The organism is Roseibium sp. AWQ4_290, assembly GCF_056160985.1.
The window spans coordinates 55,463-113,133 of sequence record NZ_JBSWYG010000007.1 but is presented as its reverse complement, the minus strand read 5'-3'; the positions used below and the strand labels follow the sequence as shown (position 1 = coordinate 113,133).

Annotated in this window: 45 protein-coding genes and 1 pseudogene (1 of these 46 cut by a window edge); 21 read left to right on the top strand and 25 right to left on the bottom strand. The window is 60.6% G+C overall.

Annotated elements, in window-relative coordinates:
- The first annotated feature begins 68 nt into the window (after positions 1-68).
- The gene (locus ACXAH0_RS09000; protein WP_475190419.1) at positions 69-662 is read left to right on the top strand and encodes a DUF1131 family protein; all 594 of its coding nucleotides are present in this window, start codon (positions 69-71) and stop codon (positions 660-662) included.
- Positions 663-807: 145 nt separating this feature from the next.
- On the opposite strand, the gene ACXAH0_RS08995 is transcribed toward ACXAH0_RS09000, so the two are convergent.
- The gene (locus tag ACXAH0_RS08995) at positions 808-2,058 is read right to left on the bottom strand and encodes a serine hydrolase domain-containing protein (RefSeq protein WP_475174402.1); all 1,251 of its coding nucleotides are present in this window, start codon (positions 2,056-2,058) and stop codon (positions 808-810) included.
- Positions 2,059-2,357: 299 nt separating this feature from the next.
- Here ACXAH0_RS08995 and meaB point away from each other — a divergent pair, with 299 nt between their 5' ends.
- The 3 genes from meaB to ACXAH0_RS08980 all read left to right on the top strand — a co-directional run bounded on the left by meaB (position 2,358) and on the right by ACXAH0_RS08980 (position 5,489).
- The gene (gene meaB, locus ACXAH0_RS08990; RefSeq protein WP_475174401.1) at positions 2,358-3,356 is read left to right on the top strand and encodes a methylmalonyl Co-A mutase-associated GTPase MeaB; all 999 of its coding nucleotides are present in this window, start codon (positions 2,358-2,360) and stop codon (positions 3,354-3,356) included.
- Positions 3,353-3,958 carry a pyroglutamyl-peptidase I gene (locus tag ACXAH0_RS08985; protein WP_475190416.1) on the top strand — a complete coding sequence of 202 codons (606 nt, stop codon included), beginning with the start codon at positions 3,353-3,355 and terminating at the stop codon, positions 3,956-3,958. The genes meaB and ACXAH0_RS08985 overlap by 4 nt, the downstream gene beginning before the upstream one ends.
- Positions 3,959-4,130: 172 nt before the next feature.
- Complete coding sequence (locus tag ACXAH0_RS08980; protein ID WP_475190412.1) at positions 4,131-5,489, top strand: TIGR03808 family TAT-translocated repetitive protein; 1,359 nt, start codon at positions 4,131-4,133, stop codon at positions 5,487-5,489.
- A gap of 129 nt (positions 5,490-5,618) precedes the next feature.
- Here ACXAH0_RS08980 and ACXAH0_RS08975 read toward each other — a convergent pair whose 3' ends face one another.
- Positions 5,619-6,647, bottom strand: coding sequence for an asparaginase (locus ACXAH0_RS08975; protein ID WP_475190408.1), 1,029 nt, complete (start codon positions 6,645-6,647; stop codon positions 5,619-5,621).
- Between the two features lie 99 nt (positions 6,648-6,746).
- Positions 6,747-7,925: an aminotransferase gene (locus ACXAH0_RS08970; RefSeq protein ID WP_475190405.1), complete on the bottom strand. Its 1,179-nt coding sequence runs from the start codon at positions 7,923-7,925 to the stop codon at positions 6,747-6,749.
- Between the two features lie 477 nt (positions 7,926-8,402).
- On the opposite strand from ACXAH0_RS08970, the gene ACXAH0_RS08965 reads away from it, so the two are divergent.
- Both ACXAH0_RS08965 and ACXAH0_RS08960 read left to right on the top strand, forming a co-directional pair.
- Entirely contained in the window at positions 8,403-9,986 is a 1,584-nt protein-coding gene (locus ACXAH0_RS08965; RefSeq protein WP_475190403.1) for a SulP family inorganic anion transporter, read from the top strand.
- 85 nt (positions 9,987-10,071) lie between these two features.
- The gene (locus ACXAH0_RS08960) at positions 10,072-11,886 is read left to right on the top strand and encodes an adenylate/guanylate cyclase domain-containing protein (protein WP_475190401.1); all 1,815 of its coding nucleotides are present in this window, start codon (positions 10,072-10,074) and stop codon (positions 11,884-11,886) included.
- Between the two features lie 73 nt (positions 11,887-11,959).
- Here the strand turns inward: ACXAH0_RS08960 and ACXAH0_RS08955 are convergent, their stop codons facing one another.
- Positions 11,960-12,268, bottom strand: coding sequence for a phosphopantetheine-binding protein (locus ACXAH0_RS08955; protein WP_475190399.1), 309 nt, complete (start codon positions 12,266-12,268; stop codon positions 11,960-11,962).
- Positions 12,269-12,992: 724 nt separating this feature from the next.
- Here ACXAH0_RS08955 and ACXAH0_RS08950 point away from each other — a divergent pair.
- The gene (locus ACXAH0_RS08950) at positions 12,993-14,486 is read left to right on the top strand and encodes a peroxidase family protein (protein ID WP_475174381.1); all 1,494 of its coding nucleotides are present in this window, start codon (positions 12,993-12,995) and stop codon (positions 14,484-14,486) included.
- Positions 14,487-14,703: 217 nt separating this feature from the next.
- Here the strand turns inward: ACXAH0_RS08950 and ACXAH0_RS08945 are convergent, their stop codons facing one another.
- From ACXAH0_RS08945 to ACXAH0_RS08920, 6 genes are all read right to left on the bottom strand, one after another.
- The gene (locus tag ACXAH0_RS08945) at positions 14,704-16,638 is read right to left on the bottom strand and encodes a pentapeptide repeat-containing protein (protein WP_475190395.1); all 1,935 of its coding nucleotides are present in this window, start codon (positions 16,636-16,638) and stop codon (positions 14,704-14,706) included.
- Positions 16,639-16,670: 32 nt separating this feature from the next.
- Positions 16,671-17,330, bottom strand: coding sequence for a hypothetical protein (locus tag ACXAH0_RS08940; protein ID WP_475174377.1), 660 nt, complete (start codon positions 17,328-17,330; stop codon positions 16,671-16,673).
- Between the two features lie 127 nt (positions 17,331-17,457).
- Positions 17,458-18,012: a hypothetical protein gene (locus ACXAH0_RS08935; protein ID WP_475190391.1), complete on the bottom strand. Its 555-nt coding sequence runs from the start codon at positions 18,010-18,012 to the stop codon at positions 17,458-17,460.
- A 22-nt stretch (positions 18,013-18,034) separates the two neighbouring features.
- Entirely contained in the window at positions 18,035-19,216 is a 1,182-nt protein-coding gene (locus tag ACXAH0_RS08930) for a hypothetical protein (protein ID WP_475190386.1), read from the bottom strand.
- 348 nt (positions 19,217-19,564) lie between these two features.
- The gene (locus ACXAH0_RS08925; protein WP_475190631.1) at positions 19,565-20,950 is read right to left on the bottom strand and encodes a homospermidine synthase; all 1,386 of its coding nucleotides are present in this window, start codon (positions 20,948-20,950) and stop codon (positions 19,565-19,567) included.
- 792 nt (positions 20,951-21,742) lie between these two features.
- Positions 21,743-22,873, bottom strand: coding sequence for a type III PLP-dependent enzyme (locus tag ACXAH0_RS08920; protein ID WP_475190384.1), 1,131 nt, complete (start codon positions 22,871-22,873; stop codon positions 21,743-21,745).
- Between the two features lie 631 nt (positions 22,874-23,504).
- Between ACXAH0_RS08920 and ACXAH0_RS08915 the strand changes: the two genes are divergently transcribed.
- Entirely contained in the window at positions 23,505-24,056 is a 552-nt protein-coding gene (locus ACXAH0_RS08915; RefSeq protein ID WP_475190627.1) for a thioredoxin family protein, read from the top strand.
- 67 nt (positions 24,057-24,123) lie between these two features.
- Here ACXAH0_RS08915 and ACXAH0_RS08910 read toward each other — a convergent pair whose 3' ends face one another.
- Positions 24,124-25,125 (bottom strand): hypothetical protein, encoded by a 1,002-nt coding sequence (locus tag ACXAH0_RS08910; RefSeq protein ID WP_475190382.1) that lies wholly within the window; start codon positions 25,123-25,125, stop codon positions 24,124-24,126.
- Positions 25,126-25,280: 155 nt separating this feature from the next.
- Positions 25,281-26,270 (bottom strand): EF-hand domain-containing protein, encoded by a 990-nt coding sequence (locus tag ACXAH0_RS08905; RefSeq protein WP_475190380.1) that lies wholly within the window; start codon positions 26,268-26,270, stop codon positions 25,281-25,283.
- Positions 26,271-26,536: 266 nt separating this feature from the next.
- On the opposite strand from ACXAH0_RS08905, the gene ACXAH0_RS08900 reads away from it, so the two are divergent.
- Both ACXAH0_RS08900 and ACXAH0_RS08895 read left to right on the top strand, forming a co-directional pair.
- Entirely contained in the window at positions 26,537-27,265 is a 729-nt protein-coding gene (locus ACXAH0_RS08900; RefSeq protein WP_475174360.1) for a response regulator, read from the top strand.
- A complete protein-coding gene (locus ACXAH0_RS08895; RefSeq protein ID WP_475190377.1) occupies positions 27,262-28,710 on the top strand; it encodes an ATP-binding protein in 1,449 nt (482 codons plus the stop codon). The genes ACXAH0_RS08900 and ACXAH0_RS08895 overlap by 4 nt, the downstream gene beginning before the upstream one ends.
- Before the next feature lie 12 nt (positions 28,711-28,722).
- Here the strand turns inward: ACXAH0_RS08895 and ACXAH0_RS08890 are convergent, their stop codons facing one another.
- The 3 genes from ACXAH0_RS08890 to ACXAH0_RS08880 form a co-directional block, all read right to left on the bottom strand.
- Positions 28,723-29,133 carry a (R)-mandelonitrile lyase gene (locus ACXAH0_RS08890; protein ID WP_475190374.1) on the bottom strand — a complete coding sequence of 137 codons (411 nt, stop codon included), beginning with the start codon at positions 29,131-29,133 and terminating at the stop codon, positions 28,723-28,725.
- Between the two features lie 183 nt (positions 29,134-29,316).
- The gene (locus tag ACXAH0_RS08885; protein WP_475190370.1) at positions 29,317-29,661 is read right to left on the bottom strand and encodes an antibiotic biosynthesis monooxygenase family protein; all 345 of its coding nucleotides are present in this window, start codon (positions 29,659-29,661) and stop codon (positions 29,317-29,319) included.
- A complete protein-coding gene (locus tag ACXAH0_RS08880; RefSeq protein ID WP_475174352.1) occupies positions 29,658-29,990 on the bottom strand; it encodes an NIPSNAP family protein in 333 nt (110 codons plus the stop codon). Before ACXAH0_RS08880 ends, ACXAH0_RS08885 begins: the two co-directional genes overlap by 4 nt.
- Before the next feature lie 81 nt (positions 29,991-30,071).
- Here ACXAH0_RS08880 and ACXAH0_RS08875 point away from each other — a divergent pair, with 81 nt between their 5' ends.
- Entirely contained in the window at positions 30,072-30,761 is a 690-nt protein-coding gene (locus ACXAH0_RS08875; protein ID WP_475190368.1) for an ArsR/SmtB family transcription factor, read from the top strand.
- Between the two features lie 156 nt (positions 30,762-30,917).
- Here the strand turns inward: ACXAH0_RS08875 and ACXAH0_RS08870 are convergent, their stop codons facing one another.
- The 4 genes from ACXAH0_RS08870 to ACXAH0_RS08855 form a co-directional block, all read right to left on the bottom strand.
- Positions 30,918-31,052, bottom strand: coding sequence for a hypothetical protein (locus tag ACXAH0_RS08870; protein WP_475174348.1), 135 nt, complete (start codon positions 31,050-31,052; stop codon positions 30,918-30,920).
- A gap of 751 nt (positions 31,053-31,803) precedes the next feature.
- On the bottom strand, positions 31,804-35,538 hold the full coding sequence (gene metH / locus ACXAH0_RS08865; RefSeq protein WP_475190366.1) for a methionine synthase: 3,735 nt from the start codon (positions 35,536-35,538) through the stop codon (positions 31,804-31,806).
- A 154-nt stretch (positions 35,539-35,692) separates the two neighbouring features.
- Positions 35,693-36,604 carry a methylenetetrahydrofolate reductase [NAD(P)H] gene (gene metF, locus ACXAH0_RS08860; RefSeq protein WP_475190363.1) on the bottom strand — a complete coding sequence of 304 codons (912 nt, stop codon included), beginning with the start codon at positions 36,602-36,604 and terminating at the stop codon, positions 35,693-35,695.
- Between the two features lies 1 nt (position 36,605).
- Entirely contained in the window at positions 36,606-37,616 is a 1,011-nt protein-coding gene (locus tag ACXAH0_RS08855) for an ArsR/SmtB family transcription factor (protein WP_475174341.1), read from the bottom strand.
- Between the two features lie 204 nt (positions 37,617-37,820).
- On the opposite strand from ACXAH0_RS08855, the gene ACXAH0_RS08850 reads away from it, so the two are divergent.
- From ACXAH0_RS08850 to ACXAH0_RS08810, 9 genes are all read left to right on the top strand, one after another.
- On the top strand, positions 37,821-38,498 hold the full coding sequence (locus ACXAH0_RS08850) for a response regulator transcription factor (RefSeq protein ID WP_475174338.1): 678 nt from the start codon (positions 37,821-37,823) through the stop codon (positions 38,496-38,498).
- A complete protein-coding gene (locus ACXAH0_RS08845) occupies positions 38,485-39,870 on the top strand; it encodes a sensor histidine kinase (RefSeq protein WP_475174336.1) in 1,386 nt (461 codons plus the stop codon). The genes ACXAH0_RS08850 and ACXAH0_RS08845 overlap by 14 nt, the downstream gene beginning before the upstream one ends.
- Before the next feature lie 86 nt (positions 39,871-39,956).
- Positions 39,957-40,607: a YfdX family protein gene (locus ACXAH0_RS08840; RefSeq protein WP_475174334.1), complete on the top strand. Its 651-nt coding sequence runs from the start codon at positions 39,957-39,959 to the stop codon at positions 40,605-40,607.
- Between the two features lie 125 nt (positions 40,608-40,732).
- Positions 40,733-41,722, top strand: coding sequence for an AAA family ATPase (locus ACXAH0_RS08835; RefSeq protein WP_475190361.1), 990 nt, complete (start codon positions 40,733-40,735; stop codon positions 41,720-41,722).
- Positions 41,723-41,744: 22 nt separating this feature from the next.
- Positions 41,745-42,680 (top strand): DUF58 domain-containing protein, encoded by a 936-nt coding sequence (locus ACXAH0_RS08830; RefSeq protein ID WP_475190357.1) that lies wholly within the window; start codon positions 41,745-41,747, stop codon positions 42,678-42,680.
- A complete protein-coding gene (locus tag ACXAH0_RS08825) occupies positions 42,677-43,153 on the top strand; it encodes a DUF4381 domain-containing protein (protein WP_475190355.1) in 477 nt (158 codons plus the stop codon). The genes ACXAH0_RS08830 and ACXAH0_RS08825 overlap by 4 nt, the downstream gene beginning before the upstream one ends.
- Complete coding sequence (locus ACXAH0_RS08820) at positions 43,150-44,169, top strand: vWA domain-containing protein (protein ID WP_475174324.1); 1,020 nt, start codon at positions 43,150-43,152, stop codon at positions 44,167-44,169. Before ACXAH0_RS08825 ends, ACXAH0_RS08820 begins: the two co-directional genes overlap by 4 nt.
- A gap of 4 nt (positions 44,170-44,173) precedes the next feature.
- Complete coding sequence (locus ACXAH0_RS08815; protein ID WP_475190352.1) at positions 44,174-46,462, top strand: tetratricopeptide repeat protein; 2,289 nt, start codon at positions 44,174-44,176, stop codon at positions 46,460-46,462.
- A 15-nt stretch (positions 46,463-46,477) separates the two neighbouring features.
- Positions 46,478-48,313: a BatD family protein gene (locus ACXAH0_RS08810; protein ID WP_475190348.1), complete on the top strand. Its 1,836-nt coding sequence runs from the start codon at positions 46,478-46,480 to the stop codon at positions 48,311-48,313.
- 204 nt (positions 48,314-48,517) lie between these two features.
- On the opposite strand, the gene ACXAH0_RS08805 is transcribed toward ACXAH0_RS08810, so the two are convergent.
- Complete coding sequence (locus ACXAH0_RS08805) at positions 48,518-49,426, bottom strand: LysR family transcriptional regulator (protein WP_475190345.1); 909 nt, start codon at positions 49,424-49,426, stop codon at positions 48,518-48,520.
- Positions 49,427-49,775: 349 nt separating this feature from the next.
- Here ACXAH0_RS08805 and ACXAH0_RS08800 point away from each other — a divergent pair, with 349 nt between their 5' ends.
- Positions 49,776-50,105: a hypothetical protein gene (locus ACXAH0_RS08800; protein WP_475190644.1), complete on the top strand. Its 330-nt coding sequence runs from the start codon at positions 49,776-49,778 to the stop codon at positions 50,103-50,105.
- Positions 50,106-50,119: 14 nt separating this feature from the next.
- Here the strand turns inward: ACXAH0_RS08800 and ACXAH0_RS08795 are convergent.
- From ACXAH0_RS08795 to ACXAH0_RS08775, 5 genes and pseudogenes are all read right to left on the bottom strand, one after another.
- Positions 50,120-50,995: pseudogene (locus tag ACXAH0_RS08795) on the bottom strand (hypothetical protein); the annotation flags it as partial.
- Between the two features lie 15 nt (positions 50,996-51,010).
- Positions 51,011-52,060 carry a glycosyltransferase family protein gene (locus tag ACXAH0_RS08790; RefSeq protein WP_475174316.1) on the bottom strand — a complete coding sequence of 350 codons (1,050 nt, stop codon included), beginning with the start codon at positions 52,058-52,060 and terminating at the stop codon, positions 51,011-51,013.
- Between the two features lie 120 nt (positions 52,061-52,180).
- On the bottom strand, positions 52,181-54,628 hold the full coding sequence (locus ACXAH0_RS08785; RefSeq protein ID WP_475190340.1) for a mechanosensitive ion channel family protein: 2,448 nt from the start codon (positions 54,626-54,628) through the stop codon (positions 52,181-52,183).
- A 274-nt stretch (positions 54,629-54,902) separates the two neighbouring features.
- Positions 54,903-55,988: a DUF2336 domain-containing protein gene (locus ACXAH0_RS08780; protein WP_475174311.1), complete on the bottom strand. Its 1,086-nt coding sequence runs from the start codon at positions 55,986-55,988 to the stop codon at positions 54,903-54,905.
- Positions 55,989-56,739: 751 nt separating this feature from the next.
- On the bottom strand, positions 56,740-57,671 hold the 3' end of the coding sequence (locus tag ACXAH0_RS08775) for an indolepyruvate ferredoxin oxidoreductase family protein (protein WP_475190338.1). Its footprint extends 2,602 nt past the window's final position; the window shows 932 of its 3,534 coding nt (coding positions 2,603-3,534); its start codon lies off the right edge, out of view; the stop codon is at positions 56,740-56,742.

Here is a 57,671-nt window from a genome sequence, read left to right as displayed (position 1 = left end):
TCCCGGGCCGTTAAACACGTGTTGAAACAGCGCCTGAAACGCGGCCCCTTTCATATACTTGTGTGTCCATGCGTCTTTGTCTTTCCCTTGCCCCCGTTCTTTTCGCAGCTCTTGCCGCTGCAGCCTGCTCGCCGACGGCCGATTTTGACAGCAAACCCAACAGTCTGGTGCAGACATCGAATGTGACCCTGGTTCAGATCACTGAAGACAGTGTCGGCGGCATCACCCCGGAAACCGCTTATGGGCCGAAATCTATTGAAACCGCCCTGCCTGGCTTTACCGCTGAAGGTATTCAGACCGCCGAGGAAGACCGGACCGAATGGGCCCTGGCCGCCTTCAATTCCGACGGGTTCCAGGTGCTGCAGGTCTTCAAGGGCAAGGACGGCAAGGTGCGGTCGGTCCATGGGGTCACCCACCATCTGCAGGGCCCCAATGGCGAGCGGATCGGCATGACCTTCTCCGAAATCGGCAGCGCCAGCGCTGACTGCCGGGTGGGCAAGAACCTGTGGCGCGGCATGGCGATCTGCAAATCAACCGGCCACCCGAATGTGGAACTGGTCTATGCCATTCCGGGCTACAAGGGCCCGTTCGACCGTCTGCCGCCGTCCAAGGAGCTCTTCGACGCGGAACTTCAGCGCATTTTATGGACGCCTAAGATCTGACCCTTTTTGCCGGGGCCCTCTATTGGGAGACCCGCACTGGACGGCCGCGTGCCTGATCAGCTCAGAAAGCCCCGGCACCCGCCGGGGCTTTCACTGTGTCTCAGCGAATATTTTCAGGAGTGCGCGCCCTGGAGCGCGACTTGCCTTAGTTGCCGGTCAGAGTGCCGGAGGCCGCTGCGACAGCCGCGTTATAGGCGTCGCGTATGACCAGATGGCGTTTCCAGGTGGTGCCTTCGCGCGGAAACGAATTGGTCGCAATCACCGCCGTATACCCGCTTGAAAAAGCCATGGCATGCGCCCCCAGGTGGCCGCCCTGTTTGGTCGAGGCCCCGGCCTTGAAATACATGCGCCCATCCGTGGTCGCCCGGCTGCCGTTCCAGCCGAGAACATCGTCATCCGTACGCGACAGATGATTGCGGAACTGCCGCTTGCGGATCACCTTGCCCGTGTTGGCAAGGGCATGGGTGAAGACGCTCATGTCCCGAAGGCTCATGACAATGCCGCCGGAGGTGCAATTGGGCGTATCCACGGGATTGGGCTTGTATCCGGTTTCATCCGCACCGTCGCCCTGCTTGTAGTTATAAAGCAGAACGTGGTCCGGCCCGGCAAAATCCACGGCCGCGCAAGCCCCTCGAATGCCCAGCGGATCATAGACCTGATTTTTCAGGTAGTCGGTCCAGATGCCCCGCGTTGCGGTAAACATGACCGCATCATAAGAGGCCTGCGGCCCGTCATAGGCGTTATCGATCCGGCGCATCCGCCCTTCCGCGAAAAAAGCGCCCATATAGTTCCACACTCCGAAATTCTCATTGCTGTATTTGCGCTCTCCCACGGGGCGCTCGGTCGTCCCGCTTTGAAAACGGATACTGTAAGGCGTGTTCACCGAGCCCCGGAACCCGCCCTGATAGGCAAGCAAATGCCGGATTTTGACATCGCGCCAGCAATCACCGGAGCCGTCACAGCCCGGCTGCCATCTCAAGGGCAGATAATCGGCCATGCGGTCGTCCAGCGTTTTGCTGCCGAACCGCCTGATCTTGTTGAGAACCGCTGCCGTGGTCACCATTTTGGTAACGCTGCCCCAGGGGGTGACCGTGTTGAGGCCGAAGGGCCGCCCGCCAGTGGTTTCACAAGGCGACTGGGCCCAGCCATGGGTCACATGGGCCACTATCCGGCCCTCCGGGTCCCTTAAGATGACCCCATACCCCATTACATCATCGCCGAGCGTCCCGGCCACAGTGTCCACAAAGGTTTGTGCCGACAGACCCGCTGCCAGCGCATGACCCCGTTCATGGGGGCGGTCAGCGGGCAAGCTGCAGGCCAGCGCAAGGACGCTGGAGCCGGACAGGGCGCACAGGCCCAAAATGGCATGGCTCGAAAACCGGAAAAAGTTGAACATGACTTTCAATCCTTGATGAAATGATGTTGAGGCCGCCGGAAAAACGGGGCGGCCGGCTCCCAAAGGCCTTGCAAATGCAGGCCTCCGGCCCCGGCTGGCACGAAAATCATGCACCTGCCTTCACCGGTCCTTTGTCAGGAGCACAAAGGATAAGACCGTTCCGCAGAACCGTCTTGAGTGGAGACACTCAGATTTCGGCGAAGGCGCTCTCAGGTTTGGGACAGGCAGCACCGACAATCGGCTGCCCTACCCTCAAAAGCCCGGGTGACCTTTGCCGAATCCTGGTTTAAGCCTTGGGAATGACTTCAACGGCAAACATTCGGGATCCGAAACGGCTGACGGCGGATCTGACGGCGGGCAATCGCGCCGCTTTGGCGCGGGCGATCACGCTTGTGGAATCCAAAAAAGCCGACCACCGCCAGCTGGCCCAGCGCCTGATTCAGGACGTGCTGCCCCTGACCGGCAAGGCTTTGCGTCTGGGCATCACCGGGGTGCCCGGCGTTGGCAAGTCGACCACCATCGACACGCTCGGTTCCAACCTGACCGCCAGCGGCCACAAGGTGGCCGTGCTCGCCGTTGATCCTTCATCCACACGCACCGGCGGATCGATCCTCGGCGACAAGACCCGGATGGCCCGCCTCGCGACTGATCCGGACGCTTTCATCCGCCCGTCCCCCTCTGCCGGCACGCTTGGCGGAGTTGCCGCCAAGACCCGCGAAACCATGCTTTTATGCGAGGCCGCCGGGTTCGACGTCATTCTGGTGGAGACTGTCGGCATCGGCCAGTCGGAGACGACCGTGGCCGACATGGTCGACTTTTTCCTCGTTCTGATGCTTCCCGGCGCCGGGGACGAGCTTCAGGGCATCAAGAAAGGCGTTCTGGAAATTGCGGATATGATCGCGGTCAACAAGGCGGATGGGGACGGTACTCTCAAAGCCCGTTCAGCCGCCTCCGATTACCGCGCCGCGTTGCATATTCTTGCCCCCAAATCCCCCAACTGGACACCGCCCGTGCTCACAATCTCCGGCCTGGCCAATGAAGGGCTCGATGCGCTCTGGCAGCAGATCGGTATCTATCAGGAGCGCATGCAGGCCAGCGGCGAGTGGCAGGACAAGCGCAGCCGTCAGCAGGTGGCCTGGATGTGGGAACTCCTGCAGCAGCGCATGACAGCCGCCCTGAAGACCAACCGTAAGACGGCGGTCCGCCTGAAAACCCTCGAAGACAATGTCCGCTCAGGCACCACGGCCGTTTCGCTCGCCGTGGAGGAACTCGCCGGGCTGATGGGACTGGACGAATGACACCTCCTTCCAAAACTGTTCTTGTGACCGGATTTTCACCCTTTCCCGGCGCACCGGTCAATCCAACCCAGTATCTGATGCAGCGCCTGCCGAAACGGCTGGGCCATCTCAGCTCAGGGGTGGCGTTTTCCTTCCATGTCCTGCCGACCACTTGGGCTGGGCGGCAAACGGTAACAGACAAACTGCGGCGCAAGATCACGCCGGATGCCATTGTGCATTTTGGCGTCGACGGCACCCGCCGCACCCTCAATATCGAAACCCGCGCGGTCAACCGGGCCATTCGCGTGCGCCCGGATGCGGCTGGACGGGCGCCTGACAGGCCGGAATTGTTGATTGGCGGGGAAAGAGCCAGATACACCCCGCTGCCTGCCCGCGCTCTGCGCGATGCGGCCCGCAGCGCGGGCACGCCCGCGCATCTGTCAACCGATGCGGGCACCTATCTTTGCAACGCCACTTTGTGGGATTCCCTCGGCTCGGGCATCCCCAGCGTCTTTGTCCATGTACCGGCCCTGCCCAGGGGCCCCAGGGACACACGGCCCGCCTATCCGGTGATCGAAGAGGCCGCCCTTCGCCTGCTGCAGGAACTCGCCCGGCGCCTGTGAGGCCAATACGAATAACCTGTCACGCCTGAACGACGCGCAAGCGACGCTTCACCTGCCTGTACCGTCGGACAAAAGCCATCCGGCACACCCTTTGCTGATCAGATCCTGAAGATCCGAGACTGATCCCATCCCGGGACGGTCACAGCAAATGGCACTGCGAATGACGGGTGATATGTCAAAACCGAGCCGCCGGGCGTTCCTCGCCGGGACAGTCCTGTGCCTTTCCGGCACAGCGGCCGCTGCGCAGATGAAGGTCGCCGATCTTCGGGGGTCGATTGATTCCGCTGACCTTGGCCTGATCCCGAACGCACCGGATGATCAAACCGCCCAGTTTCAGAACGCCGTGAACCGGGCTGTGGAGCGCGGCCGCGCCCTGTTTCTGCCCGCCGGCACCTATCCGGTTGCCAATCTGCGCCTGCCCTCCGGCAGCCTGATTGTCGGGGTGCCGGGCCGCACACGGCTGGTCTATCAGGGCGGCGGCGGCCAGTTGATCCGCGCTGAAGGGGTCAGCAATATCGGCCTTCAGGGCCTCACCTTTGACGGCGCCAACCGCTCGATCGGCGATTTCACCGAAGGGCTTCTGCATTTCATTGGCGTGCGCAATCTGGCGTTCGACAATTGCGACATTGCCGGATCGGCGAAAATGGGCATTGTGCTCGACCGCTGTTCCGGCCGGGTCGAGAATTGCCGGATCTATGGCGCCGCCGAAGCGGGCCTACGCTCCAACGAGGCGGACGGTCTGACCATCACCGGCAACGTGGTCAGCGACTGCGCCAATGGCGGTATCTGGATCCACCGCTGGCGGGAGGGCGAGGACGGCACTCTAGTGTCCGGCAACCGGATCGAACGGATCGGTGCACGCTATGGCGGCACCGGCCAGTTCGGCAACGGCATCAACGTGTTCCGCGCCCACGGGGTGATGGTGTCAAACAACCGCATCACCGATTGCGCCTTTTCCGCCATCCGCTCCAACACGGGCTCGAATGTGCAGATCCTGGGCAATTCCTGTCTGCGCTCCGGCGAGACGGGAATTTATTCGGAATTCAATTTCAAAGGGGCCGTGATCGCCAACAACATTGTCGACGGCGCCACCACCGGCATTTCGATCGCCAATTTCATGGATGGCGGGCGCCTCTCGGTCTGTTCCGGCAATCTGATCCGCAACATTTCCAAAGACGGCCCCTATCCGCCGGAAGTCTCCGGATTCGGCATCGGCATCGCGGCCGAAGCCGACACAACCTTGACCGGCAACGTTATTGAAGGGGCGCCGCGCTTCGGCATGCTGCTGGGCTGGGGGCCTTACATGCGCAACATCTCGGCGGCGCAAAACGTGCTGCGCGACTGCACCACCGGCATCGCCATCACGGTGGTGGAGGGCGCGGGTCCGGCCACGATCACGAACAACATCGTGCAGGGCTCCGCTCTCGGAGCCATCCGGGGCTACCGCTGGCTGGAACCGGCCACGGGCGAACTGAACGGCACCACACGCTTTGCCAATCTGACTGTCATGGGCAACCAGATCAGCGCATGAGACGGCGTGCGCTCATAAACGGCGCACCGGATTCCGGCCGGACCCTCCCGGGGCATTCCCCCGAAAAATTAAAGCGTAACATTAAAAAGAACGCACAAGATTCAGATCTAAAACAAGTATTTTAGCCACTCACGCGAAGGCGGTCTTCAAGGCCGACAGGAACGCGTCCGTTGGCCGGATCTTCCCGGCCTGGAAGCCGCGCCGGGTCAGGACCGGAGGATTGATGAGACTATCCAGCAGCTCCGCTTCGTCTTCATTCAGATCCAACAGCGCTTCCAGAATGGTCGCCATCATCACTTCGGCCGCCCGGGTGGCACCGTCATCGCATTTCAGGGCAACACCGAACCCAAGCTCCGGCAGGGAGGCACAGAAGACGCCCTCTGCCCCGGTCTTGACAAAGACCCGGCCCCGGAACGTTTCCATGACCTTGGAACAGAACCGGCCCGCGCCTGCGACCATGTAAGGCTCGTTGATGCAGGCATCATAGATCTGCCGGGCCGCATCGGCACGCAACGGCTCCAAACCAACCCCGGTGCCGAAGACGGCAAAGGCTTTGGCAAAGCTCTTAAGGGGCGAGGCATAGGTCGGGATCGAGCAGCCATCGGTGCCGCAAATATCCTCCTTCAGCGTGTCACCCGTCATCTGCTCCATCACCAGACGCACTTCCCGCTGGACCGGATGACCGGCCTCAACGTAGCCCTTGGTCGCAACCCCCAACGTTTTGGCCAGGCCCAGGAAGCCGGCATGTTTGCCGGAGCAATTGTTGTGCAGGCCGCACGGGGTTTGGTCGGCCAGGATCAGCTTGGCGGCATCTTCCATACGCTGCGGCCATTGAGGCCCGCATTCCAGGTCCTCTTCGCTCAAACCAGCCTTCAGAAGCATCACCCGCGCCGCGTTGGCGTGAACCTCCTCACCATTGTGGGAGGCACAGGCGAGCGACAATTCCGCATCTGTCAGATCAAGCGCCTCCGCAGCCCCCGAATCCACCAGCGGCAGGGCCTGAAGGGCCTTGATGGCGGAGCGGGGAAAGACCCGGGCCTCTGCATCGCCGACACCACAGACCAGTTTGCCGTCCGTATCAACAATCGCCAAACTGCCCCGGTGCCGGCTTTCACTCAGCACGCCACGGGTCACATCCACCAGAACCGGATTGGTCATGACGGTCTTCTTCCTTGTTTCAAATTCAAGTCCAAGGCGTACCCGTCCGTCAGCGCGCCCGGCCATCCGGTCAAACCGGCAGCAAACTCCCGCCCAACGCTATGCGGATTCGCTTCTCGCCGCAGTCAAAAAGGCTGACAGCCGCGCTATGGCCTCATCAATCACCCAGTCCTTCTTGCAGAAGCAGAACCGGATATAGCCGGTAGGCGCATCGGAGCCATAAAACGCAGAGACCGGCACCGCCGCCACGCCCGCCTCCCGCACCAGCCGTTCACAGGCTTCCACATCGGTGTCCCCAAGACCCAGACCGTCAATGGCGCAGGTCAAAAAATAGGTCGCCGCGCAGGGAAGCACCGTGAAACCCAGCCCCGTCAGTCCCTTCGCCATACGGTCCCGCTTGGCCATCAGGTCGCTGGACAGCCCGTCATAATAGTCGTCGCCCTTGTTCAGGCCGAAGGCAACCGCCTTTTGAAGATTGGGCGGTGTGGTGAAGGTCACCCACTGGTGCGCCTTGGCAATCGGGTCGATCAGATGGGCCGGACCGGTCACATAGCCGACCTTCCAGCCGGTCAGGGAAAAAGTCTTGCCCGCCGAGCCGATGCGCACCGTGCGCGAGCGCATCCCCTCAAGGCCCATCAGGGGGCGGTGCTCTGCGCCGTCAAAAACCAGATGCTCATAGACTTCGTCGCAAATCGCATAGGCATCATGGGTTTGGCAGAGACCCGCAATAAGCTGCAGCTCCGCTTCAGAAAACACCTTGGCGGTCGGATTCATGGGGTTGTTGATCAAAACCGCCTTGGTCCGCTCCGAAAAAGCTGCCCGCAGCGCATTTTCATCCAGCGACCAGTTTGGCGGCTTCACCCGCACCCGCACAGGAATGCCTCCGGCCCGGCGCACCAGCGGCAAATAACAATCATAAAGCGGCTCAATCAGAACAACCTCATCGCCGGGCGAAACCAGCGCCATTAGGCAATCGGCGAGCGCTTCTGTCGCCCCGGAGGTGACAAGCACCTCCGTGTGCGGGTCGATCTCCAGCCCGTAGAAACGCTTGTTGGCGGCGGCCACCGCTTCACGCAGCTCTGGCAGGCCGAGCATCGGAGGATACTGGTTGGGCCCGTCCTGCAGCGCCTGGGCTGCCAATGCGCGGATATCCTCCGGGCCGTCCACATCCGGAAAACCCTGCCCGAGATTGACTGCCTGATGGACAGCTGCAAGACGGGACATGGTCTCAAACACGGTGGTGTTGATGCCGGTGAACACCGGATTGGTAGGCTTCATGATGTCTCCGGACCTGTTTTGGCTGGTTCTAGCCCCCCAGGCTGCGCCCGTCGAGCCTTTTTGGCCCGCATCCCCTGCCCGGCCAGACGGCAGCCCTGGCAGCTCCCGGAATGCAGGCGTCCCGTTCCGCGGCACTGAGGTCCTGTCTTTGTCCCCAGAGAATTTTGGCTCCGTAGACTGCAGATCAAAAAACAGCACAAAATGCATTTGAAAGGAACGCACACAATATTCTTCCAGCTTTCCAGAAGGATATTGGCATTCGAATGACTTGACTCTCTGCAATCAGCTCGGACAAGAAGAGGTTTGACAGTCAACATGCCTGACTTACCTGCTCGGCTGCATGGCTGGTATTCCCACTTTTTCTTGCTGCGATGCAACAAATCAATTAGAACGCCCTCAATTGATTTAGATCAACCAATTTGCGTCCTCCCCTCTTGGGCAACGGCCGCATTTAAGAACCAAAAATCGGAGCCCATCTTGTCCGCACGCGCCCAGGCCGCAGAGCCTGCTTCCTCAACAAAGCTCGATGCCGCCCGCATCAAGACCGAGCTGCTGGCCGGCCTGACAGTTGCCCTGGCGCTTGTCCCGGAGGCTGTAGCCTTTGCCTTTGTCGCCGGGGTGAACCCGCTGGTCGGCCTTTACGCCGCCTTTTTCATCGGCCTGATCACCGCCTGCATCGGCGGCCGCCCGGGCATGATTTCCGGCGCCACCGGCGCGCTGGCCGTAGTGATGGTTTCTCTTGTGGCCCAGCATGGGGTTGAATATCTCTTCGCCACCGTCGTCCTCATGGGCATTCTTCAGATCGGCGTCGGCGTTCTGAAATGGGGCAAGTTCATCCGCATGGTGCCACACCCGGTCATGCTTGGCTTCGTCAATGGACTGGCCATCGTCATTTTTCTGGCCCAGCTTGGCCAGTTCAAAGTGCCTGATGGCAGCGGCAGCCTCACCTGGATGGGCGGCTCGGAGCTTTACCTGATGCTCGGCCTTGTGGCGCTGACCATGGCCGTGATCTGGTTCCTGCCCAAGATCACCACCGCGTTCCCGGCCCCGCTGGCAGGCATTCTTGTCGTGTCCGCCCTCGTGCTCGGCTTCAATCTGGACACCCGCTCCGTCGGGGATCTGGCGTCCATCGCGGGCGGATTGCCAACCTTCCACATTCCCATGGTGCCGCTGACCCTGGAAACGCTGGAAATCATCCTGCCCTATGCGGTGATCCTGGCCGCCATCGGCCTGATCGAATCCCTGTTGACGCTGAATCTGGTGGCTGACATGACCAACACCAAGGGGGGGGCCTCCAAGGAATGCGTCGCCCAGGGCACGGCCAACATCGTGACCGGCTTTTTCGGCGGCATGGGGGGCTGTGCCATGATCGGCCAGTCCATGATCAATGTGAAGTCCGGCGCCCGCACCCGCATTTCCGGCATTGCCGCGGCCCTGTTCCTGCTCTCCTTCATCGTCATCGCCTCGCCCTTGATCGAACAGATCCCGGTGGCGGCCCTTGTCGGTGTCATGTTCATGGTGGTGATCGGTACATTTGCTTGGACCAGCCTGAAAATCGTGCACAAGATCCCCCTGATCGACGCGCTGGTGATGGTGATCGTGACCTGTGTGACCGTTTATGCGGATCTGGCGGTGGCCGTGGTGGTTGGTGTCATCATCTCCGCGCTGGCCTATGCCTGGAACGCGGCGGCCCGCATCAGCGCCCGGATCGGCACCAGCAAGGAAGGCTGGAAAGTGTACCGCCTGTCCGGCCCGCTGTTTTTCGGCTCCACAACCGGCTTCACGGACCTGTTTGATCTGCAAAATGACCCGGAAGACGTGGTGGTCGACTTCATCGACAGCCGGGTGGTCGACCATTCCGGTCTGGAAGCCATCGACGCGCTCGCCTCCAAATATGAAGCCGCAGGCAAACGGCTGCATCTGCGCCACCTGTCTCCGGACTGCCAGAAGCTCCTGGACAAGGCCGGAAGTCTGGTCGAGGTCTCCGTTCTGGAAGATCCGGACTACGAGATTGCGGTCGACTACGGACACAAGTTCGACACGCCGGAAAAAGCCTCCTGACGCAGCTGTATCAAGGCACTTGAACAAAGACCCCGAACACGCAAAGTTTCGGGGTCTTTTTTGTCCGCCTGCTGGGGCCTGTCCCGTGATTCGACGCAACAAGCTTTTCATTACGCCCACCCTGGCCACAGTGATCGGAACCTTTGTGGTGCTCACCGCAGCATCAATCCTGATCATCCAGGCCTTTACCTCGCAAAGAGTGATCCGGGAACTGGGCGGCGGGCTTGTGGATTTGGGGATCGATTCCGCAGAAGCCGCCTTTGCCGAACAGCTTCAGGCCGTTCTGGAGACCGGCGACTACACCAAGGCAAGCTGGGCGGCCCGGGAACTGGCCTTCGAGGAACCCGGCCTCATGATCACCTATCTGTATGGAGCCCTAGCGCCCCAGGACCGGGTGTCCTTTCTGGTGCTCGTGAACGAGACCGGCCACGGCGTCGATGTCGACCGGGGGGACGCGGACGGAGATCTTTTGGGAGATGAACTGGATCTGGCAGAGGAATACGCAAGCCTCCTACCGCTCACAGAGAAAGCTGGCCGCCAGCAGCAGCCTTTCTGGAGCCCCCCGCTCTATATGCCGGAACGGGGGCACACCTATTTCGTCTATACCCAGCCACTCTACCGGGGCAGCACCTACAAGGGCAGTTTCATGGTCGGCATGTCACTGGAGCGGATCTCGGAAATCACCTGGCACATCTCCACCGACGACATCACTGTCTTCCTGATGGAAAAGGGCTCCCGCAACATTGTCGCCCACCCGCAACTTCACGAGAGCTTCGAGCATCTGAGCGCGGACAAGCCGCTTCTTCATGTCAGCCAGATCACCGACCTGTTTCTGGCCAACTATGACGAGATGAAGCGCATACCCAACAAGGCCTATGATCTGGACGATACGCTGGAGCTGCGCAGCGGCTATGACCGGACCGGCAGCCGCAGGTTCATCATTGTCAGCAACAACGACAAGCCCCTGCTTGGCCTCCCGGCCCGGCTGGGGGTGCATTTTCCCTCTGAATTCCTGGACCAGCCGATCCACCAGCTGCTGTTTGCCCTTGTGGTCGGGCTTTGCCTTCTCGTGCTCTCGCTGGGCGGAGCCGTGCTTCTGGCCCGCAGGATTGCAAGACCTGTGCAGCGGGCTTCAACGGCGGCAAAGGCAGTCGCCGGGTTGAATTTGGACGATGTGAAACCCCTTCCCGCCTCCGTCATCCGGGAACTGGACGACCTCGCCCAGGGCTTCAACGCAATGGTGGGCGGCCTGACCGCTTTCAACCGCTATGTGCCGCACACTCTGGTGCGCAAACTGTTGCGAGAAGGCCGGGCCGAGGCCCCGCCGGAAGAACGCACCGTTGCGGTGCTCTTTACCGACATTGCCGGGTTCACGCCGGCCAGTGAAGGCATGTCCGCCAGCGAGACTGCGGACTTCCTGAACCATCACCTCTCCCTTCTCGGGGCCGAAATCACGAAGCAGAACGGCACAATCGACAAATATATCGGCGACAGCGTCATGGCCTTCTGGGGCGCTCCGGAACGTCTTGACGATCCGGCCCTGCCAGCCGCCAGGGCTGCCCTCGGCATGGCCACCGCCATCCGCGCGGACAATCAGGCCAGACAGGCGCGCGGCGCGCCGCCCGTCCGCATCCGCATCGGGCTTCATATGGGACCGCTGGTAGTAGGTGATATCGGGGCGCCCGAACGGGTCAACTACACGGTGATCGGCGATACGGTGAATGCGGCCGCCCGGCTGGAAAGCCTGGGCAAGGAAATCGACGCAGCTGCCGATATCGTCATTCTGGCCTCAGAGCAGATTGCCAGATCCTTGGGACCGGAGATCGCACAGGAACCGATTGGCCCGCAGCATGTCAAGGGCAAGGCCGCGGCGATCAATGTGGTCCGCCTCCTGATCTAGCGCGGACCGCTCTCATCCGGCGGCAAATCCGTTTGATTGCGGCCTGCCCTAAGGGACGGAAGCACCTGTCCGGTCAGGCGGGCTGAAGCACCTCTTCCACCTGCGGGCGGGCAGAAACGCCCCCCTGATCCGGGCTTACAAAACTCTCTAGGGCCTGGACAAATCGGCCGAAGGTCCATTCCCCATCCGGCAAATCCTGAGAGCGGAATGCGTCGTTGGGCAGGCAGATCCCAAGCTCCCGTTCCACAGCCATGATCAGGCCGATGGCATCCAGATCATCCGCCCCCAAACGCCCCAATGGCGTATCCGGCGTGATCACCCATGTCGCAAGGTTAAGGTCCCGCGCAATAATACTTCTAATTTTCTCTGAAAATTCAGACATTTAATATCCACTACACTTTACTACGTATTCATTGTAAATACAGAAATCATCTAGCATCCCGCTTTGAAAAGCGCAATCCTGAGGGCTCTTCCGCCCGCCCAATCCCGCAAAGGAATGCGGCTATGGTTAAGGCGCTAAAGCCCTTTCCAGACGGATACGCCACCGAACCATATCAGGCGCAGACTTAGTTAATACAATTTATTCTAGAATCTTACGCATTCATCCGTAGTCAAACTGTTATGTCGTTCGCGTTGAAATCTTTGATGTGAGACAATGAAAAACAAATCCAATCAAATACGATTTGCTTTCCAGAACTTTGGACGCAACCCTTCACGTCCCTCGTTCAGGTTTTTTGGGACACTGCCCAGCGGGCGGGATCGTCAAATTCAAAGTCAATCCGCAGCCGGCCGCTTGTGTTCTCGATCTGAATGCGCACCCGTTTGAACCGGTGCCCGGACCGCTCCGCGATCTTCTCCTGAAATACATAGCGTCATTCCGGCAGTCCTCTTCCCACAGAATGTTCAGGGTAGTTTTCACTTCAAAACGGGGAACTTATCAAAAAAATTCCGTATAAAAGACAGGCACTTGGCAGTTATATTAAAATTTTACGTAGAGTAAAAAAATGAATTATGATAATTTGGAAGCGTGATTTTGATTGCGCGATTTATTTTCACTCTGAAATACAACCATTTTAATTCTATTCTAGATTTTACGGACGCGACAAATGACCCAAAAACTTAATATGAACCCCCACCACGGTGGTGCGGGACGCCATCCTACGCGCGCTTCTCTGGATACTTTGAGCGGCCATGACGATCCGGGCAAATTTGGACGGATGTTTCCCGGACTGCCCGCGCTCAACGTCGCAGATGAACCGCTGCAGGAACTGGCCCAGGCCATGGTCGACAATGACGAGCTGACCGGTGACAACGCCAACATTCCGGCAGGCTTTACCTATCTTGGCCAATTTATCGACCATGACATCACCCTGGATCTGACCTCTCTGGGCGAAAAGGCACGCGATCCACAGGCCACGCAGAATTTCCGCAGCCCAAGCCTTGATCTCGACAGCGTCTATGGCAGGGGCCCGGACGGCAGCCCGCATATGTATGCGCGCAATCAGGAGGGCGGGCGCAACAAGAAGCTGCTTTTGGGCCGCACCACGCCCGTTCCCGGACCTGGCACATCCGCTTCTTTGCGCAATGATTTGCCGCGCAACCAGGAAGGCCACGCGCTGATTGGCGATCACCGCAACGATGAAAATCTGCTTGTGGCCCAGACCCATTTGAGTTTCCTGAAATTCCACAATGCGGTCATCGACATGCTCTCCGATGACGGGGTCGCCGAGGAAGACCAGTTCGACGAGGCCCGGCGGCTAGTGACCTGGCACTATCAATGGATCGTCCTGCACGACTTTCTGGGCCGCCTGACCATGCCTGGCATTGTCGACAAGATCCTGCATGACGGCCGCAAGTTCTACCGGTTCAAGAAACTGCCCTATATGCCGGTGGAATTTTCCGGCGCCGCTTACCGCTTAGGCCATTCCATGGTCCGGCAGGTTTACGATCACAACCGGATATTCACGGACACTAGCTTTCATCTCCTGTTCGGTTTCACCGGCCTGTCCGGCCAGATCGTCGGGGAGCTCGCGCCGCAGCCGCCAACCGGTCCGCTGCCCATTGCCAGCCTGCCGAGCAACTGGATCATCGACTGGCGCCGCTTCCATGAGGTGGATGCGGCTCATCCGCCGCAAGCCTCCCGCAAACTGGATGCGTTCCTGGCCAGGGAACTGCACCAGCTGCCGGGAAATGGCGGCAACCTGGCCTTTCGCAACCTCAAGCGCGGGGTCAATCTGGGCCTCCCCTCCGGCCAGATGATCGCGACGGCCATGGGCATTGCCGATCCGATGACGTCAGAGGAGATTGCCAGCGGTCCGGATGGCGCAGCCGCAAGGAAATTCGACCTGCATACCCAAACCCCGCTCTGGTATTACGTGCTCAAGGAAGCGGCCGTCAAAGGAGGCGGCGAACGGCTCGGCCCGGTCGGCTCGACCCTCATTTCCGAAGTTCTGGTCGGGCTGGTTCACGGGGACCATCAGTCCTATCTGTGGCAACGCGGGCCCAACTGGCGCCCAACCCTGCCCTCCCAAAAGCCCGGTGACTTTACCATGGCCGACATGCTCCGGTTCATGGGTGACATCAACCCAATCGGCGACTGACGCCGCCTGGCCTTGCGCCACATACCGCCGCAGCCCCGTCTGCGGCGGTGAGAGCGCATCGCGTTTCATTGAATTCAGACTTTTTCAGATTTCGCGTTCGAGGCACAGCCGAGAGACAGGGAAATCAGAACCCGTTTAAACGCGATTTGCCTATAGACATTTGCCGGACAAGCCTGCTGTCTCCGCTCAAAACGGACCTGCGGCCTGCCCCTTGCACCTATTCGCCTTCAGCCGGCCCGGACCAGTTGCATCCAGCCGGCGGCGCAATCGGCTCCACCAGCTCGAACCCTTCGGGCGCAACACCTTGGCGCTCCCTATGAGCCCTTCCGTTCCAGAACGTGCGATTGTCTTTCAGGGGCGAACTTTCCAGCCAGCCCCGCCAGCGGGCCCAATAGTCCCGGTCGGACAGAACCTCTCCGGCACTGGCCCATTGGCAGGGCCGCGCCACCCCATCCGGCAAGATCACGGACCCGTCCCCAAAGCTGTTTCTAAAGTCCAGGTTCTTCGTGCCGCTGAAATCCGCATAGCGCAGCGCGGAACCGGGAAAACGGACATTTGAAATCCGGGTGCCGTAAAAGGACAATGGTGCCTCAGCTGTTCCGGCCAGCCGCGTCGCTTTAAACTCGACATCAGACAGACGCGCTTGCAGCCAGCGGGTTTCTGCCAGAGTCGATAGAAAAAAACCAACCTCTTCAAGATGCGCCCCGTCGAAGCGCGCGGCGGTGAAGTCGTCTTGCAAGAGGGAGATATCAAAAAGGTGTGCGCCGGAAAAGTCGGCCTGTTTCAAATGCGCTTCAGCTATGTAGGAGTCCCGCCATGTCACCTGTCGGAAGTTGCCTTCGGACAGCTGGCCGCCATTTATCGACACATCCTCAAGTTCCGCCTTTTGAAACTGAACGCCCCTCATATATGATCCAAAGATCGTGACTCCGGTCATCCGCGCCTCGCTGAAGTCAGCAAGATCCGCTCTCATGCTGGTTATGCGCGTGTCGTCGATCCGCACCCGCCGCAAACTGGCGCCCTGAACTTTCGAATCGCTCAAAAATGCGCGGGACAGATCCGCATCATCAAGGGAGCTGAACCGCAATTTTGCGGCTCCCAAATTGGCCTGCCTGAAGTCCGCCCCGCGCATGTCCGCCCTGTCGAAACGCGCATGCACAAAGTGACCGCCCATCAGGTGTGCGTTGCGCAAGGAGGCTCCGGAAAAGTCCGTTACCCTCTTGGGCCTGTCCAAAAAATACGTTCCTGCAGAGACCAGAATGAGACTGGCGCCATCCAGATGCGCCCGCCGCAGGTCCCGCTCCGTCAAGCGCGGGCGGCCAAAAGCGGCGATCTGCTGGCGCTGAAGGTCCCGCCATTCCGTGTACTTCAGTTTGCCCTCATTGACATCGCTGAAGGGAATCTGGGTCGTTTCACACTTGGAAAGGTTCGCGCACCACATGTCCAGAAAAAGGCCGGCCACCGTTTCAGACGGCAGGGGCCCGTCCGGAACTCTGGTAAAGGTGGCACCATCCAGCTTTGCCCTGGCGGGCCGGATCAGGTCCCAGAACGCGGAGACCTGGTCCCACCCGGCTTGAGAGCCCATAGCCACCTCCTCCGTCGCCGCCCCGTCCTCGATCCTCGCCTGAAAGAGATCGTATTCGGTCTTGAGAAGGGAGAGCCCGGCCACCGCAGCCAGAAGGCAGATAGAAAATGCTCTTGAGACTGGCGGCAAGACCTGCCCGGGCAGTTCCCCGTCCCGGTCCGGTGCGTACAGCACCTTCTGGGCAGCGGCACAGGCCAGAACAAAACACACCCCCTGAAGCAGGGTCAGCCACACTTCATGCGCTGGCAGGGACCGCCACCAAAACGCCGCCAGAACCAGAGGCCCAGCGCCCAGGGCCACAGCCTTGAAAGCGCCCTTACAGTCTGCCAGTCTTGGCACCACCCCCGCATAGGACACAAGAACAGCCAGCGGCGCCAGCGCAAAGAAAAGGAAAACCATGACTTCGACAGAGAAGAGCGGCAAGCGGAAGGACGATCCAAAGACAAAAAACGACGCATCGCTCACTCCGGCAAGCGCAAAGCAGCTTCCTGCCAGGATGAGCCCATGCAGCGCCGCCAGCACTGGAAAGAGACGCTTGTGGCGGAAGAAAGGCCTACTTATGAACATAAAGTCTTCCCATTCCCAGACCTTGCAGCTCCTCAAAACCTAGGCCGCAAACGCTCCCGCATCGCCTTCAGATTTGCCGAAGTCACCGCCCAGCGTTTCGGGTCCTCAAACTCGAAGTCAATCCGGATCTGTCCGGGCTCTTCCCCCATCTGCAGAAGCAGCTGGCAAAAGCTCTGGCCGAGAGTCTCCACCATGTTGGTACTCAATTTGCGGACTTTGCCAGACAGCAGTTTCGGGTTTTCGGACAGGCGCGCAGAAAACGCCTGGACAGTGCCGTCCTTGTAAAGAAATCCGGAATTGGCAAGGCTCCCGCCGTCGATATCAAAGACGAGCGCCAGGCTCTCCCACCCGTCCAGTTTCCTGTCGGCACAGATGCGCACCGCCTCTGCAATCGTGGTAACAAGATCATCGCCGGAGCCGTGCTGTATGCTTTTTTCAGGGCGGCTGCCTCCGCCAGGGCCGGGGCGCTCCCCAAAGCCTGTGCCGGTTTCAGTGTTTGCGCCAGCAGGGGAGCCTGCGTCTGCGCCATGGCCAGCGTCAGGTCCAGCATCAAGGCCAATGTCTCCGTCAGTCACATTCCCAGTCTCGTCACCAGTCCCGTTTCTGGCGTCAGCGTCGGCCTCCTGCAGGCTCCGGGCCCCGACGTCTGCCCGCGTTCCGCGTTTCTTTGAAAAGGGCAATCTGAAAGCCATATGACTGTGTCCTCGGTCAGAATTGAAAAGAAATACCGCACCTGTCTTTGGACAGAGGCCCCCGGTCCACATCCACGGAGCCGATCCATGGAGCGCATCACAGCGGGCTGGAACCGCGGCGCTTCCGTCAAAAGACAGGCCTCAGCGTTTCGCGCATTTTCCGCAAGTTGCGTGGATTGATGGACCACCTGTCCCGATCATCAAACTCGAAATCAATGCGGATCCGCTTGGAGCTCCGCTCCATCTGGATCAGAAGCTGCAGGAAAGTATTGCTGGTCGCAGTGGTCAAAAACTCTCTGAATTCGACAACCTTGTTATCCAGCCACAGAGGAGCTTCGGACAATTCAGCTGAGAATGCCGCAATCATTTCGCCGTGATAGAGATATCCTTGGTTGCTCAAAAAGCCATCTCCGACGGTGTAAACTTGGGCCAGACTGTCCCAGCTCTCCAGTCCCCGCTCAGTGCATTTGCGGTCGGCACAGATGAACAGCGCCTCGCCGATGGCGTTGACATACGCATCTCCTGGCTCAAGCTCCGGCTTTGCTGAGGCCCCCTTGTCTGCACCCGGCTCCATAGCGCCAGGTCGCGTGCCGCCACCAGACGCCTTGCGGTTCCTGAAAAACGGAAATTTGAATGGAATTCCTGAACCTCCCCTGAAAGACAATTGACAGTTTGAGGCCATCCCCCTCCAGGGGACCGGCCGCTCACTCAAGTTCGCGGCCGCCGACATAGGTCTTGCCCAGATACCGGTAGATCAGGCGCGGCGCGATGGGCTTGCCCTCCAGGGCGGTGAAGCGGATGAGGCCATTCTGGACGGTGTAGGTTCCTGCATTGGCGCTCTTGCCGCCACCTGCAAACCCTCCGCCGCCGGCAAACGCCCCGCTGGTGCTGAGGGCCGTATTGGAGGTGTAGCTGCCGTTTTCAAACAACCGGATGGCCGAAGAGGCAGCCGTGGCGCCGGAGACACCGGAACCGGGGGTAAATCCGCCGAACATCATGCTGGAGGCAACCCCCGCAACCTTGCTGCCATCGGGCAGCACCTCGGCCTTGATCATATCCCGCTTGCCGAGCTTCCAGCCACCACCGGACAAGGGTGTCATCTCCTCGGTTCGCCCGCTCGCATAGGTCAACAGGACAGTGCGCCCGCGCTCCTCATAAACACCAAAACGCGTCACCCCCTGCGCCAGCAGCCGGTCCGGGTCCAGCGGTGCCAGTCCCGCTGGCGGCGTGCCGTCGAAAAAATGGCCATCCTGCCAGAACACCAGCGTCTTGTATTTGGGGACCAGGGTCCCGGTGCCCCCTGCCCCAACACCAACTCCCATGTAATAGCCACGGAAGACACCGGAGAGCGATCCGGAGCGCGCGTCCGCCAGCAAGGACGCAGCGCCCTCGCTGACAAATTGAAGGCTCCGCGTGAAAGGCTCGAAATAGCGCGTGGCCTTGTCGGCAGAGCCCGGCCCGGACCAGGTGACCCGGAAGGCGGCAAACTCATAGCGTTGCCGCAGCTCGACCGCGACGCCCACATAAATCTTCCGTCCGACGCTCCAGGCCGCCAGAAGCCCCGGGAACCCGGCGGTTTTCTCCGGTTTCGGCCCCACCTTGATCTCAAGCTCTGCCCGGTCTTCTTCGCTCAGCATTCCGGAAATCTTTTGCCGGAAAAAGGCTTCGAGACTGCCTTCTTTTGCCTGTCCGACACCAAGGTAAATCCGGCAGCTCCTGCAGTCCTTCAGCCGCGCCCGTGGCAGCAGAACCTTGGTGCCTCGCTCAACTTTGCCCCCAGTCCAATTCTCCGGCATTTCATAAAGAACATTGCCGAACTGAAGCCGTTCCGCCTGGACGGGCAGGGAAAAACACAGGAAAAAAAGACAATACAAAATCGGTTTCATATTTCGATCCGAATGTGACACGGGACATTCGGCATCGATTGCGGAAAAGCGAGGCTAATTTGTGCCGATTGAAATTTTTGACAATCAACTTTTCTCGAGCAGACGGTCCGACACACCCGCCTGAAGCCCCCCTGACGGTGTTACCGGTATGATTCGGAGCGCACGGCGCGATCAAAGACCATAGATTTCAAACGGTTAAATGGAATTTTGAGTTTCCAGATAAAGTCAGAGTATTCCGGAAATAACAAACCCACCGCCAGCAGAGCCAGCAGTGGGAAACCAGTCCATTCGCAATCAGATACACCCGGAACCATCCAGGTCCGGAGGACACTTTGAGGATGCTGTACCCTACCGCACCAGTATATTGCGGAATTGCCACGGGTCTTTCTTGTCCAGATCTTCCTTGAAGAAGCCCGGACGGCCGTCCAGAGGTGTCCAGCCGGTGTAATAGCCTTTCACCGGCCCAAGATACGGCATCTGGATTTCAAGGCAGCGCTTGTAATCCATCTCGTCGGTCTCAACGATCCCGGCCTCCGGGTTCTCCAGCGCCCAGACCATTCCGGCCAGAACCGCAGAGGTCACCTGAAGACCGGTCGCGTTCTGGCAAGGCGCCAGTTTGCGGGCGTCTTCCACCGACAGCTGCGACCCATACCAGTAGGCATTTTTCTTGTGGCCGTAGAGCAGAACCCCCAGCTCATCAATCCCGTCACGGATCTCCGCCTCGTCCAGCACATGCAGCGTATCCTGAACTTTTCCGGCGGCCCCGAACAACTCATCCAGAGACAGAACCGCATCATCGGAGGGGTGATAGGCATAGTGGCAGGTTGGCCGGTAAGTAACCTTCTTGCCGTCTTCGAGCGTGAAATAGTCGGCAATGGAGATGGCCTCGTTATGGGTCACCAGAAAGCCGAACTGGGGCCCCGGGGTCGGACACCAAGTCCGCACGCGCGTGGCGGCCCCGGCCTGTTCCAGATAGATCGCCGCGTTGCAGCCCTTCTTGTGGCTCTTGGCGTTGGCCGGTTTCCATTTTTCATGGGTGCCCCAGCCAAGTTCCGCCGGCTGGAAGCCTTCCGACAGGAACCCTTCCACAGACCAGGTGTTGCGGAAGACGTTGGCCGGTTTGGGGTCCTTTGCCCGCTGGGTGTCGCGCTCGGCAATGTGAATGCCCTTGACGCCGGTCTTCTTCATCAGCTTGGCCCAGCCCTTGCGGTCAGACGGCTCCTTGAATGTCACGCCGGTTTCTGTGGCCACATCCACCAGCGCCTTTTTGACAAACCAGGACACCATGCCCGGATTGGCCCCGCAGCAAGAGACTGCCGTCGTGCCGCCGGGCTTCTTTTTCTTCTCCTTGCGCACCGCTTCACGCAGGGCGTAGTTGGTCCGCTCCGCCGCCGAGGCCTTACCGTCGAAATAAAAGCCCGGCCAGGGTTCCACCACCGTGTCGATGTAAAGAACGCCAAGTTTGCGGCACAGTTTCATCAGGTCGAGAGAGGACGTGTCCACGGACAGATTGACCACAAAGCCCTGCCCCTCCCCTTCGCTCAAAAGCGGGGTCAGGATATCCTTGTAATTGTCCGGAGTGAGCGCAGCTTTTTCAAATTTATAGCCTTTGCCGGTCACCAGTTCGGCGTCCGTGGCCACCGGATCAATCACCGTGACCCGGGTCTTGTCGAACTTGAAATGGCGTTCGATCAGCGGCAGCGTCCCCTTGCCGATGGAGCCAAAGCCGATCATCACGATCGGACCGGTGATCGTGCCGTGGACCGGATAGGCGGGCTTTTTGGCTGCAGGTCTGGCAGCAGAGGGTTTGGCAGAAGAGGGTTTGGCAGCGGCCGACTTGGCGGTTGCAGGCTTGGCGGGGGCAGGCTTCGCAGCAGCCGGTTTCTTCGCCGCAGCAGATTTGGAAGCAGCAGGTTTGGAAGCAGCCGGTTTTGCCACCGCAGGCTTGACTGAGGCTTTGGCCCTGGCTGGCTTTGCCACAGATGGCTTGGCTGCGGCCGGTTTCGGAGCAGAGGCCTTGGGCGCTGCAGATTTGGGCGCTGCCGCCTTTGTAGCAGACGGCTTGGGGGCAGCAGGTTTGGCCGCCTGTGGTTTGGTGGCCGCCGGCTTCGCGGATGCGGGCTTTGCGGCAGCCGGTTTTGCCGTAGCTTTCGCCGAAACCGGTTTGGCGGCTGGCGGTTTGGCAGCCGCCGTCTTCGTTGCTGCAGATTTCGCCGCTGCAGATTTCGCCGCTGCCGGTTTGGCTGCCGCAGGTTTCCGTTTTGCAGGCGCTTTTGGGGCCGGTTTTTTCGGCGTGCCGCCGTTGCTGCCGTCGGTCATCTTGTCGTCTCCGGTCTCTGCGCCGCCCTTCAAACGCCAAGGGTCCGGCAGGTCTTGTTCTCTTGCACAGAGGCGCACTTGTTGCGCCTTTCGCTAGAAGTGACCGGTTTTCCGACAGATTTCAAGCCCTGCTGCCTTTTTTTTACGGCACCGGGGTCTCCGGCGCCGCAACGCGGCTTTTTGCCGAGCTCAACGGATAGCATTCGATCAGATCACGAAGGATTCCAGCGGGGCGAATCCGTTGAAGCCGACAGACGAATAGGTCGTTGTATAGGCGCCGCAGGCTTCGATCAGCACCTTGTCGCCAATCGCCAGACTAACCGGCAACTCGTAAGGCGTCTTTTCGTAGAGCACATCAACACTGTCGCAGGTTGGGCCCGCCAGCACACAGGGCGCAGTACGATCCCCATCCCGGGGGGTGCGGATCGGATAGCGGATGGCCTCGTCCATGGTCTCGGCCAGACCGTGGAACTTGCCGATATCCAGATAGACCCAGCGGGTTTCTTCTCCCGTGGATTTTCTGGAGATCAGCACCACTTCGGCTTCAATCATGCCCGCATTGCCGACCATGCCCCGGCCCGGCTCTATGATGGTCGCAGGCAGCCGGTTGCCGAAATGACGGCACAGGGCCTGGAAGATTGCCTCACCATAGGTGGGCACGCCTGGCACGTCTTTCAGGTAGCGGGCGGGAAACCCGCCCCCCATATTGACCATTTTCAACGTGACGCCGCGTCGCGCGGTTTCTTGAAAGACCCCTGCCGCCATGGCGAGAGCGTGATCCCATGCGTCGAGGTTGGCTTGCTGGGAGCCGACGTGGAAGGACACCCCGTGAGCTGCAAGGCCGAGACGGTGGGCGTGTTCCAGGACGTCGGATGCCATGTCCGCATCGCAGCCGAATTTGCGCGATAGCGGCCATTCGGCCCCCGCACCGTCACACAGGACCCGGCAGAAGACACCTGCTCCAGGCGCCGCGCGGGCGATCTTTTCCACTTCTTCAATGCAGTCGACTGCAAAGAGCCGGACGCCATAGTCAAAGGCACGCGCAATGTCTTTTTCCTTCTTGATCGTATTGCCATAGGAAATCCGGCTTGCAGCCGCGCCGGTTGCCAGAACCAGTTCGATTTCACCCACGGAGGCACAGTCGAACGAGGATCCCAGCCGCTCCAGCAGCGCCAGGATTTCCGGGGCCGGGTTGGCCTTGACCGCGTAATAGACGGATGTGTCAGGCAGGGATTTGGCAAAGGCCTGAAAGTTCTCGCGCACAATGTCGAGATCGACCACCACGCAGGGGCCGTCCCCCTCCCGCTGGCGCAGAAAATCACGGATACGTTCACTCATGGGGAAGCCCCCTCTCACATCTGGCCACAGCCACGCGGCTATCGGCTGTCTGGCCGGCGCGCTGCAGGTCTCGTCGCAGGGTGCTGCGCAACGCACCGGGCCTCCCCCGGGATGGAACCGGAAGCCGGGTTGCGCGCAGCGACGGTTGGGCGACAGGGTCTTCATTACAGACCGTTGCGCTTTCCCGCGTCGGGAATGCCGTTGATTGGATCGGAGGAACCGAGCCGCACGTCGGGCAAGGAAGTAACAAGTGCCTCTTCAGTGACGCCGGAGATTGGAACCCCCGGCAGAGACCAAAAAAGCCCTCTTACGTCGTTGCTTTCAGCTGTACGGATCTGCTGCCCGCCCCTTGGCGGTTTGTTCTGGCAACAGCCCCTTAAGACATGTTTCTCAAAAACACCCCATGAACAGCCACGGGCACGTGCGAATTTGGGCACTCGCTATATGCGCCCCTTCGCACCGGGACGCAAGTCAAAAAAACGTCCCCCGGGCTTTTTCAAGAACCGTTGCAAGGGCCCTCGGCACGACTGGCTTGAAACAGCTGCGTTAAAAGCCGACACTGCCCGGGAAAGAAAACGTGGCGCCCAGCTACCTCTGGGGCCGGAAAGCGTTCAAGATCCGGGAGGACCCCATGGCAGCTCTCAACCCGCCTGTCTGCGACTTCGGCTGGCAGGCGCCTCAATTCGCCCTGCCCGGAACCGATGGCGGGCACCACACCTTGACGGAACTGGCCGGGGAAAACGGTACATTGGTGATGTTCATCTGCAACCATTGCCCGTTTGTGCTGGCCATTCTCGACAAGATCATCCGAGATGCCCAGGACCTGAAACCCCTTGGGATCGGTGTCGCGGCCATCTGCTCAAATGATGCAGAGGCCTATCCGGCCGACGGCTTTGACAACATGCGGGACATGGCCGAGCGCCATGCTTTTCCGTTCCGCTATCTGCACGATGCGGATCAGAGCGTTGCCAGAAGCTACGGCGCGGTCTGCACGCCGGATTTCTTCGGTTTCAATTCTGCACTTGGCCTGCAATACCGGGGCCGCCTGGATGCCACCCGCATGAACGCCTCTTCACAGAACCTGCGCCGGGACCTTTATGAGGCCATGGCGCAGATTGCCGAAAGTGGACGGGGGCCAGACGAGCAGATCCCGTCCATCGGCTGTTCCATAAAGTGGCGTTAAAGGCAGGTGGCGCTAACGGCCATCCGGGCCGAAAGAGGCAAGAGAAAGCTCCACGCCAAATGCTGTGTCAGTCCAGTTTGTCCAGGAGAGGACGCAAGGCCGGATGGATCTGTGGGCTGTCCTCGCGGATAAAGCGCAGCAAAGCCTTTTCATTTTCGTGTAAGACGCCGTCGCGGCCAATTCGTTCCACAAGCCAGGAGGCCTCGTCTTCGGTTACAACCTCATTTGCGGCAATCTCGGCTGCCATCGCGGCGCCCCGAGCAGCAGATGGGTCCGTGTCCTGCGCATGAGCCTCCCAGACCCCGCGGGCACCGCCACTGAACATGCTGCGGAAAAATCCGCCAAGACCACCTTCAAAGCCGCCGGGTTTGTCCAGCCAATCCTCCCGGGCCAAGGCAACTTCGCGCGCAGGCGGGGTGAACCCGGACAGCGCCATCATGTGATTGGCAACCGCCTTGGTGAACAGCTCCGACCAGGCCGGAGCATTTTCGGCCTCAATGGTCGCATCGTTCAAGTCAAAAAGAATGTCTGCCTCTGCCCGTGACACGGCCAGTCCGCCGCCCCCCGCCCCGGCATAAAGCACCCGGCGCAGCAGCTCAACTTCACCATCAGAAATAACACCCGGCTTGAGGTCGGACCCGGCACGGGTGGCGCCCTTGCCCGACAGGACCGACTGGGCCACGGTTTTCAGGGCAAACTGTTCCAGTCGTTCCGGCGCTTGCCGCGCCTTTTCCAGAACATGCAGTACAGCATCCAGTTCCGAACGGACACAGACATGACCGTCTGCCGTGATCTGGCCGATCAGCCACTGCGCATTCTCCTCGGAGACATAGCCTTCCGGCCGCGCCTGATTGACCAGAATATCGGCAATGGCTTCAGGAAAAAGCTCGTACCAGGCCGGAGCATAGGCAAGCCCGGCCGTGTTCAGGCGAAAGAGCGCCGCCCCTTCTTCGAGCGAGACAACCATGTCGCCGTAGATATAGCGGCGAAGCATGATCACATCGTCTTCCCCCACATGCCCGTCGGCAAGTTTCGCTGCGACAAATGCGTTCAGATCCGGCTTGGTCATCCATTCCCCCTGATGACGGGTCCCGTTTGGTCGTTCCGGCGGGCCTTGTAACGGGAAATCCTTGAAATTCCCGTAACGGAACGGTTTGCGGACACACAAAGCCACGGCCCGGGGTCCCCCGGGCCGTGGCAAAACTGTCTCTCAGGTGACCTGGCTCAGCCGCGCTGTTTCCAAGGCGCACCGTCTTTCGGGCCCCCTTTCGGGCCCCCCTTCCGGCCGCCTTTGAAATCGGCCTTGGTGATGACACCGTCGCCGTTCCGGTCGGCCCGTTCCATCATGCGCTCAAGCTGCCGGCCGGCTTCCTCTTCCGTCAGCCCCAGGCTGCCATCGGCATCTGCCCGCTGAAACATATGCACAATGCGCTGATTGTTGAGTTCCAGCCACAGCGGCCCGAAAGTCTCCAGCGTGAAGGAGCCGCTGCCATCGGTGTCCGCAAGGGCAAACAAGTCCGCCCGGCGGGCATCAAATTCCTCCCGCGAGACAGAGCCGGTGCCGTCCGTGTCGAAGAGGGCCATAAACATGCGTGCCGGTCCACCCCGGCCCATCCGCTTTCCTGCCTCCGCCCGGCGCTCGGGTTTGCCCGCCTTTGCAGGCTGGTCCGGCTTGCCGTCCCGGGCGGCGGCTGCCTCCGCACCGCGCGGCCCGCGCACCCGTTCCACGGCGCCATTGCCATCCTTGTCCAGCCGGCTGAATATCCGGTTCGCAACCTTGTCGGCCTCGGCCTGGGTCACGGAGCCATCGCCATCCCGGTCCAGAAACTGGAAGGCCCGAACCATACGGTCGCGCGAGCGCTCCAGGAACTGCGCCTTGAATTCTTCCAGGCTGATCTCGCCGTTGCCATCCGTGTCGGCACTGGCAAAGTCCCGGGTCTTGATCTCAAGGATCTCTTCCTTTGTGATAACGCCATCCTGATCGGCGTCGAAACGCTCAAACAGGCGCTCGGCGCGCGCACCACGTCCCGGGCCGCGTTTTCCGCGCCAGTCCCCCATATGAGCAAATGCCGGTGCAAACGCCGGTTCCATCTGCCCGCCCCCGTCCCTGGCTGCAGGCGCGCCCTGGGCCATGGCGGGAAGACCGGCGGTCAGCGCCGTGCCTGCGACACTGGCAGCCAAAGCAGCAATTGCAAACGTCTTGAACGGTTTCATTCCAACAACTCCTCGGTTTGTCTATGCGCTGAAGGTAGGTGGCAATTGTCGCAGGAATACCCGCCAAAAGGATGGGAAGTGTCCCCAACTGTCCCGCTGGGCGCCAACGATACATTTCGATACAAGTTCCCGGCGCAAACGGCTGCTGGAGCGCTTATTCTTGTTGCGGAAACAACGGCCTCGCCTCTGTGCTCGTCACAGCCGGACAGCAGACGCGCAGACCGGATGAAGACGCCCCGTCAAGGGCACGCCGACTGGAGAAGCTTGTGAGCGAACCGAGCCCGCATATTCTTGTGGTGGATGACCACCGCGATATCCGCGAAACCCTGGCCCGTTATCTGATCAAGAACGGCCTGCGCGCGACAACGGCCGAAAACGCCGCCCATGCACGCAAGACCCTGAAGGCGGCCGCCATTGATCTGGTCGTACTCGACATCATGATGCCGGGGGAAGATGGCCTGTCCCTATGCCGGCATCTGGTGGAAACCGGATCCCTTCCCGTCATTCTGCTCACCGCCATGGCCGATGACACGGACCGGGTGATCGGGCTGGAGATCGGGGCGGATGACTATGTCACCAAGCCGTTCAACCCCCGCGAATTGCTCGCCCGGATCCGCGCCGTCCTGCGGCGCACCTCGCTGGCACCCAAGGAACGCGATCCGATCGACCAGGATAATCTGTGTTTCGACGGTTGGTCGCTGAATGTCTCCCGGCGCGAACTTGCCGATCCACAAGGGGCCGAGGTGCCCTTGTCCAGTGGCGAATTCCAGCTGCTCTGCGCCTTCTTGAAACGCCCAAAAATGGTCCTGAACCGGGACCAGCTCATGGACCTGACAACGGGCCGGACCCCGGCGGTCTTTGACAGGTCCATCGACAATCAGGTCTCCCGCCTGCGCCGCAAGATCGAGACCGATCCGAAAGACCCCAAACTGATCAAGACCGTCTGGGGCGGCGGCTATATGTTCACAGCCGACGTGAAAGACACCAGCGCATGACACAGGCAGAGCTTGCCCCCGCCCCCGGGAACGAATTGTTCGGCAGCCTGTGGCCGCGTTCTCTCGCCTCCCAGCTGAGCATCCTGCTGGTGACCGCGATTTTTGCGGCCCAGGCCTTCAACATCTGGATTTTTCACGACGAGCGCCGGATTGCCCTGGTGGCGGCAGCGCGGGACAATATCCTGGCCCGGGCGGCCTCAATTGCAGAATTGCTGGGGGAAACACCGCCCGGCCTTCAAAACAGGATCCTGGACGCCAGCAGCAGCCGGTTTGCCGCCTTCTGGCTGGGAGACACGCCGCTGGCACAGAAAGCCGGGCAGTCGCGGATCGAAGTCCGGCTTCAGGACCTCATCACAGAGCGGCTCACCCATGGACAGGCGGTTCATATCAATATCCTGTCGGATGAAAAACGCGGGCCGAACCAAACAGCGCCCCGTGCCGAAGCCCCGCCAAGCTGGCGCTCCGTGCTGCGCAGCGAGCGGTCGAGCAACCTGCGCCGGATCATGAACAAGCCGGAAGACCTGTCCTTGTCTATCCGCATGCAGGACGGCCGCTGGCTGAATGTGGCCACCAGCTACCGTCCGCCCAAGGGCGCCTTCCGTTCGCTGCTTGTGCAACTGGGCGTGACTTGTCTGGTCACGGTGCTGATCATTGTTCTGGCTGTACGGCGGGTAACCCGGCCCCTGAAGGAGCTGGCGGTGTCGGCTGAAAAACTCGGCCGCGGCGAAGAACAGGCGCCGCTGACCCCGAGCGGTCCAGCTGAGATCCGGGCCCTAACGTCTTCCTTCAATGACATGCAGGACCGGCTGACACGGTTCGTGAAGGACCGCACGCGCATGCTGGCGGCGATCAGCCATGACCTTCGCACCCCGATCACCTCCCTGCGCATCCGGGCGGAATTCATCGAGGATGAGGAAAACCGCGACAAGATCATCGAAACGCTCGAGGAAATGGCGGCCATGACCGAGGCAACCTTGCGGTTTGCCAAAGACGAAGCCCACGCGGAAACCGCCGAGGACACGGACCTCGCAGCCATATTGGAGCGTCTGGGTGCGGAGTTTGCCGATCTTGGAGAAGAGTGCGGTATTGCCACCGGCCCGGATCTCACCCTCTCCTGCCGTCCCATGGCACTGAAACGCGCCCTGCGCAACCTGATCGAAAACGGACTCCGCTATGGCCACCGCGTCCAGGTGGAGGGCACCAGAACGGCGGATGACATTCTGATCCGGGTGCTGGATGAAGGCCCCGGCATTCCGCAAGACCGGCTGAAGGATGTGTTTGAGCCCTTTGTGCGGCTGGATGATTCCCGCAATGAAGAAACCGGAGGCATCGGCCTGGGCCTTGCCATCACACGCTCGATCATCCACGCCCATGGCGGCACAATCACCCTGGCCAACCGGCCAGAGGGCGGACTGGTGGCAGAGGTCAAAGTGCCAGTCCGCTGAAATCAGGGGCGATCAACCGGCCTTGGCATAGGTCGCGTCGTCAACCGCTTCCAGCCAGTCGGCCACCGATCCGTCCGCTTCCTCCTGCATGGCAAGATGCTCCATGGAGGTGGTGGGACCCGCCCCGTGCCAATGTTTTGCTCCCGGAGGGATCCAGATCACATCGCCGGGCAGGATCGGGAGCTTGTCCTGGCCCCAGAGCTGTACAAACCCGGCCCCTTGCAGAACCTGCAGCGTTTGGCCCAGCGGATGGGTGTGCCAATGGGTGCGTGCGCCGGGCTCAAAGGTCACCCGCAAGGCCCTGAGCCTTGCGGGCACTGGCGCTTCGATCACCGGGTCCTGCCAGACTGTGCCGGTGAAATACTCCGGATTGGCCCGCCGGCTAGGCCGGGACCCTGCCTTGTAAACGGTCAGAAAGCTCATGGGATCTCCTTGCCGGTTCATCTTTGGCACACACCGGCTGTTGTTGTCCGGCGTCCCGGTCAGTTGATCAGAACACGGCCCGCACTGGCAAGGTAAATTCCGGCAAGGGTTCAGCCCCTGCCTCCGCAATTGTCCGCTGCCGCTCAGACAAGCCTCACAGCCGCGCCCGCTTGCGAACATGCGTTATCCGTGCAGCGCCTTGCTGTCTTCCGGGGCTTCCTCGCGGCGCTCCATGCCGTAATCGCGCAGAACATGGGCAACCCGCAGCCGGTAGTCCTTAAAATAACTGCTGCGCCCGGCCTGCTGCGCCTTTCTGTGCGCTGTCAGCCGCCGCCACTCGGCCAGCGCCTCCTCATCGCGGAAAAAGGACAGCGACAGAAGCTTTTCAGGATTGGTCAGGCTCTGAAAGCGCTCGACGGATATAAATCCGTCGATCTGCTCTACGAGCGGGCGCATTTCCGCTGCCATATCCAGATAGTTTTGCTGCATGTCCCCCTTCGGGATCACTTCAAAAATCACGGCAATCACAAACGCTCTCCTCCCCGTCCATGCGGTGCGGAGGCCAGCTTCAAAAAGGTGCGGTCTTCCCGCAAGATGAATTTCTCCTTCTGGGCAAATTCATAATTTTCCCGTCCCAGCGGATCGGCCGCCAACCGGGCCCGGTAAGCTTCATAGGCGGCCAGGTTCTCCACCGAATAGACCCCATAGGCCAGCGTCGTGGAGCCTTCATGGGGCGCGAAATAGCCGATAAGATCTGCCCCGCAGCGCGGGATCGCCTGGCCCCAGTTGCGCGCATAGAGCTCAAAGGCGGCTTTTTGGGCCGGGTCGATTTGGTAGCGGATGAAACAGGTGATCATGGCAAGCGTCCTTTTGATTTGCCGGTGAGGCCACCTGTGTGCCATGGTCTGCCTCATGAATGCTTCGATGAGGATCAAACCATGAAGGACGGACCCGATATTGCCCGCCTTGGCGCCCTGATCGGCGATCCGGCCCGGGCCAACATCTTGAGCGCGCTTTTGAGCGGCAAGGCACTGACTGCAACCGAACTGGCGGCGGAGGCCGGGATCACCGGCCCAACCGCCAGTTCCCACCTGAAAAAACTGCAGGATGGCGGGCTGCTGACCCAGGCCAGACAGGGACGGCACCGCTATTTTTCCCTAGCGGGCCCCGAGGTGGGGGCAACGCTGGAAGCGCTGATGGGGCTCGCCGCCCGCAATGGGCATCTGCGCACCCGCACCGGCCCGAAAGACCCGGCCCTGCGCGCTGCCCGGGTCTGCTATGACCATCTGGCGGGCGACATGGCGGTCAGGATCTTTGACAGTTTGCAGGCGCGCGGCTTCCTGATTGCCACCCGGGATACGGGCGGTCTCGGCCTGACCGCAGCGGGAGAAAGCTTCGTGAGCGGCCTTGGCGTAGATCTGGCGGAGCTGAAGAAAGGCCGCCGCCCGCTCTGCCGGGCCTGCCTTGACTGGAGCGAACGGCGCAACCATCTGGCAGGCGCGTTGGGCGCAGCCCTCCTCACCCGCTTTCAGGACCAGGGCTGGCTGAGGCGCGAGGCGGACAGCCGGGCTGTACATATCCTCCCCAAGGGACAGGCAGCGGTAACAGAGCTGTTTCCGGCCGTGTGACCCGTGTTCTACCGTCCGGCTCCAGACGCAAAAAAACCCGGCACAAGCCGGGTTTTCTTTGAAGGTGGGCGGACACCAGGGGCAAGGGGGTGTCCGGTCTTGCAGAGTGTTCTTCTTCTTGGGGCCTGTTTGGGATTGGCCCGGCCGTCAGGAACCTTAGGAAGGGTCCTGAGTGGTTGGTGAGGCCTCACGCCAGGAGCGGTAAAGCGGTGCGGGCAGCCATGACAGGCGGTCCCGGTGATAATCCTGGCGGTGTTGGACCAGAAAGATTCTGGCGATATGCACAGTCATTGTTTTTCTCCTTGTGTGGTCCGCTGATATTTTTCTACGGCCACTCGATAAAATCAATAATAGCGCACTATGTGCACTTTTCAAAGGTGCACTATGTGCATTTTCACAAACAGAGTTACCGGCGCCAGCAAGCCGTTCAATTTACTCACACAAATCCGCAACACCCCTGTGGGTTATCCACCGCACGGCCTGTGCATAAAGAGGCGCCTGAAGAAACCCCTTGGCCGCCCGCGGGATTTTTCCCCCTGCGAAGGCCCGTATCGAAAGACCGGCCATCGAAACACCGGCCATGGCGTCGGAGCGAGCTGTCCATCCTTAGCGACAGGCCATGCAGCCTTCGTCAGGATGAGGCTGGCCGTGTTGCCTGCGCTGGTGAAAAGACCAATCCCCCCGAGGTATCCACGGCTTAACCGGAGCCCCACTCACTTCCAGAGCTGGTTCTGTTTCCGCCTGCTTAAGCGGCACCGGTAACGCCCCTCAGCGCCGGGGCCCTTCGCGGCCAGAACCTGAATTCGGGCCAACGAGGTCCCGCATCGGGTGCGGGACGGCGCTGAGTTTGCGGTGAAGCTGGCGAGCAACAAGTCAGGCTGGGAGGGGTAAGAGAGCAAACATGCTTTGGAAAGGCGCTGACAGTCGTTCCACGTGCCGTCCCGGCCTTGAGCCGGGACCTCACGCAGGAGAGCCCGCCATCAGTCCCCGGCGATGCACCGGGGCGGCCGGAGAAAAGCCTGTGTCAGGCAGAAAGCAGTTTCTATTCCGCCGCTTCCCGGCGCGCCGGGTCATAATTGAGGATCGGGGCCAGCCAGCGTTCGGCCAGCGCCACATCCCAGCCCTTACGGGCGGCGTAGTCCTCAACCTGATCGCGCTCGATCTTGCCGACGCCAAAATAATGGCTGTCCGCATGGGCGAAATAGAGCCCGGAAACCGAGGACCCCGGTAGCATGGCCCGGCTCTCCGTCAGCTGGATGCCGGTCAGGCGTTCCGCATCCAGCAGCTTGAACAACGTGTCCTTTTCCGTGTGGTCCGGCTGGGCCGGATAGCCGGGTGCCGGGCGGATGCCCTGATAGGTTTCGGCAATAAGCTCTTCGCTGGACAGGGTTTCGTCTGCCGCATAGCCCCACAGATCCTTGCGGACAATCTCGTGGAGCTTTTCGGCAAAGGCCTCGGCCAGCCGGTCGGCAAGGGCCTGGGACAGGATCTTGTTATAGTCATCCCCTTCCCGCGCATAGCGCGCGGCAAGCGCGTCTTCGCCATGCCCGGCCGTGACCGCAAACCCGCCGAGCCAGTCTTTCACCCCGCTGTCCAGCGGTGCCACGAAATCGCTGAGCGCAATATTGGCGCGCCCGCCTGCGGTTCTGGACATCTGCTGGCGCAGGCTGTGGAAGGTCGCCAGTTCCTGATCGCGGCTCTCGTCGGTGAACAGGCGGATATCGTCGCCAACCGCATTGGCCGGCCAGATATTGGCCACGCCGCGCGCGGTCAAAAGCTTCTTTTCGACAATCTCGTCCAGCATTCGCCGGGCATCGTCATAAAGCGCCTTGGCGGCCGGACCATAGCGGTTGTCTGTCAGAACCGCCGGATAGCGGCCCTTGATTTCCCAGGTGGCAAAAAACGGCGTCCAGTCGATCACCGGCACCAGCTCTTCCAGCGGGAAATCGTCAAACACGGTCACGCCCGCCTTTTTCGGGGCGACCGGCGGCTGAGCGGCAAAATCCGGCTTGAAGGCATTGTCCCGGGCCCTGGCGATGGACAGGCGCTGCTGATTGCCCCGGCTGGCCGCGTGCTTCTCGGCAATGTCCCGGTATTCGGTACGGATATCGGCGTAATAGGGCGCGCGACCACCTTCACTCATCAGCTTGCTGGCCACTCCGACCGCCCGTCCGGCATCAGTCACATAAATGGCCTGGCCCCGCTCGTAATTCGGGTGGATCTTGACTGCCGTGTGCACCTTGGAGGTGGTTGCCCCGCCGATCAACAGCGGCACATCCATGTTTTCGCGCTCCAGTTCAGCCGCCACGTGGCACATTTCGTCGAGAGACGGGGTGATCAGTCCGCTGAGGCCGATCATGTCGACCTTCTCCGCCTTGGCCGTTTCCAGGATCTTGGCCGCCGGGACCATCACACCCAGATCGATCACCTCGAAATTGTTGCACTGAAGCACAACGCCGACAATGTTCTTGCCGATGTCATGCACATCGCCCTTCACCGTTGCCATCAGGATCTTGCCCGCCGAAGAATGGCCAGTCAGTCCCTGCTCCTGTTTTTCCTTCTCCATGAAGGGCATCAGATAGGCGACGGCCTTTTTCATCACCCGGGCGGATTTGACCACCTGGGGCAGGAACATCTGGCCAGAGCCGAACAGGTCGCCCACAACGTTCATGCCATCCATCAGCGGCCCTTCGATCACATGCAGCGGCCGGTCATAGGCCTGACGAGCCTCTTCCGTGTCCTCTTCCACATAATCGGCAATGCCATGGACCAGCGCATGTTCCAGACGCTTGGCAACGCCCCAGGTGCGCCAGGTCAGGTCCGCTTCTCTTTTCTTGCCGCCCTCGCCTTTCCAGCGTTCGGCCGCGTCCAGCATTCGGTCGGTGGCGTCGTCACGCCGGTTCAGAACCACGTCTTCGCACAGCTCGCGCAGTTCCGCGTCGAGATCGTTATAGACCGCCAGCTGCCCCGCATTGACGATGCCCATATCCATGCCGCGCTGAATGGTATGGTAGAGGAACACCGAGTGCATCGCCTCGCGCACCGCCTCATTGCCCCGGAAGGAGAAGGACAGGTTGGAGACCCCGCCCGACACATGGGCATGGGGCAGGTTTTCTCGGATCCAGCCGGTTGCCTCGATGAAATCAACACCATAATTGTTGTGCTCCTCGATCCCGGTCGCAACCGCAAAAATATTCGGATCAAAAATGATGTCTTCCGGCGGAAAGCCGACCTTTTCCGTGAGCACCTTATAGGATCGGGCGCAGATTTCGGTCTTGCGTTCAAATGTGTCTGCCTGGCCGTCTTCGTCAAAGGCCATCACCACAACGGCGGCCCCGTAGCGCCGGATCAGGCGAGCCTGGGCCACAAAAGCGTCTTCGCCTTCTTTCAGGGAGATCGAATTGACGACGCCCTTGCCCTGGATGCATTTGAGACCGGCTTCAATGACACTCCATTTGGAGCTGTCGATCATCACCGGCACCTTGGCAATGTCCGGCTCGGCGGCCACCAGATTCAGGAAGGTGACCATAGCCTCCTGAGAATCCAGCAACCCCTCATCCATGTTCACATCGATGATCTGGGCCCCGTTTTCCACCTGCTGCCGGGCCACCTCCAGCGCGGCCGGATAGTCGTCTTCCTTGATCAGCTTACGGAAACGGGCCGAGCCGGTGACATTGGTCCGCTCCCCCACATTGACGAAGTTGGTTTCCTTCGTCACCACAAAGGGTTCAAGGCCAGACAGGCGCATGTGCCGGTCGACATCAGGGATCACGCGCGGCGCCTTGCCCGCTACGGCCTCGGCAATGGCCTTGATATGGGCCGGGGTTGTACCGCAGCAGCCGCCGACCACATTGACCAGCCCGGCCCCTGCAAATTCCTCAATCAGCCCAGCCATATGCTCCGGGCTTTCGTCATATTCGCCAAATTCATTGGGCAGGCCCGCATTGGGATAAGCGCAAACCAGTGTGTCGGCGATCCGGCTCAGCTCATCCACATGGGCGCGCATTTCCTTCGCCCCAAGGGCACAGTTGAGGCCGATCATGAGCGGATCTGAATGGCGCACCGAGTTCCAGAAGGCTTCCGGAGTCTGGCCGGACAAAGTGCGGCCCGACAGGTCCGTAATGGTGCCGGAAATCATCACCGGCAGGATCTTGCCGGTTTCCTCAAAAACCTCATCAATGGCAAACAGGGCCGCCTTAGCGTTGAGTGTGTCAAAGATTGTTTCCACCAGCAGGATGTTTGCTCCGCCTGCGATCAAGCCGCGTACGGCCTCCGCATAAGCAATGCGCAAATCATCAAAGGAAACAGCGCGATATCCTGGGTTATTCACATCCGGCGAGATCGAGGCCGTCCGGTTGGTTGGCCCGAGCGCCCCGGCGACAAAACGCGGGCGGGACGGATCTTCGGCGGTCACCAGATCGCAGGCCTGACGCGCCAGTTTCGCGCTTTCGAAATTCAATTCATAGGCCAGCTCTTCCATACCGTAATCGGCCTGGGCAATCGTGGTGGACGAGAAGGTGTTGGTCTCGACAATATCCGCACCGGCTCTCAGGTAATCCACATGGACTTTCCGGATCGCATCGGGCTGAGTCAGGCTCAGAAGATCGTTGTTGCCCTTCACATCGCTTGGCCAGTCAGCAAAGCGCGCTCCGCGAAAATCCGCCTCCTCCAGCTTCAACAACTGCAGCTCGGTGCCCATGGCCCCGTCCAGCACGAGAATTCGGGTCTTGGCAAGATCTCGAAGGGACTCAAAGGCATCGGACTTGATCACGAACATTTCCTAACTTGATACTGTTCAGCCGTTGACCGGCCGGTCGCATGTCTTGTGGTTCACGGAGCCCGGCCTTCTCTTTCGACCGGGTCCTTCATGACTTTGCAGGGACATCCTGAGACAAAAGACCTGCGGTCTCCGTCCTGTCCAGTTTCAGGCGTCAGGCCGCCAGGCCTTCCGGCTGCGCCTGCCCCATCCCAAGCATGTGGCAGATGGCAAAGGTCAGGTCCGCCCGGTTCATGGTGTAGAAATGGAAATCGTTGATGCCCCGATCGACCAGATCCATGACCTGTTCACAGGCAATCGCCACCCCGACCAGCTTGCGGGTCTCCGGATCGTTCTGCAGCCCCGCAAAGCGGCGGGCCAGCCATTGCGGAATGGACGTGCCGCATTTGGCCGAGAACACCATGGTCTGCTCGAAATTGTGGATCGGCAGTATGCCCGGAATGACGGGAATGTTGATCCCGGCGGCCGCGATCCGGTCCAGATAGTCGTCAAACAGGTCATTGTCGAAGAAATACTGGGTGATGATCCTGTCCGCGCCCGCATCCACCTTGCGTTTCAGATTTTCGATCTCGCTCTGCCAATTGCCACTTTCCGGGTGCTTTTCCGGATAGCCGGAAACGGAAATGTCGAAATTGGCGATTTTCTTGATGCCGGCCACCAGATCCGTGGCATAGGCATAACCGTCCGGATGAGGAGCATAGCGGCTGCCGATGCCTTCCAGCGGATCCCCGCGCAAGGCGACAAGACTGCGCACACCCAGGTCCCAATAGTCTTTGATGACCCCGTCCACTTCTTCTCGGGAGGCGCCCACGCAAGTCAGATGGGCCGCCGGGCTCAACTCCGTTTCCTGCAAGATACGCTCAACCGTCTTGTGGGTGCGCTCGCGGGTCGAGCCCCCGGCCCCATAGGTGACGGAGACAAAGGACGGGCCGAGCGGTTCCAGGCGCTGCACCGTGTTCCACAGCGTCTCGGTCATCTTGTCGGATTTCGGCGGAAAGAACTCGAACGATGCCGTGATGGGCGACGGGGCGGCCTGCTGGGAACGGCGGGCGGAGGATTCAGTCATGTCAGGCGACCTCTCGGGACGTGTCGCGCGCAGGCAGATCGGTAATGATCCGCCGGTCGCGCGCAAGCCACAGTGTTACGGTAAGATTAGTGTCGGAGCCATCTCCGGGAACGAGATCTGTGACCTGTTCCAGATCCAGATCAAGCGCTTCAAGCCAGCGTTCCATCTGCTCGCGGGCAAAACCCAGACGGCGGTGCGCGTGGTTGTCGCGCAGGAATTCCAGCCCGTGAGGGGCGAAATCCACAATCATCAGGCGGCCGCCGGGCCGGAGCGCCCGGGCCGCCTCGGCCAGCGCACGGGCCGGCTCATCCAGAAAATGAAGCACCTGATGGATCGCCACCACATCAAAGGACCGGGGCGGCACGTTGAGCGCATAGACATCGCCATGGCGGACCTGGGCCGAGGAGAGATTGGCCTTGGCCAGATTGGCCCGGGCCACCGCCAGCATGTCATGGGAGGCGTCCACCCCGAGGGCCGAGCTGTAAAGGTCGGAAAAAACCTCCAGAAGGCGGCCCGTGCCGGTGCCAAGATCCAGAAAGGACTGGAACGGCGTGTCGCCGAGCGCGGTCCGCATGGCTGTCTCCACATCTTCTTCCGAGACATGAAGCGAGCGCTCCCGGTCCCAGGTCAGCGCACGGGCGGCAAAATAGGCTGCCGCCTCATCGGCCTTGGCCTTGCGCACAGCCCGGAACCGGTCCTGATCGGCGGCCAGCACCGGATCATCCAGGGAAATCCTCTCAACGAGCCCGCGGGCCAGCTCCCCTTCCGGGCCGTCGGCCAGCCGGTAATAGACCCACGACCCTTCGGGAAAGCGCTGGATCAGATCCGCTTCGGCCAGAAGCTTCAGGTGCCGGGAAATGCGCGGCTGGCTTTGCCCCAGGATCGCGGTGGCATCTTTGACGGTCATCTCGCTTTCCGCCAGAAGCGCAATCAGACGCAGCCGGGTTGTTTCGCCAATCGCCCGGAGGGCGGCAAGTGTGTCTTCCACGGAAAGGGTCGGTTCGTCTGTCATTTGCAGCCACTTACGGTCTTCAAGCATCAATGTCGATATAAAGATATCTTTATATCACAAATTTTATAATTGCAAGCCTGCGCAGGAGTCCGCATGCGCCCGCTCGGCCGGGGCTGGTTTGTGGTCTGGCCAAAAATCAGGTTTTGTTCCCCGCAGCAGACGCGATAGGGTAGAAGACCATGTCTGTCTTACCGCGAAGTTTTCATGAAAGTTCTGCTTGCCGAGGATGACCCGGTTTCTGCGGAATATGTCCGCAACGGTCTTTTGGAACAGGGATTTGCCGTGGACTGGGTCAGCGATGGCCGCGAGGCCCTGACCTATTGTCTCTACAACACCTGCGATCTGGCGATTGTCGACCGGATGATGCCCGGGCTGGACGGCCTGTCGGTCGTCAAGGCCCTGCGTGCCTCCAACAGCGATCTGCACGTCATCTTTCTGACTGCCATGGCCGATGTGGAGGACAAGGTGGAAGGCCTGATGGCCGGGGGCGACGACTATATCGTCAAACCGTTCCATTTTTCCGAGCTACTGGCGCGCATTCACACCCTCACACGGCGGCCCAAGGTGAAATCCCAAAGAACAGAACTGACATGCCACGACCTGACCCTCGACCTTTTGAAACGCGTCGCCAGGCGCCAGGGCGTGACCATCGACCTGCAGAACAAGGAATTTGCGCTGCTGGAACTGCTGATGGAAGCCGAAGGCCGGGTTGTCAGCCGGACGATGATTCTGGAAAAGATCTGGGATTTTTCCTTCGATCCCGGCACCACCGTGGTGGAGACCCATATCAGCAAGCTGCGCAACAAGATCGACAAACCTTTTGATGCGCCCCTGATCCACACCATCCGCAACATGGGTTATTCGATCCATGCGCCCCGGTGACATCCTCTCCGGCCTGCCCTTCAAGACTGCCGCAAGGGTGGCCTTCGGGGTTCTGATCCTGCTGGGCCTGGGCGGGGCGCTGCTGACCTATGCGGTGACCGGCGCCCTGCACCGGCAATTGCAGGAACAGACCCTGGAAGAGGCGGTGCTTTTAAGGGATATCTATGGAAAACAGGGCCGGGACGGACTGGTGGGCGCCATCCGGACCCTGGACAGTTTTTTCGACAACCAGGAGCGGGTCTCGGCGGTTTTCGATGAGACAGGCGCCCGGCTGGTCGGCCCGATCCTGAAGGCGCCCCCCTTTGTCGGCCTGCGCGAGACCAGCTTCGAGCGGGTCTCGGGAGAGCGGCGGAACGAACTCTATATCCTCTCTGTCCAGAAGGTAAAGGACACGACCATCGTTGTCGGGCGCAGCCTGAAAGCCATTCACGAGACACGGGACAATCTGGTTTCGGGCATGGCGCTGCTTGCGGTCTTCATCACCACTGGAACCCTTTTGCTTGGCGTCAGCGCAAGCTACCGCAGCTTCGCGAAGCTGCAATCCATTGAAGAAGTGCTCGCGCGGGTCGCCCGGGGACAGACCGCAGAACGCATCCCGATTCCTAAGAAACCGGACCAGATCGACAGGATCTCCGCCCAGATCAACTCCAATCTGGAGCGGCTCTCCAACCTGATGGACGGCATGAAAGCCACCGCAACGGCGATTGCCCATGACCTGAAGACGCCGATTTCCCATGCCCAGATTGCCCTGAACAAGGCAGCCGATACCTGCGAGCCCCACCCACAGGCCCTTCAGGACATCGAGACCGCGCTCCGCGAGACCAGTGCGCTGAATGAAATCGTCGACACGATCCTGCGGATTGCCCGCATCCGGGCATCATCCCCCAAACGGGATTTCAAAAGCCACAACCTGACGCAGCTTGTGCGCACGACCTCTGAATTCCTGTCGCCTCTTGCTGAAGACTATGCCCATGAAGTGGCCATCGAAGCCGACCCGGACCATCCGGTCATGCTCCAGTGCGACAAGAGTATGGTGCAGCAGATGCTGGTCAATCTGATCAAGAATGCCATCGTCCATTCCGGTGATGGCGCTGCGGTTTTCGTCACGCTTGAAGAGAGCCCGGACCAGGTGGCCCTGATTGTGAGCGACACCGGCCAGGGGGTTCCGGCAGACAGCCGGGAGCTTGTGCTCGGCGCTTTCAAACGACTGGATTCCGCCCGCCGGGACCCGGGCAGCGGCTTGGGCCTTGCCCTTGTGGCCGCTGTTGCCGATCACCACGGCGCCGTTGTGGACCTCAGCGATGCGCAGACGGGCCTGAAGGACCGGCCGGGCCTCAGGATCACGGTCACCTTCCCGAAAGCTCAACAATAATTAAACTTCACGTCAGGCGCGCTCAAGCCCCGGCCACTACCTTCCTTCCATCACTGGATGGTCCAGTGTGAAAAGAGGAAGAGATCATGTTTTCCCGCAGTAAAGTCCCGGCAGTCTTGATGGCTGTAATTCTGGGCACCTCTGCTTTGTCACCGCTTGCGATGGCAGAGGAAGTCGTGTCTACCAGCGCCGTTCAGTCAGATGGCGTTGTCAAAACCTCCAGTCTTGATATTTCTCCCGTCGGCAAAGATGTGCTGACGTCGATCTACAATGCCCGGCTCGCGATTTTCGACGGCAAGGTCGATGACGCGAAGAAGATGATTTCCGACGCCAGCGACAAGCTGAACAAGGACCTGACCAAGTTCCTTGTCAAGCAGGACCAGGCGGTGGTGCTGCCCGTGGACAGCGGCATCCGCTTCAAGGATGGCTATACGCCTGACAAGGACCACGCACAGGTGCTCGCCGAAGCCGGCAAACTGATCAATAACGGCCAGGTGGAAACTGCCGTCGACAACATGGTCAAGGCGGGGATCGAGCTCAACATACAAGTGGCCATGCTGCCGTATCAGCAGGCGCTTACAGGTCTGACAGAAGCCCAGAAAGACATCTCGGCCGGCCATGTGCAGAAAGCGAATATGACCCTGAAATCCATCGAGACTTCAGTCTCCGTGGCGGATTTCCAGCCCGGGCAGATGCCAAGCCAGGGCGTGTCGGCCAGTGACATCAAGTCCGGCTGACGGGCCTCAATGACCTCCAATCGTTTCATGCCAGCCGCATACGCCATCCGGCCCGAAGGATCGGGTCGGAGCGGCGCCTGAACGTAAACTCAAAAGACCAGACATTTCACACCAAAGGAACCGTCATGAGCACCCAGGCAATCCGCACTGACAGCCGGCCGCATAATGCCCTTGTGGACACGCTGCGCGCCCGCATGAACGCCCGCATTCTCGGCCAGCCGCAGTTTGTGGACCGGCTGCTTCTGGCCCTTTTTGCAGACGGCCACGTGCTGCTGGAAGGCGCGCCCGGCCTTGCCAAGACCAAGGCGGTGAATGCGCTGGCTGAGGTGATTGCCACCGATGCCTGCCGGATCCAGTTCACCCCGGATCTTCTGCCGAGCGACCTGACCGGCACCGAAGTCTACCGGCCCGAAACCGGTGCCTTCGAGTTCCACTCCGGCCCACTGTTCCACAGTCTCATCCTGGCCGATGAGGTTAACCGTGCGCCCGCCAAGGTACAGGCGGCCCTTCTGGAAGCCATGGCTGAACATCAGATCACGGTGAGCGGCAAGACTTACCCGCTGCCGGAACTCTTCATGGTCATGGCCACCCAGAACCCGATCGAGCAGGAAGGCACCTATCCCCTTCCCGAAGCCCAGCTGGACCGGTTCCTGATCCAGGTGACCATCGGCTATCCGTCCAAGGAAGCCGAACGGGACATTTTGAAGCTGGTGCGCGGCGAGGTTCTGGGAGAAACCGATGCGCCCGCCCGCCGGATCAGTCCGCAGGAGATCTTTGCAGCCCGCCGGGCCGCAATGAACATCCATGTCTCCGACGCCCTGACCGAATATGTCATTCAACTCATTCAGGCGACCCGCAATCCGGGCCTCTATGGTGAGGATCTGGCGGGAGAGATCGCCTTTGGCGCATCGCCCCGCTCCACAATCGCCCTTGACCGCTGCACTCGGGTGCATGCCTGGATGAATGGTGCGGATTTCGCAACTCCTGCCGATGTTCAGGCCGTCCTCCACGACGTGCTCCGCCACCGGGTTCTGCTCAGTTTCGAGGCCGAAGCCGATGGCAGAACCACTGATGACTTCATCGATGCGCTGATCGACCGCGTGCCGGTTGTCTAAGCCCGAGCCTAAGGAGCCCGCCATGTCAGAGACAGCCCCGCATGCCCGCCCCTTGCAAGGCATTGCCGCGAGCCTGCCAGATCTTCTGAGAACCCGCCCCCAGCGGGGCCGTACCGGCTTTGCGCCCGCAGGCGCCGTGCTGACCCATGAATGGGGGGTCAACCGGTCGGTGTTTCTCGGCCGGGGCATGGAATTTGCCGATAGCCGGGTTTACCAGCCCGGCGACGACGTCAAGTCCATCGACTGGCGGGTCACCGCCCGCACGGGTCAGGCCCATACCAAGCTCTTCCAGGAAGAGCGCGAGCGCACGGTGCTGATTCTGCTCGACACCCGCGCCATGATGCAGTTTGGCACAAGAATCAGGTTCAAGGCCAATCTTGCCTGCGAGGTGGCAGCCATGCTGGCCTGGGTCGGCCATGATGGCGGAGACCGGGTCGGCGGCCTGATCATGACACGGGACGGGCACAGGGACTTCCGCGCCCAGCGCACCCGCCGGTCCGTGCTCGGCTTTCTGGAAGCCATGTGCGAGGAAACCCGGCCAGAGCGGAACAGCGGCCAGGAAATAGCCCTGGCTGAGGCCCTGCGCCGACTGCGCCATCTGTGCCGCCCCGGACATCTGGCCTTCGTGATCAGCGACTTTGCCGACCTTGACCCGGCGGCCGAAACCGAACTCCGGCATCTGGCCGCCAAGGGCCATGTGACCACCATTCAGGTGACGGACCTTCTGGACGCAGCCCTGCCGCCGGGCGGCGGGCGGATCAGCGATGGCCGCTCGGCCATGGCCCTTGCTGCCCTGAGCCGCCGCACGCTCGCCGAGTATCACAACCAGTTCAAGGACCGGCAGGCCCGGCTTGAGGATCTGTGCCGCAAACACCGCATGGTGTGCCATTTTCTTCAGACCCAGGACGATCCTGCCCGGATCCTGCATCCCCAGATCAACCGGAGGCTCGCGGCATGACCCCAACAAACGCCCTGTCTCCGCAAATTGCTGCGCAGTTGCAGCAGCTGCGCGATATCCGCCTGCCGGAGCCTGTGGGCTGGTGGCCGCTGGCGCCTGGATGGTGGGCGCTGATTGCGCTTTTGTGCACCCTCATGCTCCTAATCATGGCCTGGGGGTATCTGCGCCGTCGTACGGCCCGCCATCTGGCCCTGAAGGAACTCAACAAGCTTGACACAGGCGAAGCTGCCGACTTTGCCGCACACGTCTCCGGCCTCTTACGCCGGGTCGCCCGGCGCCGGGTCCGGGGCGTCGACGTCCTGACTGGCCAGGCCTGGATCGACTTTCTGTGTGACGGCAAGAACGGCTTGCCCGGCGATCTGGCCGGCTTTCTGGCCGCCGGCCCTTATGCGGGCGGAACCGCCGACGCGACCGCACCGGATCTGGAACAGCTCCGCCTGGAAGCTGCCCGCTGGATCAGGAGGCATGCATGATAACGTTTCTCTGGCCATTCGCTTTTTTGCTGCTGCCCCTGCCCTTTGTGATCCGGCATTTCATGAAACCGGTCGACAAGGGGCTGGGCGGCGCTTTGAAAGTGCCCTTCTTTGCCAATCTGGCATTGGGCCTGACCGCTGGTGCGAACCAGCTGAAAACCTCCTGGTGGCGTTTTGCCCTGGCCTCCGTGATCTGGCTGCTGGTGGTGACCGCTCTGGCGCGCCCTGCCTTTGTCGGGCCGGAAGTGCCGCTCCCGGCAGCCGGGCGGGATGTGATGATGGCCATTGACCTGTCCGGATCCATGGACCAGCAGGATTTTGCCGTTGGAGGACGGCCGACAACCCGCCTTGGCGTGGTCAAGGAAACAGCCGATGACTTTCTGGCCCGCCGCAAGGGCGACCGGGTCGGGCTGGTGCTGTTTTCCGACCGGGCCTATCTTCAAGCGCCCCTGACCTTCGACCGCGACGCGGTGCGTGCGCTGCTGGAACAGGCCCAGGTCGGGCTGACTGGCCAGAAGACCGCGATCGGCGACGCCATTGCCGTGTCGGTGAAGCGTCTTAAAGACCGGCCGAAAGACAGCCGCGTTCTGGTGCTTCTGACAGACGGTGCGAACAATGAGGGCGTGATGGACCCGATCCGCGCCGCAGGGCTTGCCAAGAAAACCGGCACCCGGATCTACACGATCGGCGTCGGCGCCAAAAAGATGATGATGAACACCCGCTTCGGACGCCAGATGGTGAACCCGAGCGCCGATCTTGACGAAGGCACCTTGCGCCAGATCGCAGATATCACCGGCGGCCAGTATTTCCGGGCAACTGATGTGGCAGGTCTGGCCAAGATCTACCAGGCCATTGACCGGCTGGAACCGGTTGTTGGCGACCCGGTCCATGTGCGCCCGGAAGTCGCGCTGTATTTCTGGCCCGCCGGACTCGCCTTGCTCCTGTCTGGTCTGTTTGCGGTTGCAAGTTCGGTCCCGGCGCTGAGGATCAACCGGCTGACAAAGAAGGAGGCCTGACAGGATGGATCTATCGCATTTTCATTTCCTCCGCCCCGACTGGTTCTGGGCTCTCATTCCAGCCGCGCTTTTGTTCTGGCTGGTGCTGCGCACCCGCAGTGCGGCAGAAGGCAGCAATTGGCTCAAACATGTAGATGCCCATCTGTTGAAACATCTGGCCCTCAGCGGAGGCGCTGCCCGTGCGTCCCCTGTGATCCCGGTGGCTGCGGCTCTCATGATTGCGCTCCTGGTGCTGGCCCTTGCCGGTCCGACCTGGAAAAAGGCCGCCGCTCCGTCCTTTATGGGCGATCAGCCGGTGGTGTTGGTTCTGAGCCTCACCCAGTCCATGAATGCCGATGACCTGACGCCGAGCCGTTTGAAGCGCGGCGTCCACAAGGTCCGGGACATTCTCGCCCGGACCGAGGGCGACGACCGGGCCCTGGTGATCTATTCCGACATTCCTTTTGTGGCAGCGCCTTTGACCAACGATCCCAAAGTGATTGAACAAATGCTGCCGGAACTCTCCACCCGGCTGATGCCGGTTCTCGGCAACCGGCCGGATCTGGCCTTGAGCGAGGCTGCTGCGGTTTTGAAACGCGCGCACGCAGCCAGCGGCCGGATCATGCTGATTGCCGACAATGCAGGAGATGCGGCCAAGACGGAAGCTGCGGCCAAAGCGGCCAGACAGGCCGGTTATGACATATCGGTTCTGGCCGTTGGAACCAAAGACGGCTCGACACTGCAAACAGCCGATGGCCAGGCGATCGCAACACGTTCGGGCAAAACCATGATCACCGCACTTGATGCGGACGGCTTGCACAAGGTGGCCCGCGCGGGCGGCGGCGCCTATGCCACGATCACTGCAAACAGTCAGGACCTGAACAAGGTCCTTCCCAAAAGCACAGCCCTTGAAGGCGCTGGCCGGAAACAGGACTTCAAGTCAGATACCTGGGTAGATATGGGCTATTGGCTGCTCGTGATCCCCGCGCTACTCCTGCCGTTTGCGTTCCGGCGCGGCATGGTCTTCGGCCTCGGCCTGATGATCGTCGGGCTCGGCACAGCGCCGCAGCCCGCCAAAGCCAGTACCTGGGACAATCTGTGGGCCACACCCGATCAGCAGGGTCAGACAGCTTTTGGCAACGGAGACTATGACGCCGCAGCCAAGTCCTTCGAAACATCGGGCTGGAAAGGGAGTGCCGCCTATCGCGCCGGGGACTATGCCAATGCAGTCGGCGCCTTTGCCGGAGAAGATTACAATCTCGGCAATGCGCTTGCCAAATCCGGTCAGCTCGAGCAAGCGCTTGCCGCCTTTGACAGGGCACTGAAAAAGTCCCCCGAAGATGCAGATGCAAAGTTCAACCGGGATCTCATTCAAAAGATCCTCGATGAGCAAAAAAAGCAGGAGCAGGAGCAGCAAAAACAACAACAGCAGCAGTCATCTCAGGATAAAAACCAGCAACAGAACCAGCAATCCTCCGGCCAGAACAGCAAGCCGAAAAATCAGCAGGCCTCCAACGGGGCCAGCCAAAAAGATCAGGGCAAGCAGGATCAAAATCAACAGGATAAGAGCCAAAAGGATCAGGGCCAGAAGGGCTCATCAAAAACATCTGACGGCCAGACGGGCTCCACACCGAAGAACCATCAACATTCTGCACAGAAGGATCAGCAGCAGAAGGGGCAACCGCCGCAGCCGCAACAACAGGCCGGAAACCAGCAGCAGCAGGCTTCAGGCAAGAACGACGCTGGCAAGAAGGATCATGACGCCCAGAAAACTGGCGGCAAGGATCAAGCAAACAACCAGACGCAAGCCGGCCAGAACGGCAAAAGCCAGGACGGCAAAGATCAGGCCGACAACCGCCAGAAAAACGCTGATCAGCAGAAGGCCACGCAGCAACAGCCAGGCCGGCAAGACGGCCCTGCGCCTTCTGGGACACAAGAAGAAGCGCAACAGGCCGCACAGCAGCAAAACCCACAACAGGGGCCGGGCGCACAGCAGCAGGCAACGCACCAAGCAGGCGATCATCAAGAGGCCGGGCAGCCCCAGCAGGGGAAGCCGACGGCTCCCGGACAAATGGCCGGAAGGGCTCCTGAAAAGAAAGAGCATGGCAGCCTGGCTGATATGCTGTCGGAATTCCTGAGCGGCAATGGCGACAAGGACGAGACCGGCGAACAGGTGGAAGCCTCCGTTCCCGGTGCTCCGGTCACCGATCAGGCGGTGGAACAGCAGTTGCGCCGGGTGCCCGACGACCCGTCTGGCCTGCTGAAGGCCAGAATCCGCCAGTATTACGCCCAACTCCGGGCTGGACAGCAGTAACAAGGAGAGAGAAAGATGAGCTCCACCTGGTTCAAATCCACGGCAAGCGCGGTTGTCCTGTCAGCAGCCCTGATCACACCGGCCCTGATGGTTCCGGCTGCAGCCAGCGGACTGACGGCACATCTGAACACGGGAACGGTTGCCATGGGAGATACGTTTCAGCTGACGCTGTCCAGCTCAGGCTCCAGTTCTGGGGCCATCTCCACTCCTGATCTCTCCCCCTTGCAAAAGGACTTTGAGATCCTCGGCACCACCCAGTCCTCGTCCAGCACGATCATCAACGGCCGGGCCTCCCAGACCTTGAGCTGGATCCTGACTCTCACCCCCCGGGCCAAGGGGACTTTCAAGATCCCCGCTATTGCTGCCGGCTCTCTCAGCAGCGCCCCGGCCGAGATCAAGGTCGTCGATGCCAGCGCCTTGCCAAAGACACAGGGCACAAACGGGGTGTCGGTCACCTCGAAACTGGAAGGTGGAAAACACTTCCTGTTTCAGGAAATCCCCCTCACCGTGCGCGTTGAAGCCAGTGTGCCCCTCGGGCAGGCAGAGCTGATCGTGCCGCACTCCGAGGATTTTGACCTTGAGGCCGATGGCGACGGCACGGTCAGCCAGCTCAACCGGGGCGGCAAGCCGGTGACCGTAGTGGAACGCAAATTCATGCTCCGGCCGCAAAAGGACGGAGCCATCGAAGTGCCTCCCTTTGTGCTGCGCGGCACGGTTCAGGACCCCAACGCCCGACGCAACGACCCGTTTGCCGATTTCGGTTTCGGCCGCCTGCCCAATCTGGGCAGTTCCCTGTTCAGCTCCTTCATGGAACCCGGCAAACCTTTCACCGCGCGCTCCGACGCGATCAAGATGCAGGTGGCAGCCAAGCCGGGCCATAAATCGGCCGGAACAGACTGGTTCCTCCCGGCCAAGGTGGTAAAACTGAAGGCAGAGTGGGATCCGGCCAACCCGGTGTTCCGGGAAGGAGAAGCCGTCACCCGGCGCATCAGCCTGATAGCGCTTGGCACCCGGCCCGAGCAATTGCCCGAACTGAGCTTTGCCAACCCGGACGGGGCCAAAATCTACGTCGACGATACGGAAACCGGAACCGCCCACACGGATCAGGGCACCGTTGCCCAGCGCGACACGTTCCTCTCCATCGTGCCGACGCGTGGCGGAGACATCACCCTGCCGGAGGTCAAGGTCAGCTGGACGGACAGCGCCACCGGAGAAGAACGGGAAGCCGTTCTGCCCAGCGAGGTCATCCATGCTGAAGGCACGGCGATGGCCCCGCCTCCCCAGGCCGATGCCTCACAACCGGCCCCAGCCCAAACAGCCCAGACTGCACAGACCGCAGGCGCTCCCCCTCCCCTGAAGACTGGAGCCGGATCGCTTGAGCGATGGCAGCTCTGGGCAGGAGCTGGAGCTCTGGTCCTGGTTCTGGCGGTGACCGCCGCCGGAACCCTCGTGATCCGCAGCCGCCGCAACCCGGTCGCAAAGGGCCCCGCCTCTTCCCGTTCTGCAGGCAGCGGATCACAGCCGCACAAGGTCCAGCCCAGCCCGCGCTCCAGACAGACTGCTGAACTTCGCAAGGCCGAGGAACTGGCAAGATCGGGAGATCTTCAAGCCAGCTACGGCGCCCTCTTGAACTGGCGCCGGCTGGCCGGAGGCCCCTCGGCGCTCCCCCAAAAGGCCAACCGCACTATTGAGGACTTCGGCCGCCTGGCCTATGGCGGAGAGGCTGGCGCTTCAAGCGAAGAGGCCGGACGCCTGATCGCAGACCTGCGCAAAGACAGCCATAAAACGGACGAGAAACCGGGCGGGAAAGCAGGCGACGGCCTGAGGCTGCCGGATCTTTATCCAGCCTGACGGCCAAAAGGCGTGCTGCCTCCGGATCTGTCTGCGAGCCTTGCTCAAGACTTTACCGTGAGCCTTCGCCAGGATCAAGGCAGGTCAGGAACGGCGCGGCGCACGGTCGGCGATCAAGGCTTTGCTGCACCGGCAGCGCTGCGGGAACCAGTGTGAAGGGGCAACACTTCAGCCCGCCCAAAAATAAGAGGCAGATTCTGAGGCTCAGCCCACAGCGTCTGCACTTTCTTCGCGGAGCCAGTCAAGAAAGGCGCGCGCCAGAGACTTCTGCCGGTTCCGGCCCGTGACGACGGCGCCAAAGCCGTCCTTGATCGTGTGAAAGCCGAACGGGGCCACCAGACGGCCGTCCTGCACTTCCTCTTCAATGATCCGCCGTTCGACCAGCGCAATACCGAAGCCGGCCAGGGCCGCCTCGATCACCAGAAAGGTATGCGGATAGGTCAGCACCGTCTCGCTGATGATCTCCACGCCAGTCCGGCTCCGGTATGCCCCCCAGACATCTCCGGGCAGCTCCTGCACACAGCGGGTCCTTGTGGTCAGCGTGCGGCCATTTACCGTCACATCGAGCCCCGGGGCATGGACAACGCCAAAGGCAACATCTCCCAGGATCTCGATATCCGTGCGTTCATTGAACTCCCAGCGCAGCCGGTCCCAGGTCAGCACCAGATCGACGGCGTTGTCAGGCAGCCAGACCTTTCCGGTCATGCGGAAATTGACCTGCGCCTCCGGATGGCGCTGGTAGAACCGGGACAACCGGGGCATCAGCCAGCGCATGGCGAAGGTGGAGCTGATGCCGATATCCAGAACGGGAGCCTGCGCCCGCTGGGCCAAATCGCCCCAGACCTTCTCCAGCCCGTCCAAAGCCGGTGTGGCGGCCCCGGCCAGCAAGGCGCCTTCTTCTGTCAGCTTTACCCCCGACCCGGATTTTTCAAACAAGGGCGTGCCCGCCAAATCCGACAATTGCGCAATCTGTTTGCTTACCGCCCCATGGGTGCGCCCCAGTTCCTGGGCTGCAGCGCTCATGGAGCCGAGCCGCACGGTGGCTTCAAAAGCAGGCAGAGCATTGAGCGGTGGCAGTTTTCGCAAAGGCTGGTCAGCTCCGGTTCGGGTCAAGGCACATATCATTTGCCCCGGTTTGGCGCACGTCGCGTTTCATCGGACTTGTGTTCCAATGCCTGAAACCAGAGATTTCAACGCACCAGACAAAACGGGGTCAATCCCGGTCAACGCAACACGTTATAACCTAGATTACGCGACCCTATCTTGTGAATTTTTCTCACACGAGACAGAAAACTTCTCCTTCGACTTTTGAAAGCCCCCTGGGCATAGTCCTAAAAACCCGGTCACATGAAGGGTTTGAAAGTCCATGACTGCCTCGAAATTTTCAGAAAAGTCGCATCATCTTTCCGATGACTGCACTGTTTTGCAGTTTCCCATGCCTCACATCGAAACCGGAGCGCCCGTGAAATCAGTTCCACATGCTCACAGTGTCAACCTGCTGAGCTTTGCAGCAGCCCTTTGGGCTGACTGGAGAGACCGGCTGCGTTTTGAAAGAGAGCGGGCCCGCTTTCTGACCTATGAACCTGACAGTGTTTTGCAGGATCTCGGGATTTCACGGGAGGATCTGGCGCGGTGCCGCTACAGGAAATCCGCCGCGCGACCGGTCCGCTCCGCTGAGGTGATCCTGCTTGAGCGCCACCCGGGGGACCAGAGTGCCCCAGGTAACGCGGCCCATGCCACCGCCTCGATCAAGACCGCACCCGGCGCTAATCCCCGCCACCGGCTCGGCTAACACATGCTGCAACCTCAGTCAGACACTGCCAGCATGTGATCAAAATTTCCGTCCCGGACGCAGGCCGGCAGCGTGCCCAGATCCACCAGCACGGTTCCGGTCAATTCGCGCTCATAAAGCTGGCGGATGTCGCTGGTGTCGACGGTCTGACCGTGGACAACGGAGGCCAGTTTGGTCTGGAAGGCCTCCAGCCCGCCCATGGAGGAAAAGTGCCAGCCGGCATCCTTGACGATCCGGACCGGACGGCTGATGCCGGACAGGCTGTTGTTGCGGAACCGGAGCAAAGGCTGCGTTAAAACGCCGGGAATATAGGTCTTTTTAGTCATCCGCGCCTTGGTCCGGCGCAGCTGCTGCGGTGTTGTCAGGTATTTGTACTCAAGCAGGCGCGAACCGAGCAGCCAGGTCTTGCCGGGCACGACCCTATTGAGATGGTGCTTGTGCAGGCTTTGCTCAAACACCAGCACCCGGCCCTTGTAGAGCTGCCGGTCCAGAACCTCCTTTAACACCGGCGCGCGGACAATCTCATCCACATCCGAGAGCAGGATCAGGTCGCTGCCGGAACTGTCTTCCAGGGCTCTGGCAATGCAATTGCGCTGGTAATTCTCCCGCTCCCAGTCCTTTTTCCGCCGGGTCTTGTAAACCCCGAGCGCAGGCGGCAGCTCTTCGGGAAAGCGGATCTGAAGGTCAATGATCTTGTCGGCCCAGGGGGCAAACCGCTCCCGGTTTTCATCGAAATAGAAAGGTTTGGCCGTGCCCCGCTGGGTCTGGTCCGCCTCCACCAGTACGAACCGGTCAACGAGATAACCCAACTCCCGAAGGCGGATCTCCAGAAGATCAAACTCGTTGTGAAAGACAAAACAGTCGTAAATCATGGTCTTCGTCCGTTCCGGGCCGTGCCACCCCTCTTAAAGGCTTTTCCAGAGCCTGAAGCGGGCCCGCATGAGCTTTTCTTCCACAAAGCGCCTTGCTTTGAAGCTGCTGGAGAGGCTGAGATCATCCGCGCAGTAATCCCCTGACAGGAACGCAGCCTCGAAGCGCTTCATGACGGCTTCAGGCCTGAACCCGGCCACAGCGCCTCTGGCCAGATCCGCATCCCCCTGATCCGTTTGATACTGGGTCAGAAGACGTGTCAGGCCACGCTTTGTCCGGTATATCCAGTCCCGCTTCGGGGTCATCTGAACATGGTTCTGATCCATGCCCCCTGCCCAGCTGAACACCGGCTTGCCGAATTGCAGGAACTCGGCAATTGCGAGACCGAAGCTCTCGCCGATTTTCTTGGCATTGAGCCCCGCATTGCAACTGGCAATGAACCGGGCCTTGTCCTGCGCCCCGACAACCGGGGGCAGGAACAGCGCCCTTGGGTGGTCGAGGAACTTCTCAGTGTTCACGAAGAGAAAATAAAGATCGGAGCGCTTGTCCAGCGCCTCTTTCACAGCCTCAAGCGCAAAGGGAAGATTGAACTGGTCAAAGCCCCCATAGCGCCCAACGACAAAAGCATCGGCCGGAATGCCGAGTTCCGGCCGTAAGCTGCCCTGCGCCTCCGGCAGATCCACGATATGCGGCACAGCAGGCGCCTTGCCCCCGGTCATCCAGTCCGACAGCCAGTCGGACACATAGGCATAGACATCCCCATGGGGCTCAAAATGCCGGAACACCGCATGAATTCCGGTCCGGTCCGCGCAGATATTCAGCGGCCGGACCCGGCCGTCGCGGATGAAATAGCAAAAATCCAGCTTGTGCGGTTCGCTGGCCGCCTCCCCGCCCTGGCCGGGCGCAACGGGAATAAGAGTGAGCGAGGCCTTGAATTTTTCGACCACTGCCGGATCGCTGCCCGCCTCGGAATAGTAGACAAAGGCCTCGTGACCGAGATGGGTCTGCACCCCAAGCGCATAGTCATAGAGCGCAACGCTCATTCCGCGCTCGTTGATCGCCCCTGCCTGAAATCCAATCCGCATTCCGGTCCCGTTTTCTTCTTGTGCCGGGACCGTTATCGGATTTCAGGCGGAAGGTCCACGGAAATGCGCGCGCCGTTTCAAAGAGGCGCCCGTCCGCAGCTTTGCCCCAGAAGATCAAGCTCAGACCGGGCCATCCCCCGCCCCGCCATTGGCCTCGTCCGGGTCGAAGACACCGGCCGCCCCGCCTGCCGCAGCGGATTGAACGGCCGCCTTAACGGCAGCTCTGGCGGTTTCGGATGACATTCCGCCTGCCGCAGGCTCCGGTGCGTCTCCGTCCCCCTCCGCATCGGCCACCCGCACCGTGACCTGACGGTGGGCGAATTTGATGCCGTTCTGCTCAAACATATCCCGCAGGCCTGCATAGACGATCTTGCGCAATTCAAACTGCTTGCCGGGCTTTGTGGTGAATTTCACCCGGGCAATCATGGCAGAATCTTCCATGGACATGATGCCTTGGGACTTAAGCGGTGCCAGGAACATCGGCCCGTAATACTCATCTTCAAGCAGTTCCTTGCCGAAATTCTTGATCAGCTTGCGCATCTTCTCCACATCCGTGTCATAGGTGACCCGGAAGGCAAGCTTCATCACCGCCCAGTCCCGGGAGAAATTCTCCACCTGCTGGATTTCCCCAAATGGCACGGTCGTCAGCGCGCCCCGGTGATGGCGCAGCTGCATGGACCGGATCGAGATTTTCTCCACCACGCCCTTGGCGCTGCCGATATCGATATATTCCCCTTTCCGGAAGGCATCATCGAGCAGATAAAAGGCGCCGGAAAAGATATCCCGGATCAGGGTCTGCGCCCCAAACCCAACCGCAAGCCCAACAACACCAGCCCCGGCAAAGAGCGGTGCGATATTCACTCCGAGTTCCGACAGCACCACCATGGAGCCAATGACGACAATGGTGATCAAAAGGAAGTTGCGGAAAATCGGCAGCAAGGTCGCAATCCGGCTTTCTCCGGTCCCGCCCACTTCAACTTCTTCGTCCTGCTCCGCCGGGCTTTCCTTGGCAATCTGCCGGTCAATGACGATCTTGACCGACTCGTAAGCCATATAGCCAAGGAATGTCACCAGCAGCACCTCTACAAAGGAGCCGATCAGGGTGCCGCTGCCCGCAAGCGGCACACCCCACCAGGACGCCAGAAGGTCAATCGAGCCGAAGAACACGATGATCCCGGCGCCCCTGTCGAACAGATCCCGGAATGGCGAGCGCTGCGCCTCCCGGTCAGCCGCCTCCGCGCGGGCCTGGGCGAGTGCAGCTTCCGGGTCATCACTGGTGCCACCGCTGTCTTCCGCCCACTGAATGTCCTCTGCGATCTTTGCCTGTTGCTCTGCCGTATCAAGACGCGGCAGCAACACCTTGTCGATCAGCAGGATCAAGGTGCCATAGGCAATTGCCGCCAGCAGCATCACCTCCAGCGGCGCCGCGACCAGACCCGTGGCATCTGGCAAGTCCAGAAGAATGCGGACGGCGGAAATGCCCCAGGCCAGAACGAAATAGAGAACCGCAATGAAATGCCAGAGATTGGCCAGCAGCTTGCGCCAGGCTGACGCCTTGCCCTCTGTGCGCCCCCGGATCAGCCGGGCGATCAGTTTGCGGTAGACGACCGAGATCCCGATCAGAATGACCATGGTCAGGCCCGACGCTGCGATCAGCGCGATCTTGTGGGCATCCTGCGACAGGCCGAGCCGGTCCATCCACACACAGAAGCCAACCGTGACCAGCGAAACAGCTCCGCCGCCCAGCAGCGCCCGGTAGAGGCTTTTCGCCTCCGCGCTGGAAAGGTTCAAAAGCCGGTGGCTGTCCGCGTCTGGGGCCAGCAGATTGAGAAATATGATGCGCAGCACCAGAAACGCGGAGAGGACGCCGAGCACGACAAGCGCGGTCTGGTTCGCTGCCTTCAGCCCGCTTCCGGCCAGCAGATAGACAAGCACGGCAACAGCAAAGAACAGCGCCACGGACACGATCATCAAAAGCGCCCGTAAATAGAGATAGATTATCTTGTCGGAGCGGGTATAGACATCGCTCTTGTACATGCCCGCAAACTGGCGCCGCCCCCAGCGGGCCAGCAGGATCATGGCCAGAAGGCCGAAAATCACGCCCGCGGCAATGTCCAGAAGTGTTGCCGGGATCCAGCCAAAGCCCTGGTCTTCCCCTTGCACGAGCAAGGTCGTCAGCATGGTTTCATGGATGACCGGGATTTCTTTCACGATGTCCCGGAACACGTCCCGCGCGGCAACCGCCTTGTTCACGAATGCATCAGCATCCTGCAACAGGCTGCGGCTGTCTTCCGAGACCGGGTCCGCCTGCGGGGACGCGGTGTCCTTGCCCGCTTCTGTCTGGGGTCCCGCCGCCGTATCACTGTCTTTGCCCTCTTGTTTCTCCCCGACCTGACCGCTGGCCGCACCTGTTACGATACTTGTCAGACCTTGCGCCTGGACCGGCAGTTGCAAGCCCGCGCCCCCGAGCAGCAGCGCCAAAGCCAGTCCCAGCAAAAGGACAACCCGTGGAGCAGGTTTGGTGCCCAGACCTATTTGCTTGATCGAAAGAAAAAAAGAAACCTGCATATCCGCCCCGTTTGCCCCGTCACCTGTGCCGGAACTGCACTTAATACACCTTGCCTTTAAGCACGGTTCGGTCGCGTTTTGAAGAAAACGGACAAGAAAAAATCCTTAGGGCAATTTATAAGGTGTCCCCGGACACAAGACAGAGGTCTGGCTTCACCGCAGCGTGCTGCGGGCCAGAACCAGGCTCGGGAGTGGCCGCTTAAAGAAGATCAGGTTAAACGAAAGAACCCCGGCACAAGGCCGGGGCTCGATCAAAGTCTATCGGAGCAGCGCGTCAGCCGACAACCCTCTTGTCCCAATGGGCCATCCTGCGTTTGGCTTCGCCAACGGTCAGGCGGCCGAAAAGAGCCATCGCTTCACTGCGGGCTTCCGGGGTAAGCCGGTGGCGCCAGGGACCGATGGACAACAGGGCGCTGACGGAAATCGACGAGAACCCGGACGCCTTGGCCAGAACAATAAAGGTGTCCGTGTTCGGGCTCACCATGCAGTGGCTGAGGTCGATAACCTCTCCCCCCACCATATAGGCGAAGGTGGCCACGGCCTCGGCAAAGCGGTCTTCGGAGGCAAACCGGCGCAGGGCGGCCTCGTTGACCATGCCGCGTTTGGCCAGCAACTGAACCCGGGCCTCGCCCTTTTCGAAATCATAACGTCCAAGCCAATACTGGTTGGACATGTGCTGTGCGGCAATGTCAGCCGCCTCGCCCAGCCGCTCGGCTTCTTCTCCCCGGCCAGCCTCTTGAAGCTTCTTGCGCACTTCGTCGCTTGCGATTGCAACGAGGCTTGAAATATGAGCTTCGGCCAGATCATCGCGATCACTCAGGAAGGTCTGCAGGGTCGCATCGGACGCAGCGTCATTGATGAGGGTCTTCAAAGACGCGTCCGACAAGCTTGCCCCTTCGTTGCTTGCCACCTTGCGCTTGACCGTCAGGTCGCCCCGCTGAACCAGAACGTCGGTGACGGTTTCAGACAGCTCTTCGCGCTGCGCAATGGCAAAACAGTGGGAATTCCCGCGCTTCTCGGCAATCTTGACGAGATCCTCGTCGCTCAGAACGCTGGAGCGCATGAGAACCGGTTCCGCCACTTCAATGTCGTCATCGGCTAGTCGGCGGATCGTGTCTTTCGGCCCCCGCCGCAGTCCCGCCATCTGATCGGACACATAGCGGCGGACTTCCGCTTCCACCATATCGACCAGGCGGAACAGAACCGAATCGTAGATCCCGACCTGCTCGTCCGAGCACCGCTCCGACGTCAGAGCGAACAAGGTGGCCACATGCCGGGCCAGTTCTGCCTTTCGGGCGCTTCCAGCTTCACCGGTAAGCTCTGAAAAGTTTACCAGTTCTGTTTTCAACGCTTCTGTCATTCTTAGATACCAGTTCTCACGGGTGGTGCCTTTGCCAGGCGCTCGCAGAAAAATGGAGCCGAGATTTAAAAAAGAACCGAAGAGGATTGCTGGAAATGTAATCGTGTTTGTTCAAAATTTATGGAAAATTCTAAATGCATCCGAATGACCCGGCTCAAGATCCTGTTTCATTGAATTATTTTTTGGTTCCACCAGCTCTGCCCCTGCGATCGCACAGAGGAAAAAAACTGTAAATCCGATTGAATTTTTTTTCGAACCTCACAGGAAGCCGCAACGTCAATTTCCAAAGCTGATCAGGGATTTGCACCAACCTCACCAAACAAGACCCACCGAAGGCCACGCCATGAAAGCGTGCCGCCGTGTCGCGCGTCGATAGTGTCCTTGGACGAGGCCCCACATTGGCCTGCGACACGCTCCTTGCTGAACGCTCTCCTCTCCCGATCGAATAGGGTCTTCTTGGGTGAGATTGGTCCAACGCCTGCAAAGATAACGCGTTCCAGTTTAGGGCTCTTCTCGCAGATGGACTCACCTGCTTTGACTGCACAGCCCCGCACTCTGCGGAGCCTTGCGGTGCGGATCAGACCAGAGGCAGGTCGCCGCAAAAGAAGGAAAGAAAGAACTTTTATCGAAGGTTACTTTGCCAAACTTGCAGCTTCTCTATGGGCAGACCGGCCAGGCATCCGAAAACCGGCGCAACCTGCGCCGGTGTCCTGCCCCCCCTCTTGAAGAGGACCGGGCGTTCCGGCCTTACTTATTCCGCCGCTTCCAGATAGACGGCCGTATCGGCATCGCTGTCGCCACCGCCTGTGCCGGACCGGCTGAGCTGATCCCAGAGGCCCTGGCGTTTTTCCGCCGCCTTTTTCATATTGGCCTCCTTGACCGGTCCAAAACCGCGCACCAGGTCCGGCACCCGGGCCAATTCGACCAGGAGCCCGTATTTGCTGCCCGGAAGGCGTTTGACGATCTCGGCAACATCGGCAGTATACTGGACCAGAAGCGCCCGCTCGGCCCGGCGTTCCGCCGTACGCCCGAACGGATCTGCCCAGGAGCCACGCAGTCCCTTGGCCTTCGCAAGCAGCTTGAACACCCGGAAGACCCAAGGCCCAAAGGCGATTTTCTCCGGGCGGCCTGTCTTGGCATCCTTGCGATGGGCCAGGAAAGGAGGCGCCAGATAAACCCGGACCTTCCTGGGATCTTCGAACCGTTCAGAGATTTTTGCGGCAAAGGACGGGTCTGAATACAGGCGCGCCACCTCATATTCATCCTTATAGGCCATGACCTTGAACAGCATGTCTGCAATTGTCCGGGTCAGCCGCATCGTGCCGGGACCATGGGCCTCGTCCGCACGTTTCACCTTGGCCACCAGATCCTGATAGGCCCCCGCATAAGCCGAATCCTGATAGGCGGCAAGTTCCTCCGCATTCAGCGCGATTTTTTCGTCCAGACTGTAGGTCTTTTGCGGTGCCTCGGACGGCAGCGCCGACAGCAGTTTTCCGGCATCGGCCGCCAGAACCCGCCCGGCACGGAACGCCTTGATGTTGCTGGCAACAGCCGCTCCGTTCAACTCCAGTGCCGTCTCGACCGCCTCGGCAGACATTGGCAAGGCACCGCTCTGATAGGCCATGCCGACCAGCAACATGTTTGCGAAAATGGCATCCCCCAGAAGCTTTTCGGCAATCTCCA

What these genes read in the sequence shown, in the direction of transcription:
- ACXAH0_RS08985 (WP_475190416.1), top strand. Translation starts at nt 3,353, where the DNA reads ATGACACCTCCTTCCAAAACTGTTCTTGTGACCGGATTTTCACCCTTT.
- ACXAH0_RS08840 (WP_475174334.1), top strand. Translation starts at nt 39,957, where the DNA reads ATGTTTTCCCGCAGTAAAGTCCCGGCAGTCTTGATGGCTGTAATTCTG.
- ACXAH0_RS08940 (WP_475174377.1), bottom strand. Translation starts at nt 17,330, where the DNA reads ATGGCTTTCAGATTGCCCTTTTCAAAGAAACGCGGAACGCGGGCAGAC.
- ACXAH0_RS08935 (WP_475190391.1), bottom strand. Translation starts at nt 18,012, where the DNA reads ATGGCCTCAAACTGTCAATTGTCTTTCAGGGGAGGTTCAGGAATTCCA.
- ACXAH0_RS08910 (WP_475190382.1), bottom strand. Translation starts at nt 25,125, where the DNA reads ATGACCAAGCCGGATCTGAACGCATTTGTCGCAGCGAAACTTGCCGAC.
- ACXAH0_RS08905 (WP_475190380.1), bottom strand. Translation starts at nt 26,270, where the DNA reads ATGAAACCGTTCAAGACGTTTGCAATTGCTGCTTTGGCTGCCAGTGTC.
- ACXAH0_RS08870 (WP_475174348.1), bottom strand. Translation starts at nt 31,052, where the DNA reads ATGACTGTGCATATCGCCAGAATCTTTCTGGTCCAACACCGCCAGGAT.
- ACXAH0_RS08845 (WP_475174336.1), top strand. Translation starts at nt 38,485, where the DNA reads ATGCGCCCCGGTGACATCCTCTCCGGCCTGCCCTTCAAGACTGCCGCA.
- ACXAH0_RS08945 (WP_475190395.1), bottom strand. Translation starts at nt 16,638, where the DNA reads ATGTTCATAAGTAGGCCTTTCTTCCGCCACAAGCGTCTCTTTCCAGTG.
- ACXAH0_RS08920 (WP_475190384.1), bottom strand. Translation starts at nt 22,873, where the DNA reads ATGAGTGAACGTATCCGTGATTTTCTGCGCCAGCGGGAGGGGGACGGC.
- ACXAH0_RS08925 (WP_475190631.1), bottom strand. Translation starts at nt 20,950, where the DNA reads ATGATCGGCTTTGGCTCCATCGGCAAGGGGACGCTGCCGCTGATCGAA.
- ACXAH0_RS08930 (WP_475190386.1), bottom strand. Translation starts at nt 19,216, where the DNA reads ATGAAACCGATTTTGTATTGTCTTTTTTTCCTGTGTTTTTCCCTGCCC.
- ACXAH0_RS08810 (WP_475190348.1), top strand. Translation starts at nt 46,478, where the DNA reads ATGAGCTCCACCTGGTTCAAATCCACGGCAAGCGCGGTTGTCCTGTCA.
- ACXAH0_RS08785 (WP_475190340.1), bottom strand. Translation starts at nt 54,628, where the DNA reads ATGCAGGTTTCTTTTTTTCTTTCGATCAAGCAAATAGGTCTGGGCACC.
- ACXAH0_RS08950 (WP_475174381.1), top strand. Translation starts at nt 12,993, where the DNA reads ATGACCCAAAAACTTAATATGAACCCCCACCACGGTGGTGCGGGACGC.
- ACXAH0_RS08915 (WP_475190627.1), top strand. Translation starts at nt 23,505, where the DNA reads ATGGCAGCTCTCAACCCGCCTGTCTGCGACTTCGGCTGGCAGGCGCCT.
- ACXAH0_RS08780 (WP_475174311.1), bottom strand. Translation starts at nt 55,988, where the DNA reads ATGACAGAAGCGTTGAAAACAGAACTGGTAAACTTTTCAGAGCTTACC.
- ACXAH0_RS08790 (WP_475174316.1), bottom strand. Translation starts at nt 52,060, where the DNA reads ATGCGGATTGGATTTCAGGCAGGGGCGATCAACGAGCGCGGAATGAGC.
- ACXAH0_RS08835 (WP_475190361.1), top strand. Translation starts at nt 40,733, where the DNA reads ATGAGCACCCAGGCAATCCGCACTGACAGCCGGCCGCATAATGCCCTT.
- ACXAH0_RS08815 (WP_475190352.1), top strand. Translation starts at nt 44,174, where the DNA reads ATGGATCTATCGCATTTTCATTTCCTCCGCCCCGACTGGTTCTGGGCT.
- ACXAH0_RS08850 (WP_475174338.1), top strand. Translation starts at nt 37,821, where the DNA reads ATGAAAGTTCTGCTTGCCGAGGATGACCCGGTTTCTGCGGAATATGTC.
- ACXAH0_RS08830 (WP_475190357.1), top strand. Translation starts at nt 41,745, where the DNA reads ATGTCAGAGACAGCCCCGCATGCCCGCCCCTTGCAAGGCATTGCCGCG.
- ACXAH0_RS08975 (WP_475190408.1), bottom strand. Translation starts at nt 6,647, where the DNA reads ATGACCAATCCGGTTCTGGTGGATGTGACCCGTGGCGTGCTGAGTGAA.
- meaB (WP_475174401.1), top strand. Translation starts at nt 2,358, where the DNA reads ATGACTTCAACGGCAAACATTCGGGATCCGAAACGGCTGACGGCGGAT.
- ACXAH0_RS09000 (WP_475190419.1), top strand. Translation starts at nt 69, where the DNA reads ATGCGTCTTTGTCTTTCCCTTGCCCCCGTTCTTTTCGCAGCTCTTGCC.
- ACXAH0_RS08895 (WP_475190377.1), top strand. Translation starts at nt 27,262, where the DNA reads ATGACACAGGCAGAGCTTGCCCCCGCCCCCGGGAACGAATTGTTCGGC.
- metH (WP_475190366.1), bottom strand. Translation starts at nt 35,538, where the DNA reads ATGTTCGTGATCAAGTCCGATGCCTTTGAGTCCCTTCGAGATCTTGCC.
- metF (WP_475190363.1), bottom strand. Translation starts at nt 36,604, where the DNA reads ATGACTGAATCCTCCGCCCGCCGTTCCCAGCAGGCCGCCCCGTCGCCC.
- ACXAH0_RS08955 (WP_475190399.1), bottom strand. Translation starts at nt 12,268, where the DNA reads ATGTCTGAATTTTCAGAGAAAATTAGAAGTATTATTGCGCGGGACCTT.
- ACXAH0_RS08980 (WP_475190412.1), top strand. Translation starts at nt 4,131, where the DNA reads ATGTCAAAACCGAGCCGCCGGGCGTTCCTCGCCGGGACAGTCCTGTGC.
- ACXAH0_RS08880 (WP_475174352.1), bottom strand. Translation starts at nt 29,990, where the DNA reads ATGATCACCTGTTTCATCCGCTACCAAATCGACCCGGCCCAAAAAGCC.
- ACXAH0_RS08995 (WP_475174402.1), bottom strand. Translation starts at nt 2,058, where the DNA reads ATGTTCAACTTTTTCCGGTTTTCGAGCCATGCCATTTTGGGCCTGTGC.
- ACXAH0_RS08890 (WP_475190374.1), bottom strand. Translation starts at nt 29,133, where the DNA reads ATGAGCTTTCTGACCGTTTACAAGGCAGGGTCCCGGCCTAGCCGGCGG.
- ACXAH0_RS08875 (WP_475190368.1), top strand. Translation starts at nt 30,072, where the DNA reads ATGAAGGACGGACCCGATATTGCCCGCCTTGGCGCCCTGATCGGCGAT.
- ACXAH0_RS08970 (WP_475190405.1), bottom strand. Translation starts at nt 7,925, where the DNA reads ATGAAGCCTACCAATCCGGTGTTCACCGGCATCAACACCACCGTGTTT.
- ACXAH0_RS08855 (WP_475174341.1), bottom strand. Translation starts at nt 37,616, where the DNA reads ATGACAGACGAACCGACCCTTTCCGTGGAAGACACACTTGCCGCCCTC.
- ACXAH0_RS08820 (WP_475174324.1), top strand. Translation starts at nt 43,150, where the DNA reads ATGATAACGTTTCTCTGGCCATTCGCTTTTTTGCTGCTGCCCCTGCCC.
- ACXAH0_RS08825 (WP_475190355.1), top strand. Translation starts at nt 42,677, where the DNA reads ATGACCCCAACAAACGCCCTGTCTCCGCAAATTGCTGCGCAGTTGCAG.